The sequence below is a fragment of the Rhizobium sp. PL01 genome (assembly GCF_033447125.1).
GTDB lineage: Bacteria > Pseudomonadota > Alphaproteobacteria > Rhizobiales > Rhizobiaceae > Pararhizobium.
In genome coordinates this window covers 112,277-168,849 of sequence record NZ_JAWQUM010000009.1, presented here as the reverse complement: position 1 = coordinate 168,849, position 56,573 = coordinate 112,277, and the positions used below count along the sequence as shown (strand labels likewise).

Sequence of the window (56,573 nt, the reverse complement as noted above, 5' to 3'; positions counted from 1 at the left end):
AAACGACGATGCCAGCACCCTCGATCAGCGCGCGATAAGTCTGGACAGAACGGCCTTCGTTCCAGGACAGAAGCCAGATCATCCCGATCACCAGAATGGGACCGATCAACAGTCCGGCAAGACCGCTTTTCAGCCGTGAAAACCACGACGTTTTTGTCGTTTCGGTAAAGCTCATGCCCCTCGTCCCTCTGCTGGTGCCCATCCGTCTAACGCTTGGTTCGACACGCTTATTCGCTGAAACAGGTGCTATCAGAAAATCAGTAAAATTAGATATAGCGATCCCTGCTCTCGGAGCACACTCTTTGGGGCCTTCGTGCAGGTTCCCCTGCATTCGTTCTCTCAAGGCAGAGTTGTTTTCTATTTCAGACCTTGCGGCGATCCGGCGGTTCTCGACCGGATGTCCGCCCCGGACGTTCGGTCTTTCCGCCCTGATGGGGCCGCGGGTTGCTCTGACGTTTCAACTTGGATGAAGGCGTTCAGCGGCTCTGGATGATGTCCGGCGGCTCGCGGCGGGAAAGACGCACGGCCGACAGAATGCCGCTCATGTAGATTCCGGTATCGACATTGATACGTCCCGCCCCGATCTCGACACTTGCCACCGGTGTGTGGCCGTGCACGGTGACCAAGCCGTTGGCAGCGGCTGCGTTGTCTGAGGCCAGCGGGCGCAGCCACAGGAGGTCCGCGTCCGTCTGGTCGGCGGGCGCCACGCCCTTTTTCAAACCCGCATGCACAAAGCAATATCCGGGGACCTGAAGCATCGACGGCAGGGATTCGAGAAAGGCGACGTGTTTGACCGGAATGAGAGACCGCAGCAGCTTTTTTTGTTCCTCGCGGTCCGCAGGAAGCCTGTTCAGCCCATAGGAAGCCAGCGTCTCCTGGCCGCCCAATCTCAACCATTGATGATTCGTGGAGGGATTGCCGAGGAAATCAAGCATCACAGCTTCATGATTGCCGGACAGGCAGATGCGGCGGATACCGACAAGGGGCTGCGTCGTCAGCCGGGTAAGCACTGCGGACGATTTTGGGCCGCGATCTACATAATCACCAAGCATCACCAGCCACTTGGTGCCGGCACGCCCGCGAGCATCCGCGACGATCAGCTCTTCCAGTCTGCCCAGCGTATCATCGTAACCGTGCACATCGCCGACGGCATAGATATGGTCCGGAGCCCTTTCGAAAAAGAGCTTCCGCCTTTGTCTGGGCGATGGCGCCTGAGCGCCGCCACGCAGAAAATCAAGGATGCCGCGGGTCATCAGGCGCCCCTGTCGCCACCATCTCGGCGCGATACCATTCGACGAAGCGGCGCACGCCTTCTTCCACCGAGATGGACGGCGTGAAGCCAGTCAGACTGTTTAAGAGATCAGGTGCGGCGAAGGTTCTGGGAACATCGCCCTGCTGCATCGGCAGCATGGTGCGGATCGCTTGATGTCCGACAGCTGCCTCCACAGTCTCGACGAAACGCATCAGTTCGACCGGCTGCCCGCCGCCAACATTGACGACACGGAACGGCGCATGGTGCGACAGCGTGTCGATGTCCTCGATGCGGTTGTCCTCCGCCGGAATAACGCCCATCAATCGGACGATGCCTTCGACGAGATCGTCGATATAGGTGAAGTCGCGGCTCATCCGGCCTTCGCCATAGATCTCGATTGGCCGGCCGTTGAGGATAGAGTCCACGAATTTGAACAGCGCCATGTCCGGGCGCCCCCAGGGGCCGTAGACTGTGAAAAACCGGAAGGCCGTCGTCGGCACCTTGTAGAGATGCGCATAGCTGTGCGCCATCAGTTCGCCGGACTTCTTCGTCGCGGCGTAAAGCGTCATCGGCTCGTCGGCCCGGTCGGTCTCGGCAAACGGGATTTTCTCGTTAGAGCCGTAGATCGACGAGGTGGAGGCCAGCAGCAGATGCTTCGGTTGCACGGCCTTGGCCAGTTCCAGCATGTTCCAGGAGCCGATCAGGTTGGAATCCACATAGGCCTTGGGATTCTCAAGGCTGTAGCGGACACCGGCCTGGGCTGCGAGATGAACGATGACATCCGGTTCGCCGATCTCGGCGGCCCGTTCCAGCGCAGTCTTATCCTCCAGCATACCGATCACGGGACGAAAACCGTTGGACCGTGCCAGGATAGCATGGCGCCGTTCCTTCAGGCGGACATCATAATAGGGCGTCATTCCATCGAAGCCGGTCACGAAGTGACCATCGTCCAACAGCCGCTTGGCCAGATGAAACCCGATGAACCCTGCCGTTCCCGTGATCAGATAGCGCATGCCGGCTCCTTGCCTGTCTTGTCCGCCGTGAATCGAAACCTCTTGCCGGCTATTCCGGCCGGCCGATGCTTGTATAGGCGAAGCCGTGCTTCGTGACCTCATCGGACTGATAGATGTTTCTGAGATCGACGAGGATCGGCGTATTCATCAATGTCTTCAGACGGTCGAGATTGAGCGCCCGGAATTCGTTCCATTCGGTGACGATCACCAGCGCATCTGCGCCCTCCGCCGCCTGGTAGGGGTTTTCGGCATAGGTGATGCCGTCGATCACCTTCCTGGCGTTCTCCATGCCCTCGGGATCATAGCCGGTAACGATAGCGCCTGCATCGGTCAGTGCCTGGATCACGGCGATAGCCGGGCTATCGCGCATGTCGTCGGTGTTCGGCTTGAAGGTGAGACCGAGCACGGCGACCTTCTTGCCACGCACGTCGCCGCCGGCAGCCGCGATTACCTTGCGGCCCATGGCACGCTTGCGGTTATCGTTGACCGAGACGACCGTCTCGATCAGGCGCACCGGGCTATCATGGTCCTGGGCGGTTTTCACCAGAGCCAGCGTGTCCTTCGGGAAGCAGGAGCCACCATAGCCGGGACCGGCATGGAGGAATTTGCCGCCGATGCGGCCGTCGAGGCCGATGCCGCGCGCAACTTCCTGCACATTGGCGCCGACCTTTTCGCACAGGTCCGCCATCTCGTTGATGAAGGTGATCTTCATCGCAAGGAAGGCATTGCCGGCATACTTGATCAGCTCGGATGTACGGCGCGTGGTGAAGAGCAGTGGCGACTGGTTGAGATAGAGCGGCCGGTAGACCTCCGTCATCACGCCACGTGCACGCTCGTCATCGAGCCCGATGACGATGCGGTCGGGCCGCTTGAAATCGTCGATGGCGGCGCCTTCGCGCAGGAATTCCGGATTGGAGACCACGGCGATATCGGCATCGGGGTTGGTTTCCCGCATGATCCGCTCGACCTCGTCGCCGGTGCCGACCGGAACGGTCGACTTGGTAACGATGACGGTGAAGCCGGTCACATGCGCGGCAATCTCGCGCGCGGCATCATAGACATAGGACAGGTCGGCATGGCCGTCGCCACGCCGTGAAGGCGTGCCGACAGCAATGAAGATCACGTCGCTCTGTGCAACGCTGGTGGCGAGATCGGTGGTGAACCTCAGCCGCCCGTCCTTGACGTTGTCGGCCACCAATTGCTCGAGCCCGGGTTCGAAGATCGGGATGCGGCCTGCCAGCAGCGCTTCGATCTTGCTTGCGTCCTTGTCGATACAGACAACGTCATGGCCGAAATCGGCAAAACAAACGCCGGAGACAAGTCCGACATAACCGGCACCGATCATCGTGATTTTCATGGCACACTCCAGAATGTCATCGTGCAAGCGCATCGCGGCCCAGCGTCACATGCGCGTCTGGCGGCATCCATAGTCAAACACACGCGCCTTGCCAATGCCGGATGTGAAATGCCAGCCCCCCACCGGGCTTGCCAGCCAGCGGCCGATGACTAGATTGCCGCCACGGCAAGAGTGACATACGACAAGGAAAGTAGATATGGCTGAGACATTTTGCTGGCACAACGAACCGGCTGTCTGGCATGGGGATGCGTCCGGGCTTGTTCTGAAAACGGATGCGAAAACCGATTTCTGGCAGGAAACCTTCTACGGCTTCCATCGCGATAGCGGTCACGCCTATCTGCGCCCAGTCTCCGGCGATTTCACCGGCTCTGCGACGATCACCGGTGTCTACGAAACGCTCTATGATCAGGCCGGGCTGATGCTGCGGCTGGATGAGCGCAACTGGATCAAATGCGGCATCGAATATACCGACGGGCTGATGCATTTCAGCGTGGTCGTCACGCGCGGTGTATCAGACTGGTCGGTGATCCCTTTGCCGGGCGTCTCGCCGTCCGCGCCGCTTTTCGTGCGGTTGACGCGCCATGACGCGGCCGTGCGCGTACAATTCCGGTTTGACGCGGACGCGCCATGGCAGATGGCGCGGCTTTGCCCATTCTCGGCGGAGGATGCGTGGTTCGGGATCACCGCTTGCTCGCCGGAACGCGAGGGGTTCGAGGCAACGTTCCGCGATATCGCTATCGGTGCCCCGATCAGCCGTGCGCTTCATGATGCGGACCACGATTAGGTTGCGATCTCGTCAGTCGCGAACGGTCATCGAAAAATCTGCGCCGCCACGAAGCGTATTGCTGACCGTGCAGATTTCCTCTTCGGCAGCCAGCGCAATTGCATGCCGCACCTCTGGATGGATGTCGCCCCGGATCGTTAGAAGGATATTGAATTTCACCACCCGCGACAGGCCTTCGGTAGATTTCTCGCCGGTCACCTCGGCGCGAATGTCTGTCAGCTTGTCCAGCACACCCATCTGGCTGGCAGCAATCCGGGCACTCATAGCCATGCAGGCCGAAAGCGACCCATAAAGCAGGTCGATCGGGTTGAATCCGGCTTGCGACGGCCCGGTGACGATCTGGATTTCGCCGCCGGTCGCAGATGTCACCTGCGGAAACCCATGCCGGGCGAGAACAGCGGTTGCGCCTGTCGGCCTCGTTTTCGTCGTCAATTCCGCCATTTTGCTCTCCTAAAGTCACATGCAGCTCATTTGATACGCAATTTTCCTGTGTTGGAAGCAATTTTGACCTCCGCGATCGATCAAATCTGCCGCATTAAGTAGTCTACGGATTTTATGGAAATTTGTGTCCGCAAATGGCGCGACATCCGCAAGAGTTTTCCTGACCATCGCCGGATAAGAGGTGTTCGTGCTTCGCTCGGCGCATCCTATTTTGCGATAACCATCCCACACCGGGGCTTCGCCTCATTTGACAAGACGGGACTGACAATGACCAAAAAGACAATCCTCCACACACTTTCGCGCCGTGCGGTTCTGACCGCTCTTGCTGTTTCCGCAGCAACGATCGCCAGCTTTACTGCCCCGTCCATCAGCTTTGCCGAGGACAAGTCTATCAAGGTCGGTATCATGAGCGGCGAGGACGAGGATGTCTGGCGCGTTGTCACCGCAGAAGCTGCAAAGCAGGGCCTGACGATCGAAACCGTCGTTTTCAACGATTACACACAGCCGAACGAAGCGCTGGAGCGCGGCGAAATCGATGCCAACGCCTTCCAGCATCAGCCCTATCTCGACAACCAGATCCAGCAGCACGGCTATCATATCGTCATTGCCGGCTATACCGGCGTCTGGCCAATCGGCTTCTACACCAAGAAGTTCAAGTCCGTGGCCGAACTGCCTGAGGGCGCCGTGATCGGTGTGCCGAATGATCCGTCGAACGAAGGCCGCGCACTGCTCGTCCTGCAGAACGAGGGCATCATCAAGCTCAAGGACGGCGCCGGCATCCTGGCGACGATCGCCGACATTGCTGAAAACCCGAAGAATGTCGAAATCAAGGAGCTCGACGCCGGCGTCGTTGGCCGCGCGATCGAAGATCTCGATGGTGCCGTTGTCAACACCGACTGGGCATTGAAGAGCGGCCTCTCGGCTGACGACCGCATTGCCCAGGAAAAGATCGACAACAACCCTTACCGCAACTTCATCGCGGTCAAGGCTGGCACTGAGAACGAAGCCTGGGTGAAGACGCTGGTTTCGTCCTACCAGAACGATGCGGTCAAGGCCGAGTTTGACAAGGTCTACAAGGGCACCGGCATCAGCGCCTATTAATCCATTTTCGTACCTTTAAGCGAAGGGGTACGCGAAACCGGGCGGCTCTGGCATTTGTTTGCCAGGGCCGCCTTGGGCGTTATAGAGACGCCTGAAACCAAACGAAGGACAAGGCATGAATTCTGTTGTTTCCGCGCCTGCGGCCGCGTCGCCTGTGCAGGCGGACGAGATCGTCCGGCTGAGCGACGTCAAGCGGCGCTTCGGCACGACGCCCGCTTTGGATGGCGTGTCGCTGACGGTGCGCAAGGGCGAAATCCTCGGCATTATCGGCCGAAGCGGTGCCGGCAAGTCGACGCTGATCCGCTGCCTGAACGGGCTGGAGCAGGCCGATAGCGGCGAAATCCATATCGAAGGCCGCAACATTACCGGCTTGAGCGAGAAGGACCTGCAGCCGCTGCGCCGCCGCATCGGCATGATCTTCCAGCACTTCAATCTCCTGTCGGCAAAGACCGTCGAGGAAAACGTGGCGTTACCGCTGAAGATCGAGGGTCTCGGCAAGGCCGAGCGCCTGAAGCGCGCTGCCGAACTGCTCGATCTCGTTGGGCTATCCGACAAGGCCAAGGCCTATCCGTCCTCGCTCTCCGGCGGCCAGAAGCAGCGCGTCGGCATCGCCCGGGCTCTTGCTGCCCGTCCGGCGCTTCTGCTGTCGGACGAGGCAACCTCGGCGCTCGATCCGGAAACAACGCGCTCGATCCTGGCGCTGCTCAAGGACATCAACCAGAAGCTCGGCCTCACCATCCTGCTGATCACTCATGAGATGGAAGTGGTGCGCAGTGTTGCCGACCGGGCCGCTGTCATCGATGCCGGCCGCATCGTCGAGGAGGGCCAGGTCTGGTCGGTGTTTGCCGATCCACAGGCGCCAATCACCCAGCGCCTGCTCAGCGGCATCCGTCCGCAGCTGCCGGAACATATTGCCGCGCGGCTGTCTCCTGTGGCGGGGGACGAGCAGATCCTCAGCATCGACATGGCCGGTCCGGCTGCGCAAGGTGCGTTGTTTGCCGATCTCTCACAGGCGCTGCCGCAATCCTTCCGCCTCGTCCATGGCGGCATCGATCACATCCAGAACCAGCCGGTGGCGCGGTTCTTCATTGCCGTTCCCGCGCGCGATGCTGCGCTGCCGGAAAAGGTCCAGAATTTTCTAAAAGCTCGCGGTGCGCGGGTGGAGGTGCTTGGTTATGACGCCAATCATGCTTGAACTGCTTTTCCGCTCCTTGTGGGAAACCATCCTGATGACTGGTGCCTCCGGCATTATTTCGTTGGTCGCTGGGCTGCCGCTCGGCCTGGCGCTGGTCGCCACCAGCCGTGGGGGCATCGCCGAAAAGCCGTGGTTGAACAGCGTGCTCGGCGCCATCGTCAATGGCTTCCGCTCCGTGCCCTTCATCATCCTGCTCGTCGCGCTGATCCCGCTGACCCGCCTGATCGTCGGCACCGCGCTTGGCACCTGGGCGGCGATCGTGCCGCTGGCCATTGCCGCCACGCCCTATTACGCTCGCATCGCCGAAGTGTCGCTGCGTGAGGTCGATCGCGGCCTGATCGATGCCGTGCGCGCCATGGGCGGCAATCGCTGGACGATCATCCGTGAAGTGCTGGTGCCGGAAGCGCTGCCGGGCATCATCTCCGGGTTCACGGTGACACTGGTGACCCTGGTTGGCGCCTCCGCCATGGCTGGCGCCATTGGGGCCGGTGGCCTCGGCGATCTTGCCATCCGCTACGGCTACCAGCGGTTCGAGACAACGGTGATGATCGCCGTGGTGATCGTGCTGATCGTTCTGGTCTGCGGCATCCAGTGGCTTGGCGACCGCCTTGTCGCCAAGCTGGACCACAAGTAGCCGGCTAAGTTCTTTTGTGCCTGAAAGCGGCGGCGGGGTGCGAGGCGGTCAACCGTCCATCTTCGCCGCCGAACAGTTTCTGCCGCAGCGGTCCCTTAGCATAATCCGTCTTGAACACGCCGCGCTCCTGCAGCACCGGCACGACCATGTCGACGAAATCCGCCAGGCTCTCCGGCGCCACGGTTCGGGCGAGGTTGAAACCGTCGATACCAGCCTCCTCGATCCACATCTGCAGATGATCGGCAATCTGTTCCGGCGAACCGACCACCGGTTTCATCCGGCTTCCCAGCAGCATCTGCCCGGTAATCTGCCGCACCGTCACCGGTTTGGCCGCTTGCCTGGTGATTGCCGCCAGCGCCGACTGGTTGGCATTGGTGGTCAACTGTTCGATCGGCTCATCAAGCCCATACTTTGATAGATCAATGCCAATGGAGCTGGAATAATGTGCCAGCGAGGCTTCGGTGCTTGCGTGGTTGCGATAGTCTTCCAGCTTGTCCTGCGCTTCCTTCTCCGTTCGTCCCACAACGACCGTCAACAGAGTGAGGATGCGCAAGGCATCTCGGCCCCGGCCGAACTCTTCGGCTTTCCCGCGCAAGCCTTCGACAATGGGTCTGGCAGCCTGTGGTGTGGCACTGGCGATGAAGACGCATTCCGCATGTTTACCGGCAAAATCCTGCCCCCGCGCCGAAGCCCCGGCCTGAAACAAAAGCGGCGTGCGCTGCGGCGAGGGCTCGCTGAGATGGATGCCCTCCATCCGGTGGTGACGCCCGTCATGCTTCACGGCGCGCACCTTGGATGGATCGGCAAACATGCGCGCCGCCTTATCACGCAGCACCGCGTCGTCGTCCCAGCTGCCTTCCCAGAGCTTGTAGAGGATCTCGAGATATTCTTCCGCCGCATCGTAGCGAGCATCATGATCCGGTTGCAGTTCCAGCCCCATGCTGCGGGCGGCACTGTCGAGATAACCGGTAACGATATTCCAGCCGATCCGGCCTTTGGTCAGGTGATCCAATGTCGACATGCGCCGCGCCAGAAGAAACGGTGGCTCGTAGGTGGTGTTGACGGTGACGCCGAAACCCAGATGCTTGGTGACAAACGCCATGGCTGAAATCGGGATGAGCGGATCGTTGACCGGGATCTGCGCGCCGGTCTCGATCGTCGGGGCCGGGCTGCCTTTGTAGACGTCGTAAACCCCGACAATATCCGCCAGGAACAGCCCGTCGAGCTTGCCGCGTTCGGCTGTCATGGCCAGATCCGTCCAGTAATCGAGATCGGTATAGCGCATCGATTGATCGCGCGGATGGGCCCACAGACCATGATTGATGTGCCCGACACTGTTCATGTCGAAGGCGTAAATCTGCATTGTCTTCATCCTGCCGTTTCCCTGTCTTTCGGTCGCGCTTTTCTCTGTTTCGTATCATTCCGGCGAAAAGACCCAAGTCCTTCGTTAATTTAGATTCGCATTATGCAAGTATCGCAAATCCGGGAATTTTTTATCTCTATAAATTCTATGAATTTTACAATGATTAAACACCATTCCCCCGGAGCCTTCGGCGCGGAATGCCATTGAACCATTGCCGGGAGAAGGACATGACAATCAACCGACGCCGCCTTTTGGGAACTGCGACCTTAGCCGTTCTCGCTTTTGCAACGCAGAGCAATTTCTCCTACGCCGCAGACGTCAACGTCAATATCGGTTACCAGCCGATCGTCGAGCCGTCACGCGTGCCGCAGGCCGACGGTACCTATGAAAAGGTGACCGGTGCCAAGATCAACTGGCAGAAATTCGACAGCGGTGCCGACGTGATCACCGCGATTGCTTCCGGCTCGCTCGATATCGGTTATGTCGGCTCGTCGCCGCTGGCCGCTGCTGCCAGCCGGGAAATTCCGATCGAGACGATTTTCGTCGTTGGCCTGATCTCGGAAGCCGAGGCGTTGGCCGTCAAGGGGGTCACCAAACCGGAAGACCTTGCCGGCAAGAAGATCGCCACGCCGTTCGTCTCCACTGCCCATTACAGCCTGCTGACGGCGCTGAAGCACTGGAAGGTCGATCCGAAGTCGGTCGAGATCCTCAACCTGCGGCCGCCGGAAATCGCGGCGGCCTGGGCGCGTGGCGATATCGATGGCGCTTACGTGTGGGATCCGGTCCTGTCGGAACTCAAGAAGACCGGTAGCGTGCTTGCCACCTCGGCGGATGTCGCCGCATGGGGCGGCCCGACCTTCGATGCCTGGATCGTCAGCAAGAAATTTGCTGAAGAGCATCCGGAAATCGTCACCGGCTTCGTTCAGGTGACCGGCAAGGCCTATGCCTCCTATCGCGCCAATCCGGACAGCTGGAGTGCAGCGTCACCGGAAGCAGCAAAGATTGCCAAGCTCACCGGGGCAAAGGTAGAAGACGTTCCGCTCCTTCTGAAAGGCTATCACTTCCCGACGCTGGAAGAGCAGGCCGGAGCAGATCTGCTCGGCGGCGGTACGGCAAAGGCCGTGGCGGAAACGTCGGCCTTCCTCTTGGAACAGGGCAAGATCCCGGCCGTCCTCCCCGATTATGCGCCTTACGTCTCATCGCGCTGGGTCGTCGAAGCCGCCAAGGCCGGTCTCTAACAAGCAAGGCGCTGGAACCCCACGCGGATCCAGCGCCTCAACCATCGGTGTGATCATGAGCGTCCTGTCGCTGCAATCCGTCTCTCTGGCGTTTCCCGCCGATCGCGACAGCCGTCAGCCGCGGCTGGTGCTCGGCGGCGTGACGTTGCATCTCGCATCCGATGAATTCATTGCAGTCATAGGTCGCTCCGGCTCCGGCAAGACCAGCCTTCTCAATCTCGCTGCAGGTTTCCTGAAACCCACATCCGGCCGCGTCTCGGTGGATGGGGCAGACATTACCGGCCCGGCCGCTGATCGTGCCGTCGTCTTCCAGGACGATGCGCTCTACCCCTGGCTCAATGCTCGCGACAATGTGGCCTTTCCTCTGAAGCTCAAGGGGGTCGCCAAGGGTGAACGCCGGCTGCGGGCCGATGACCTGCTTGTCAAGGTCGGTCTGGAAAACGCCAGCGCCAAGAATATCTGGGAATTATCGGGCGGTATGCGCCAGCGCGTCGGCATCGCGCGCGCGCTGGCGTCCGAACCGCGTTTCCTGCTGCTCGACGAGCCGCTCGGCGCGCTCGATGCGCTGACGCGGACCCGTCTGCAGCAATTCCTGCTCACCGTCTGGTCGGACAGCAAGACCGGCGCGCTGCTCATCACCCACAGTATCGAGGAAGCCATGCTGCTGGCCACCCGCGTCGTCGTGCTGGCGCCCAATCCCGGCCGCATCGTCGCCGATATTCCGGCAAGCTTCGGCCGGCAGCTGCTCAGCGGGAAATCTCTGCAGGACATCAAGGAGACGCCGGAATACCGGCGCCTTCACGATGGCCTCACCGGCCTCATCCATGCGGACGCCGAGGAGGACGCGGCATGACTATCAATATCGGCGCTATCGTACCCACCACGCCCGCAGCGCCTGCAGATGTCGCCATCGAAGCGCAAAAGCCCAAGAAGCGCAGTCTTGGCACTCTGCCGATCTCGTTGGCGACCATCGCCGTTATCATCGCGGCCTGGGGCCTGGCCTCGGCCTATGGCGTCGTGTCGCCGCTGTTCTTGCCGTCGCCTCTGATTGTGCTGAAGGCGATCCATTCCGTCGCGGTCAATGGCTTCGTCGATTCGACGCTTGCCGAGCATACGCTCGCCAGCCTGCTGCGCATTTTCGCAGCGCTTGCTGTCGCCCTCATCATCGGCATTCCGGCAGGCCTTGCCATCGGCACAAGCCGTATCGGCAAAGGCATTCTCGATCCCGTCGTCGAGTTCCTCCGGCCGCTACCGCCGCTTGCCTACCTGCCGCTGATCATCATCTGGATCGGCATCGGCGAGGCCTCGAAGATCACCGTCATCGCGCTGGCCATGCTGCCGCCGATCATCCTGTCGACGGCGGCGGGCGTCAAATCCGCGCCTGCTGATTTCATCAATGCCGCAAGATCGTTCGGCGCGACCCGCGTGCAAATCCTCCTTCAGGTTATCCTGCCCAGCACCATTCCTTCGATTCTCACAGGAACCCGCATCGCGCTCGGCGCTGGCTGGTCGACACTGGTGGCGGCAGAACTGGTGGCCGCAAGCCGCGGCCTCGGTTTCATGATCCAGTCGGCCGCGCAATTCCTCGTCACCGACATCGTGATTGCCGGCATTATCGTGATTGCCGCCATTGCGTTTCTGTTCGAAATTCTAGCGCGGTTGCTTGAGCGCTGGTTCGTGCCATGGGCCGCGCATCGATAGCCGGAAGGCTCGCTACCGGGGCTCGACCGTCTGGCTGAGATAGGTCGGGTCGAACTGCGCCAGGTCCTGCAGGCGCGCCCAATCGAGAATGGTGATCATCTGGCCGATCCAGGTGAGCAGCTCGGCCTTGCGAAGGATCTGCAGGGTTTTGTTGAGGTGCACCAGCGATATGCCGAGCACATCGGCCAGCTCCACCTGGGTCAGTGGAAAATGGAAACTGTAGCCGGTGGTCCGGCCGACGACCTGCAATCGCATGAACAGTTCGCAGACCAGATGGGCAAGGTGCGCCTTCTTGGAACGCCGGCCCATCGCCACGATCCATTCCCGGTGGATGGCGCCATCGACCAGCGTGTCCAGCCAGAGCAGGCGGCTGAGATGCGGTTGCGATTCGGTAATCGCCTTGAGATCGCCGTGTTCAACGAACGCCACATGGCATTGCGACATGGCAACAATGCCATGGTCCATGGTTTTCAGCAAAAACGCATGCAGATCGACGAAATCGCCGGAGATGTGCAGGGCGGTGATCTGGCGCGTGCCATCGGCCAGGAACTTGTAGCGTGCCGCAAAACCATCGATCAGCAGCGTGCTGTAGCCCGGCCGCGATCCCTCGACGACGATCTCCTCGTCCACCTTGAAACGCCGGTCGCGCCAGATCAGGTTTCTGAGCAAGGCTATCTCGTGAGGTGACACCACATCATGGCTTTGAAGATTGAGAAGGAGGGAATCGATCAATTTGCGGCATGCCATGTGAGGGATGGGCTCTCCACCTATCCCACAAACGGCCGCGGCTCATTTAACATTGACACATGTGCACCAAATCTCCTTGTTTTCAGGAACTATTTTCACGTCAGCGAATTCCTGGATATTCAAAGGGATGCGAAGATGATGAGCCGATATTTTTTCGATCTGCACAATGGCGACGGCGCAACCCGCGACGAAAGCGGGTTGGAGCTTTCAACGCGTGAAAGCGTCACGCGGGAAGTCAGCCGGATTCTGCTGGATGTCGTTCAGGACGAAATCGCCGAGCAGCCAAACGGTGCCGTATCCGTCGTCGTTCGCGACGACAACGGTAGGGCTGTTTCGATCGCCAACCTGACATTCAGCAATGCCTGGTTCGACGAGGAACGCGCCGACTAGAGGCGCGCCGTTCCCGGTAACCGCCGCTGGATGGCGAAGACGCCATTTGCAGCGTTGGCTCTAGATCATCGCCCGGCTGAGCCCGCCGTCGATCGGCAGGGCGACGCCGGTAATATACCCGGCCTGCCGGCTGGCCAGAAACGCCGCCGCTGCGCCGAACTCGGCCGGAGTACCATAGCGGCCAACCGGAATGTCCGACTGGCTGCGTGCCGCAACGGTCTCGATATCAAGCCCCTCGCTTTCGGCATCCATCCGGTCGAAGCTCAGCGTCCTGTCCGTCGCCAGTCGGCCGGGCAGAAGCATGTTGACGGTCACGCCTTCGCCCGCCACTTCGCCCGCCAGCGTCTTCAGCCAGCCGGCAACGGCGCTACGCAGCGCATTGGAGGCGGTGAGGCCGGGGATGGGTTCGCGAATGCTGGTGGAGGCCACAGCCATGATGCGGCCCCAGCCGTTCTGCCGCATCGGCGGCAGCAACCGGTTGGTGATCCGCATCCCCGCCAGCACCATTGTATCGAACTGAGCGCGCCAGAACGCCGGATCGATTTCCGCCGCAAGGCTTGGCGGCGGCCCACCACCGTTCAGCACGAGAATATCGATCTGTCCGAAGTCCCTCGCAAGCAGGTCGAGAAAGGGATCGATGACGTCAGCGTCTGCAAGATCAAGCGCAAAGCCCTTGGCCGAATCACCGATTTGCGCCGCACTCTGCGCTGCTTTCGCCTGATCGCGGCCCGTCAGAGCGACAACGGCCCCTTCGGCCGCCAGCGCCTCGGCGATCCCATGCCCCAGCCCCTTGCTGCCGCCGAGAACGAGTGCCCGCTTGTCTTTGATGCCGAGATTCATGGTCTGCTCCACATTGCCTTACTTTGGTAAAGGCAATGTTGGACAGGCTCGGGCGTGCATAGTCAATGGGCGTGGACATCGATCAAACCCGGCCGAAACTGGAGCGTAGCCTTGATTGGAGGTACGGGCGGCGCTTGGGCAGCGGCGGCCGTTATTCAGCGCTGCGCGCGCAGAATACGCTTCCAGATCGTGCCGCCAAGGAACCTGTTGAAAACCACGAAATAGGCAATGACGAGCGCCATCATCAACAATGCTGGGCCGCCCTGGAGATTGAAGCCTTCTTCAGTTTTTCCGCCAAAAAGCGAAGCAACCAGATAGCCCAATACAAAAAATGCGGTGAGGAAATCCAATATGGCAGCAAGAACGATGCGCCACGTCGAAGGTCCTTTTTGAAATTGCGTATCGGTCATCGATGTGCCCCTTGCTGGTTCCAGGCGAACTTTATCGCGCCGCCAGTTGATTCTACAATTGACGTCACGCGGAGATTACAACGGCCAGACTAAAAACGAGATGGAAGGCAGGAAAGGCCGCCTGGTAAGTCGTAACAAACCTTTTCAGGGAGCGGCGTATTCCCTTGAGCAGTGCAATTTCATTGGAAAGGATTGGTGGAGCTAAGCGGGATCGAACCGCTGACCTCTTGCATGCCATGCAAGCGCTCTCCCAGCTGAGCTATAGCCCCATTTTGGGTCCGGCTAGGCCGGTTCCGGGAAGGCCGTCCGGAATGTTTATCCAGTCGGTTGGCGGCTTAATACTTCTGCTTTTTGCAGATGGCAAGCCGAAAAAGACAAAGGGCCGAGTTTTTATTCGGTGAGCCCGGAGCCTTGCGTCCGCATGGGGATAAAAACCCCGCGCGGACGCCAATCGTTTGAATTCTGTGAGGTTTAGAGGCAGGCCTTAATCGGGCCTGCCAGGCTGCAATATCCACTGGATAATAAGTTGCCAGGAACTGATCCGGTATTCTCGAGGGGCGTGGACTTTGCTGAGAGACCTGGGCGCACTTGCACTTGGTCTTGAAGCGCAAGGATGATCAACCTTCGGGAGTGTTCCCAAAGCGGCCAGTGTTAAAGGGTCTTGCATTGGTGACCGGGATGGTTTCGCCGGCTGTCACCTGTAGCGTCTGCCTTGAAACGCGTGGGGCTCTCATGCCGATAACGTCGCCGGGAGTATGCAGCGCCCATGTCATCAGCGACTTGCCGGAGATCGCTGCGAAGTTTGCGCCCCGTTTCCAGGATCCGGTCATTGGCAGGGACCCGATGACTTCCATCCGCGTCTTCAAGGTCGCCTGCGCCGTGGCGAACGGCTCAAATCCGGCAGATCCCTGCAATGCTGCGGGCGTTTCGATCGCTGGAAGTGCCGAAATAGGTCCGATCGAAGCCGTCTCGATATTGTCCGGAGAGAGAGTGCTGATGGTCAGAATAGCTGGCCGTATCGACGGTATCGGAACAGCATAGGAGGAAAGATCAGTGAACGGTTGTTTTTCAATGTCGCCGCCGGGAGTAGTCTGCACCGCCAAGGCATCCAGGGCTTTGCTTCGAGGCGCAGAATAGAGCGCTGTCAGCGGGCCGCGCCGTTCGCCATCCGCACGCGACGCTTCCGCAGGCGATTTGGCGTTATTGTCTTGCCGCGCCGTGCTGGCGATCTTGATCGAGGCGGGGCTGACGCGTTTTTTGTAGTCCGCCACCGCTTGCGTGTAGCCAGGCAGCGAGCTGCCGTCGGCTGCGAGATGCATCGTGCGCCCGTTCGGGAATATCCGCGCAAGCTCCTTGCGTGACATGCGGGGCCAGGCACGGACATTGCCGACGTCGAGATGGACGAACGGTGATCCGGAAGTGGGGTAATAACCAACGCCGCCAGCTTGCATCTGCATTGCAAGGGCGCGCACTGTCGAGAGCTTGACGCCGGGAATAAAGAAATCCATGGCCTTGCCGAGCGTATGCTGGCTGTTTTTGGCGACGCCTGTGCTGCGCGAGCGGGACCGCAACATGCTATTGGTTGCCGGGGATCGATAGGCGGAGACGATGTGGATGTAGCCGTTTGCGCCGCTGCGGTCGTAAACCTCCCACACCAGATCAAGCAGGCGGGGATCCATGCGGGCGGGCTCGTTCCGCCGCCAGTCACGCAGCAACCGGTTGATCTTGTCCATTCCCTTGGGGTCGAACCGCCCGTTGCGCTTATAGGTGATCGTGGCTTTTTCGCCCGTGTGCGTGAAGTACAGCTTCAGCGCGCGATCCTCCGCGGCCGCGGTGATCGCGGATCCGAGGATGGCGGCCAGCGCAAAGAGCGTCGTCATGGCCAGCCGCGTGACGTGGTTGACGATGCCGGACACCAGTGCTGCAGCCTGATTGATTACATATCCGGCTGAACTCTGGTTCCCTACATACACTGACACAACAAACCTCGCCTCAAGTTGATCTACTCAAACACTTCGGAATGGCCGCGCTCAATGCGGCCTCCGGCATGAATTATGGTCAACAAAATGCTAACAAGCGGTTGATGATCGCGTGCGATGCAATATTTGCAATTCGGCAAGCCGATGTTTCCACCCCGGCGCGGAGGCATCGGGCAAAATGGATTATTGAGTCCGCGGTAAGCGGTCAGTGAACAGCGCTGGCTGGCGGGTCGACGCTTCGGGCGGAGCCGCCAGCCGCGATGGACCGATCGGAGCTCGTCCGGATTGCGCCTGTCTTGTCAAAGTGACGGGACGTAACCCCGAGCTTATCATATCGCGGCACATCGCCAGTCCCTAGTGCGGCAGAACCGCGTCAAGGATGCTTTTGCGTTTTAGATCAGGAGAGAGGGCTGTCTGCGCGTTCCGTTGGGATGACGGTATGGGCAGCGTATGAGCGGTGGGCTGATTCAGCCCGGAAGCAAAGGCGCTTCGCTCATCGTGAAGTCTAACGATCCGGCTGTCTCAAACTCCCGCCGTCGAGAGTTTGAGACATATAGGTCTTTAATCAGCCGGTTGATCGGGTCTCGAAATTAGACCTCGTCGTCGTCGTCCGATACGCCGATCAGGTCGGACAGGCCGTCCTCGTCGTCTTCGTCGGCTTCGAGGAACGTATCGTCGTCATCGCCTTCGATTTCGACGTCATCATCGCCCAGATCCGGAATGTCGTCGCCGCCAGCTGCTTCGCTGTCAGCGTCCTCAAGCGAAACCAGTTCCACTTCAGGGTTCTCGGTATCGACTTCCTGAACCTCGTCTTCTTCGGCAGCCTTTTCCATTACCTTGGCAACGGATGTTTCCTCGAAGAAGGAGAGCGGATAGGATTTTCCGGTATAGGGAGAAACGATCGGGTCCTTGTTCAGGTCGTAGAATTTACGGCCCGTTTCCGGATCGACGCGTTTTGTTCCAAGTTCCGCTTTTGCCACGGTCAAAGCCTCTTGAATGGCCGGGAATACCGGCATTTGCCGGTATACCGGCGTTGAAGGTAAAATGAATTAGCCGGTCCCCATAATCGTCTTGGCCCCGTCTGTCAAAGATTAACTTGTCGAAGCGCCCGCTGCGCTTTTCTTTGGAGGAGAGGATGACCATTCTGCAACTTGCTGTTACGCAGCCTGCAAAGTCGCGGATAGCGAGTTCCAGGCGGCCAAGGCTTTTCAGCTGCCTAGACAGGGCATGCGGGTGCATTTCGTAAAAAAGCTTGCCGTAAAGAACGATACTGTGAGATTTCAGGGGTGCCGGGCGGCTCGCCACGACGATCATATCCATTTTCAGGTAGCCAAATGACTTTCATTATCGCCATCGACGGGCCTGCGGCAGCGGGCAAAGGAACATTGTCCCGCCGGATCGCCGAGGACTATGGTTTCCATCACCTCGATACAGGCCTGACTTACCGCGCCACCGCCAAGACGTTGCTGGATGCTGGTCTGCCGCTGGACGACGAGAGGATTGCCGAGCAGATGGCACGCGACGTGGACCTTGCCGGGCTCGACCGCAGCGTTCTTTCAGTGCATTCGATCGGTGAGGCAGCCTCGAAGATCGCCGTCATGCCATTGGTGCGCCAGGCCCTTGTCGAGACACAGCGCGCCTTTTCGTTACGCGAACCCGGAACGGTACTCGATGGCCGCGATATTGGAACGGTTGTCTGCCCAGATGCGCCGGTGAAGCTTTATGTGACGGCATCGGCCGAGGTCCGCGCCCGGCGCCGCTTCGACGAGATCATCGGCAATGGCATTCCCGCCGATTTCCTCGAGATTCTCGCTGATATCATCAAGCGCGACGAGCGCGACATGGGGCGGGCCGATAGCCCGCTGCGCCCGGCCTCCGATGCGCACTTGCTAGATACGTCCGAAATGAGTATAGAGACCGCATTCTTAACGGCGAAGATGTATATCGACGCCGCATTGAACCAATAGTCCGAACCACCATCCCCGCGCCGGATTTGCTCCTTCATGATTGGAGCGGATGGTTTTTGGACCTGTCAACGCTAACCCCCGGCGCCTGTGCCCCATGAAGGCACATCAGGAGTATTCATGTCTCAAGCTAACCCCACCCGCGACGATTTTGCCGCGTTGCTGCAGGAATCCTTTGCTACGCAGGATCTTGCCGAAGGCTACGTCACTAAGGGTATTGTTACGGCCATCGAGAAGGACGTCGCTATCGTTGACGTCGGCCTCAAGGTCGAAGGCCGCATCGCTCTGAAGGAATTCGGCACGAAGGGCAAAGACGGCACGCTGAAGGTCGGCGATGAAGTCGAAGTTTACGTCGAGCGCATCGAAAATGCGATGGGCGAAGCTGTTCTGTCGCGCGAAAAGGCTCGCCGCGAAGAGAGCTGGGTCCGTCTCGAAGTCAAGTTCGAAGCCGGCGAACGCGTCGAAGGCGTCATCTTCAACCAGGTCAAGGGTGGTTTCACCGTCGATCTGGATGGTGCCGTTGCCTTCCTTCCGCGCTCGCAGGTCGACATCCGTCCGATCCGCGACGTCACCCCGCTGATGCACAACCCGCAGCCCTTCGAAATCCTCAAGATGGACAAGCGTCGCGGCAACATCGTTGTTTCGCGCCGTACGGTTCTTGAAGAATCGCGTGCTGAACAGCGTTCGGAAATCGTCCAGAACCTCGAAGAAGGCCAGGTTGTTGACGGCGTCGTCAAGAACATCACCGATTACGGTGCGTTCGTTGACCTCGGCGGCATCGACGGCCTGCTGCACGTCACCGACATGGCATGGCGCCGCGTCAACCATCCTTCGGAAATCCTGAACATCGGCCAGCAGGTCAAGGTTCAGATCATCCGTATCAACCAGGAAACCCACCGCATCTCGCTCGGCATGAAGCAGCTCGAGTCGGATCCTTGGGATGGCATCGGTGCCAAGTACCCGGTCGGCAAGAAGATCTCCGGTACCGTCACCAACATCACCGACTACGGTGCATTCGTAGAGCTGGAGCCGGGCATCGAAGGCCTGATCCACATCTCCGAAATGTCCTGGACCAAGAAGAACGTACACCCCGGCAAGATCCTGTCCACGACGCAGGAAGTCGACGTTGTCGTTCTCGAAGTCGACCCGACCAAGCGCCGCATCTCGCTGGGCCTCAAGCAGACGCTCGAGAACCCGTGGCAGGCATTCGCGCACAGCCATCCGGCTGGCACGGAAGTTGAAGGCGAAGTCAAGAACAAGACTGAATTCGGTCTGTTCATCGGTCTCGACGGCGACGTTGACGGCATGGTGCACCTCTCCGACCTCGACTGGAACCGTCCAGGCGAACAGGTCATCGAAGAGTTCAACAAGGGCGACGTCGTCAAGGCTGTCGTTCTGGATGTGGACGTCGAAAAGGAACGCATCTCGCTCGGCATCAAGCAGCTTGGCAAGGATGCAGTCGGCGACGCCGCTACCTCCGGCGATCTGCGCAAGAACGCCGTTGTTTCGTGCGAAGTCCTGGCCGTCAACGACGGTGGCATCGAAGTGAAGCTCGTCAACCACGAAGACCTCACCTCGTTCATCCGCCGTGCCGATCTGTCGCGTGACCGCGACGAACAGCGTCCGGAGCGTTTCTCCGTTGGTCAGGTTGTCGACGCCCGCGTCACCAACTTCTCCAAGAAGGACCGCAAGGTCATGCTGTCGATCAAGGCTCTGGAAATCGCTGAAGAGAAGGAAGCCGTCGCACAGTTCGGTTCGTCCGACTCCGGCGCTTCGCTGGGCGACATCCTGGGCGCAGCCCTGAAGAACCGCGGCGGCGAATAAGCCTAGCGGACTGAATAAAGAAGCCCGCGGAAAGCGATTTCCGCGGGCTTTTTCGTGTCCTGCTCTAAAGCTGCGTTTGCCAGAGAAACGGATCAGCCGTAGCCGCCCATGCGGCGGTAGAGATCATAGGCGTCTCCGGTCTCGCTTTCATCGTCTTCTGCGGCCGGTTGCGGCATGGCGCCGGTGTCGTCGTCCTGCTCGCCGCGCTCTTCGCGACGCTGGCCTTCATCCTCGTCATCGTCTCCGGAGAAGGCTGGTTGTTCTTCCTCCTCAATCTTCACAGCGCGCGTCTCCTGCGTCTTGGCCGGCAGGTAGGGGATCATCGCGAAGGGTATCGCTTCTCGCGGGATACCAACGTCCGGCAGCCGGGGCGTCAAGGCTTCTCGCGCATTCTCTTCCATCGTCGCGGGATGCAGGAGCGCCTGGCGGCTCGCCGCTCTTTCCTCCGGTCCATCCATCATGGCGCTCCAGGTATCGGGTTCGAGCCCAAGCGGCTCCATCTGGTCGCCGATATCGCCGGTGAACAACGATGTGTCCGGCAGCAACTCGGCGTTATCGGCTGCCTCCAGCTCGGCAAACAGGATTTCGGCGCTCATGTCTGCGGTGTCGCCGGCAAGCATCGCAAACAGCGTGTCGGGTGTGTCCGGGGCTGCACCGGGCAGCGGCAGGCTGGCTTCGACCAGCGCTTTCAGTGCCTGGGCAAGGCTCTTCTCGGGGCGCTCCATCTCTGCTTCGGCTGACGCAGAAGGCATATCATCGGCATCCGCGAAGGACTGATCCTGTGGTTCGATCTCCAATTTCCACTCGCCGAGATCGTGACCCTTGAAGCCATCGACCTCTTTGAGATCGCGCGCCACGGCCGGTTTGGCGGGTAGTGTCCCCGCATGTGCCGGCGTGTCCGGTTCTGTTTCGAGCATCCGGAAATCGTCGCCATCGGTGTCGGCTTCCGGCCTGCTCGTACCGGTAGACTGCTCAGGCTGCTTGGGCGCTTCCTTTGGTTCGGAAAGGTCCAACCCCAGCTCCTTCGCCAGCCCGGCCTTTAGCCGGTCATCCATGCCGGATGCGATCGTGGCGACCAGCGACAAGGCCTCCGGGTCTGCGGCCAGAAAGGCTGCTGCGGCGCGCAGCAACGGGATCGTGTCGGAGTTGGACTTGGCTGGCTGTGGCAGTTGGCCGTTGGCAACGGCACCGTTATTGCCGCGTGCCGCTTGGGCCTTTGCCGGCTGCTCAGCGCGCAACGCAGTCGCCGGGCCGTCCTCGTTGAGGCTTTCTTCGAAAGCGATGATTGCAGGAGCCGTCTCGTCACCACCGAAGGCCTTTTTCAGCGCTGCCTGCAACATGCCGGGATCGGCAATGATGGCTGGGCTGGCCATGATCGTTTGCGACGCGGTAAAGGGAGCCTGCCGGCCCGGTGCGGGTGTCTGCGTTGGGAGCGATTTGCCCTCCGGCAGTGTGGTGCCGGTGCGGGGCACTGTCGGCGGCACGAAGGGCTTGTCCAGCAGGCGCGGCATATCGATGATCGAGGGCATCTTCAGCACCTCGGCGAGGATCTTGATGGAGGCAGCCAGATTGCTCTGCCCCAGCTGTTTTTCCAACGCCGCCCGCGCTGCAGGTGGCAATGTCTCCAGGAAGACGACGAGCCGCTTGCTGAAATCGCGCAGGGTTTCCTGTGGCAGCGGCGGAAGTTTCAGGATCTTGGCCAGCGTATCGAGCAGTCGGATCAGGGCGTCCTTTGGCAAAGGGGCGCTTCCGAGCAGATGCCGGTTCAATGTCTCCAGAATTTTAAGAACCACCTCCGACTGGTTTCCCGAAATCCGGCCCGGTATTGCCACCGGCGGCGTCCGCTCTCGCGGCGTGACGGCTTCAACGGCGGCCGCCACCTGCACCGCAGCAACGGGCGTCTTGACTGAGAGAATGGGCATGAGCATCGCAATCTCCGTCACGTTCTGGTTGAGGCCACGCGGCCAGATTTATTCGGTATGCCGGCTAGAGGATCGGCATCGCTAGGCGTATGTCAGGGAATTATGGCGCGTCATGCGCATGCCCGACGGCTCATTCACGGCCAGACCAGACTGCGGCGGCTGCTTCGGAACCAAGGTGGCCGAGCATTGTATGTTTCCATATTAGGCTGGAATGATTGACAGAATATTAACCATACCAAGGGCGCGCTATCGGGGATGGCCAGGCATCTCTTGGCCCTTGCCGCCCCTTCGTCGCTCGCGTACATCTTTGCGCTGCGTCGCCGCCCATAGCGCGGCGAGCATGGAATTGCTTTCGGGGGGAATGCGATGAACCTGACCAACCTGATCCTCAATACCGACAGCTATAAGTTCAGCCATTTCCTTCAATATCCGCCAGGCACCCGTGGCATCTCCGCCTATATCGAGACGAGGGGCCATCCGGATCAGGCTGATGTTCTGTTCTTCGGGCTGCAGATGTTTCTGAAGGAATATCTCGGCAAGCCGGTGACCCGTGCCGATGTCGATGAGGCCGAGGCGATCGTTCTTGCCCATGGCTTGCCGTTCAATCGTGCCGGATGGATGCGTGTCGTCGATCATTTCGGCGGTTATCTTCCGCTTGAGATCCAAGCCTTGCCAGAAGGCACCCTGTTGCGGCGCGGCGTACCGATGGTGCAGGTGGTCAATACCGATCCGGACAGCTTTTGGCTGACGTCCTATATCGAGACCGCGCTGCTGCGCGCCGTCTGGTATCCATCATCGGTCGCCAGCAATGCCCGCAAGATCAAGCAGATCATCCGGCCGATTCTCGAGAAAACCTGCGACGATCCGGACGCTGCCTTGCGGTTCCGCCTGCACGATTTTGGCGCTCGCGGTGTTGGTGCGCTGGAGCAGGCTGGCATCGGTGGAGCCGCCCATCTCGTCAATTTCATGGGCACTGACACCATGACCGGCGTGGTTTATGCCCGGCGCTATTATGGTGCCGAAATGGCCGGGTTCTCGATTCCTGCGTCCGAACATTCGACGATGACCGCTTGGGGTGTCGAGCGGGAAGCGGAGGCCTATTCCAACATGATCGACCGCTTTGCCGGCGGCGGCATGTTCGCCGTCGTGTCGGATAGCTATGATATCAACTACGCGGTCTCGGAAATCTGGGGCGAGCAGTTGCGTGAAAAGGTCAGGGCCAGCGGCGGGACGGTGGTCATCCGGCCCGACAGCGGCGATCCGATCGAGACGCCGGTGCATGTGGTGAAGCAGCTCGATTATCATTTCGGCTCTACGCTGAACGGCAAAGGCTACAAGGTGCTCGACAAGTCCGTCCGGGTCATCCAGGGCGATGGCATTTCCAATGCCGATATCAGCCAGATCCTCGGCCGGCTGGAAGCCTTCGGGTTTTCGGCCGAGAATATCGCTTTTGGCATGGGCGGCAGCCTGCTGCAGAAGGTCAACCGCGATAGCTATTCCTTCGCCATGAAGACCAATGCGCGGCTCGACGACACCGGAAAATGGCATGACGTTTTCAAACGCCCCGCCACCATGAACGTCAAGGCCTCGAAGGCGGGCCGCCAGGCTGTTGTCAACGGGCTCGGCGGTCTTGAAGCTGCGCGCCTTGATGAACTCAAGGACCGGCACAATTATCTCGAAACGGTCTGGAAAAATGGCGACCTGCTGCGGGACTGGAGTTTCGAGGAAATCCGCGCCCGCGCAAAATAGGATATTGCCTGACGGCTCGTGCCGCTCCATCTTGATTCTGGTTTATCGTGGAGCCTTCAGGATGACGGTTCGCCTGCCCCAATCCCTGATTTCGTCTTTTGGCAAGGATACCGGCCTCAATCTGCTCGAATACGAGCTGATGTCGGAGCGGGCTGACGCGCTTGGACGGCACGGTTTGAAAGTGGAAAAGGCGATTGTCGCCTTGAGCGTGCTCAGCGATCCCAAAACGACTACAGCGCAGCGCGAGCAGCTGCTGAACGATGCCGCCGATGTCGTCTGGGCCTTCTTCATCCAGCGCGAAATCTGCGGCCTGCGCTCAAACCGCGATGCGGTCCAGCGTTATTCCATCCCGAAGGAAGTGATGGCGCGCCTCGGTATTGTAAGGGCCAAATCGTAATCAGGCGGCCTTCGCCCCTTCGGCCTGGCGCTTGAGAATTTCGTAGATTCCGTTTTCGTCCAGGCTGACGGCCAGAATGCCGGTTGCTTCCGCATTCTCTCCTACCGGCGCTGCTGCGTCTCCAGGGCCTGCACGAGCAAGGAGCACGGTTGCATCGGCCTCTTCCTTGGCTTCGTCGGTCGTGTCCGTCGTTCCAGCTTCCGCACTGGTCGTATCGGCCAGGCCACCCGTGCTGCTGGCAGCACTGCTTTCCGCCTCTTCTTCAATCTCTGCCATTTCGGCGCCCGCAGCCAAAGTCAGAAGCAGATCGACCGATGTGACAACATCTGGGGCGGGCTTGCCTTCAGATGCAGGTGCGCCTGCTTCACTGGGTGGGTTGAGGATGGCGTCATTGACCTTTTCGATCGTGTCCTGAACGTCCTTCACGTCCTCAAGTTTCTCGCCCGCCTCCAGCTTGCGAATATCCTCTTCGCGCTCTTTGCGCGTTTCGGTATTCTCGACGCGGGTCGGGTCGGACTGTTGTGTCCGCTCGAGCTTCAGTTCTTCGATGGATTTCGGATCGGCGATATCCTCCATCCGCTGGATCGCGATCTGCGTATCCTCCACCGATGTCCCGTCGGTGCGTGCGGCATCATCGAGGACCTCCTGGACGATTTTCGCCTGGGTTCCGTAGGGGTACTTGATTGCCGCCACCATCTGGGCGGCGGTCAGGCCCAGATCCCGCAGGCCGGTCTTCGTTTCAAGCTCCTCGATGCTGGCCGGCATCGATTTGCGCACGCTGGCCATCGTTTCACCGATGCGTTTGCTGTATCCATTGTCGCTTTCGTCTTCCTTCTGCGTCAGCCCGTATTGGGTCACAAAGCGGGCCGCCATCTTGGTCATTTCGGTCGGCTCTTCGGCCGTACCATTCAGGGCGGCATCGATATCGCCGACAGAGACCCGGAAACGGGCAAGCGTGATTTCCTGTGCTTCTCCCGGGATGGACGAGACGACGGGAAGGTTGGCTTCCTTCTTGCCGATCATCGACACCAGCGTCAATGAATCCCCGACGCGGGTACCGAAATCCATATCGGATTCCCCCTCGCTGCGCGATACACCCAGGACGTTCAAAAAGCGGGAGATCAGTTCCGCCATTGCACTGTCGTCGCTCTTCAGGGCGCCGAAGAAGTGGGCGTTGACCTTGTCGTTCAGGGCTGCGTGGCTCTTGCTCGCCGAAATGCGGGCCTTGAGGATATCGTCTTCTTTGGTTTCCTTGCGCGCCTTCTTTTCGTCTTCGACACGCCTCTCATCTGCCTGGTCGATCATCGACTGCATGAGAGTGGTGGTGACGGCTCCGGCACTGGACTGAAGAGGGGTAATCATGGCTGCTCCGCGCGGTCTGCAACGTGGGATATCGTTAACAATAACCGGCAACCATTAATTCCTGATTAACCTATTTTCGCTTTGGTTGTATTAGGGGTGCATCATGCACCGAGGGCGGCCAAACCGTCCTCTTTGTCATCTCGGCGCAGGTGGCCGCGGTTTGCAGACGACCGTCACCAACACGAAACTAACGTAGAGAAGCAAATACCAGGAACCCAATTTCTGCAGCGACACCATGTGCCATTCCGTCTGGCCGGGATAAAGCCATATGCCTGTTGCCGTTCCGATGTTCTCGGCAATCCAGAGAAAGATGCTGGTGAAGAAAGCCGCCAGAACCAGCGGCATCCAGCGCGCTTTCCGCTCTACGGTGAAATAGACCCGCACCCGTCCGAAAAGGAGGAGCGTGGCTGCAAAAAGGCCGATGCGTATATCCGTCACATAGTGATGGCTGTAGAAATTGACGTAGATATCGGCCGCCAGAAGGGCTGTCAGAACGAAGGGAGGATAGTGGGTGAACCGCATGTCGAAGATGCGGATGGCGCGGGCCATGTAGCTGCCGACAGACGCGTACATAAAGCCGGAGAAAAGCGGCACACCGGCAATCTGGAGGATCGCATCCTCGGGATAGACCCAGGATCCCATCCGAACCTTGAAGATCTCCATGCACGTTCCCGTGACATGGTAGATCAGGATGACCTTGGCCTCCTCCCAGCTTTCCATCTTCAGGCGCAGGAAGGTAATCTGGATGAGCAACGCCGCCAGAAACAGCGCATCGTAGCGATTGACCACCCAATCATCGTTCCAGACGAGTTTGGTGGCGATGATCAAAAACAGCACAAGTGCGCCAAACAGGCATGACCACGCCTGTTTCAGGCCAAACAGAATGAATTCGGCAAGCGCCGGCGGCAACCTGTTCAGTTGCTGGCGGATCCACACGCGTAGGGGTTCAAGAAAAGGCCCGGTCTGGTGATCTTTAAGCGGCCGCATCAGCTGTGCGCGAAGATATCCGTGTCTTCCCAGCCGATCAGGTCAAGCTTGGAACGGGTCGGCAGGAACGCGAAGCAGGCGTCGGCATGGTCGGCGCGGCCATCGCGGATCAGGCGTGCAGTCAGCTTGTCGCGCAGCGCATGCAGATGCAGCACGTCGGATGCGGCATATTCTACCTGCGCCTGCGAGAGCTTTTCGGCAGCCCAGTCGGAGGACTGCTGATGTTTGGAAATATCGACGTCGAGCAGTTCCTTCAGATTATCCTTCAGGCCGTGCCGGTCGGTATAGGTCCGTGTCAGCCGCGAGGCGATCTTGGTGCAGAATACCGGCGTTGTGGTCACGCCGAACGTCTGGAACAGCACAGCGATATCGAAACGGCCGAAATGGAAAATCTTCTGGCGTGTCGGGTCTTCCAGCATGGCGATAAGGTTCGGTGCCTGTGTCTGACCCTTGGCGATCCGGATCACGTCGGCGGTACCGTCGCCGGGCGAAAGTTGTACGACGCAGAGCCGGTCGCGGCGTGGAATGAGGCCGAGTGTTTCCGTGTCGATGGCGATGGCACCCTTGTAGCGGGCCGCGTCTTCAACTGAAATGTCGCCTTCGTGAAGCCGTATTGTATTTGCCATGGAAAACCCCACATCAGCCGGACAAGGTGCAGCACTTTGGTTCAAGTCGTTGGGCTATAGCGCAACTTCACCGGAAACGATACCGTCTCCTCACGCCCGGGGGAGAGCAATGGCGTTCACGGGCACCAGTTGGAACGTAGATGTTGATCTTGCAGACTGTTTTTCTCTCGACCGCCCTGATCCTGTCCGGTGTCCCGGCCGTCGCAGCTCAGCTGTCCACAGCGCCCGTGCAGCTTGCCCAGGTCTACACCGATCTGCCCGGTGTGAAGACGCCGGAAGAGGCTTTCGATGCCAAGCGGATCTACTGCGAGCAGACCGTCGTCGAGCGCGAGGGCCATCCCACTTTTGCGCCACGCTACCGGACCATCAACAATTGCCGCCAGGGCAATGGGCCCGTGTTCCAGTCGCCTGGCACACCCCGGTCGAATGACCGGCAGCTGCGCGGCCTCGATTATTAGGCCTAACGCCCCCTCCGGCCGCCTTGCAAATTGCCGGATCATCATACACCTTCCTGCAACGAGGAGTGCCGGGCTTTTCCCAAGCCGGGCGAGGGAGATGAATGATGCAAGAAACGCAACGGCCTCTGGTCATCGCAGCGCCGGAGCCGCGCACACTCGATCTGATCTTTACGCCGCAGGCACTGGAACAGCTGAGGTCGAAATACCGGATCGTTGAAGCTGACCCGGAGAATATGGCAGGTCTTGGTGATGAGGTGTTGGGGCAAGCCCGCTATATCATTGGCCAGCCACCGCTCAGCGCGGAGACGCTGGCGCGTATGCCGGGGTTGCGCTGCATTCTCAATGTCGAAAGCAACCTGATCAACAACATGCCCTATGACGTGCTGTTTGCGCGGGGCATTCATGTGGTGACGACCGGGCAGGTGTTTGCCGAGCCGGTGGCCGAGATGGGACTGGCTATGGCGCTGAATATTGCCCGCGGCATCGTCGATGCGGATGTCGATTTCCGTGAGGGGCGCGAACTCTGGGGCGGTGAGGGCAATGCGCGGGCGCGGCTTTTGTCCGGCGCTGATGTCGGCATTATCGGGTTCGGCGATCTCGGCAAGGCGCTGAACCGCGTTCTCACGGGTTTCCGCACCAATACCCGCGTCTATGATCCGTGGATGCCGGCGTCGATCCTGATCGACAACGGCGTCAAGCCGTCGAGCCTTGATGATGTCTTGACCCAGAGCGACTTCATCTTCGTCGTTGCGGCCGTCACCAGCGAGAACCAGCATTTCCTGGGTGCAGATGCCTTTGCCAGCATGCGCCCGGGTGCCGCTTTCATTCTTCTCAGCCGTGCCAATGTCGTTGATTTCGATGCGCTGATGGCAGCGGTTGCCAGCGGCCATATCGTGGCGGCGAGCGACGTCTATCCGGATGAACCATTGCCGCTGGATCATCCCGTCCGCAGCCTCAAGGGTTTCCTGCGTTCCGCCCACCGGGCTGGCGCGCTCGACAGCGCCTTCAAGAAGATGGGCGACATGGTGCTGGAAGACATGGACTTGATGGATCGCAACCTGCCGCCGATGCGTTGCAAGCGGGCGGAGCGCGAGACGGTCTCCCGCATGCGCTCCAAACCCGTCAGCGTCAACTGACGGCAACTGGCTTCATCTTCGCAGCCCCTGCCGAAAGCACCAGCGGTGCTGCCATCAGGCAGAGGGCTCCGGCAATCATCAGCGCTGGCAGGTAGCTCGCATAATTGTCGCGAATGAAGCCGCCGCCGAAGGCTGCGAAGGCGGCGCCGATCTGGTGGCCGGTGAACACCCATCCGAACACCATGTTCGCCCGTTCGCGGCCGAAATGCTGGGCGGTGAGCTTCACTGTTGGCGGGACCGTTGCCACCCAATCGAGTCCGTAGAAGACGGCAAAAATGGAAAGGCCGAGGAACTCGAAGCCGGTGAAGGGCAGCCAGAGCAGAGACAGGCCGCGCAGTCCATAATACCAGAACAGAAGCCAGCGGTTGTCGTAACGGTCCGACAGCCAGCCGGAGGCGACGGTGCCGGCGAAGTCGAACAGGCCAATGACGGCGAGAATGCCGGTCGCCGCGATGGCCGTCATGCCGTAGTCGGCACAGAGCGAGACGAAATGCGTCTGGATCAATCCGTTGGTCGAGGCACCACAAACGAAGAACGACAGGAACAGCACCCAGAAAATCCGTGTTTTCGACGCTTCGATCAGAACGTCGATCGGCGAATTGGTCTTGGGGGCAGTGCTTGCTGGCGGATCTTCCACCACTTGGCCATAGGGGCGTAGCCCCAGGTCCGACGGGCGATCCCGCATGAACAGCAGCATGGCGGTGGCGCAGACGAACAGCATGCCGAGAATGAACAGGATGGCCGCACGCCAGCCGTACGCCTCCGTCAGCGCCGCGATCAGCGGCATGAAGACGAGCTGACCGGTTGCAGTGCTGGCCGTCAGAAGGCCGATGACGAGGCCGCGACGCGCGGTAAACCAGCGCGTGGCGACCGTCGCGCCCATCACCATCGCCGTCAGGCCAGTGCCGGTGCCAACGACGAAACCCCAGAGGACGACGAGTTGCCAGACCTCGCGCATGAACAGCGACAATCCCATGCCAATGAACACGACGGTGAGTGCCGTCAACGCCATCAGCCGCATGCCGAACCGGTTCATCAAGGCCGCAGCAAACGGTGCCATCAGGCCGAACAGGATGAAGCGCATGGCGAGCGCTGCCGAGATTTCCGTTGCCTCCCAGCCGAACTCCTTCTGCAGCGGCAGGATCAGCACGGAAGGAGCGCCGATCGTTCCAGCGGTGACCAGCATGGTGAGGAATGCGGTGGCGGCGACGATCCAGCCATAATGGATCTCGCGCTGTTCAAGCCGTCTGGAAAGCGTTGTGGAGAGCATGAGCGAAGGTCTCGATCTGCGCCGTCAACGGGAAAGATGCGGCTGAGTGACTATCAATATAAAAGTCACTAATATAAAAACTTTCATCATGCAAGTTACTGACGGAGCGAATTGAGATGACGATGACGGTTGCGACGCGGTGGCGGAATGGTAAGAAAACTGAAGATGGTAGAGAAAAGCACACAGAGACGTTCTCCGCCGACGATCTCAGAGGAGTTTACCGCAGCTTGAAGGGGCGGGGATAATTCAGGCTTGGCGGACTGATTTCAGAGAGAAATTTTCGGCGTCGATCGGCTTTCCGGTCAAGCTGTCGATATAGACGGGCTGCGCTGCCGCGCCGGTTTCCGTGTCTGTCAGCCGCATCGTGACGCCGCGGTCGGCGAAATGGCGATTGCCGAACACGGACAGCGCAATCAGCAGGGGTTGCAACTCGCGCCCCATGTCAGTCAGCAGATATTCGTAGCGGACCGGCCGGTCCTGATAGGGGTGCTTTTCCAGCAGCCCTGCCTCGACCAGCGATTTCAACCGTCGGGTCAGGATGTTCGGTGCGATACCGGTGCTCTTCTGGAATTCGTCGAATTTGGTGCGGCCGAAGAAGACATCCCGAAGGATGAGAATGCTCCACCATTCGCCGACCCGGTCGAGGGAGCGGGCGATAGGGCAATTCATCTCATCGAAGTTACGGCGCTGCATGCCTCTCAATGTAGAGCTTAGGCTTGCATCATGCAAGTTTCCCAGCGTTATACGCAGTTGACGCGCCGCATCGCTTCAAGGATCGAACCTTTGGTCCCGTGGCCGGTCTTGTAGAGCCCGAGCATCACGGTTGCGGCATCGCGGCCATCATCACTGTCGAGCTGTGTGCGGGTTTCCTCGCACCATTCTTCAAGCGCGCCGCAGACCACCTCGATTTCACTCTGTTCCAAGGCCATGTCCGACAAAAACGACATTGCTTCATCCTATCGTTCCAAACACACCCAATTTGAAACGACAGTTTAAAGCGTCGCGGACGGCTGGCAATTCCCAGATTTTGGGGGTGGAGACCCGGCCGTCAAGCCGGGTAACGATACGAGGTTGTGAACCTGCCTGATCAGTCCGCGTGGGCCGCGGAAGCTTCGACCAGCGACGCCGCAATCGCCATCGCGAGAAGCTTGCCCTTGGCCCTGATCATGCTGCTGTCCGTATCGCGTGCCGACAAAGCGAGGTCCATGCCCTCGCGCATCAGAATTTGTTGTGCTCTGTAAACTGCCCAGTTTTCGACGTCGTCGCGCTTCTGCATTGCGCTGCCCCCCGGCTAAATCATTTAGCGTTGTCGTTCGGCTCTCAATCCGGCCTGAACGCAGGCACATGAGGCGAATCAGTTGAGCACGTGAGCAGAATGCGACATTTCCTTGAAATCGAAAGCGGAATTTTTCACCGATGATGAATTGGGTGAAGTCTTGCCTCACGCATTGCGCAATCGGCCCTCCAGCAGGTCGAGAACGGCGCGTCCGGCTTCCATCACATTGGTGCCAGGGCCGAAAACGGCGGCGACGCCATGGTCGAGCAGGAACTGGTAATCCTGGCGCGGCACGACCCCGCCAACGACGACGATCACGTCACCTGCGCCCTTGGCCTTCAGCGCATCGATCAGCTGCGGTGCCAGCGTCTTGTGCCCGGCGGCCAGCGACGACATGCCGATGACGTGCACCTTGGCAGTCACTGCCAGATCGGCCGCCTCTTCCGGCGTTTGGAACAACGGACCAGCCAGCACGTCGAAACCGATATCGCCGAAGGCCGACGCGATGATCTTTGCGCCGCGGTCATGTCCGTCCTGACCGAGCTTGGCGACCATGATCTTCGGCTTGCGGCCGGTCGTGCGCGAAAAGTCGGAAAGCCGGGCCGAGAGGGTCGCCAGTTCCGGTTCGTCCTTGTAGGCATTTCCGTAGATGTCGCTGACCACCTCGGGAACGGCGGTATGATCGCCGAACACCACGCGCATCGCATCGGAGATTTCACCGACAGTGGCGCGCGCTCGCGCTGCCCTGACCGCCGCGTCGAGGATATTGCCATCCCCTGTGCGGGCGATCTGCGTCAACGCGTCGAGTGCTGCGGTGACTTCGACCGTATCGCGGCGCCGTCGTGTCTCCTCGATCCGCTTGATCTGGGCAGTGCGGACGGCGGCGTTGTCGATGTCGAGGATCTCGATATCGTCTTCGGTTTCGAGCCGGTATTTGTTGACGCCGACAATGACCTCCTCGCCCTTGTCGACGGCCGCCTGGCGGCGTGTCGCTGCCTCCTCGATCAGCCGCTTGGGCAGCCCGTCGGCCACGGCCTTGGTCATTCCGCCGAGCGCTTCTACCTCCTCCATCAATGCCCAGGCCTTGTCGGCAAGCTCTGCCGTCAGGCTTTCGACGTAATATGAGCCGGCTAATGGATCCACGACCTTGGTGACGCCGGTCTCATGCTGCAGGATCAGCTGGGTGTTGCGGGCAATGCGCGAGGAGAATTCCGTCGGGAGCGCGATCGCCTCGTCGAAGGAATTGGTGTGCAGCGACTGCGTGCCGCCGAGCACCGCCGACATGGCTTCGAAAGCAGTGCGGATAATGTTGTTGTAAGGGTCCTGCTCCTGCAGGGAGACACCGGATGTCTGGCAATGGGTTCTGAGCATCAGCGATGACTGCTTCTTCGGCTCAAATCCTTCCATGATCCGGGTCCAGAGCAGCCGGGCGGCACGCAGCTTGGCGGCCTCCATGAAGAAGTTCATGCCGATGGCGAAGAAGAACGACAGGCGTCCGGCGAATTCGTCGACGCTCAGGCCCTTGGCGATGGCGGCACGTACATATTCGCGGCCGTCGGCCAGCGTGAAGGCCAGTTCCTGCACCAGCGTCGCACCGGCCTCCTGCATGTGATAGCCGGAAATCGAGATCGAGTTGAACTTCGGCATCTCGCGGGCGGTATAGTCGATGATGTCGGCAACGATCCGCATCGAAGGTTCCGGCGGATAGATATAGGTGTTGCGGACCATGAACTCCTTGAGGATGTCGTTTTGGATCGTGCCCGAAAGCTGCGAACGCGGTACGCCCTGTTCTTCACCGGCAACGATGAAACTGGCAAGGATCGGGACGACGGCGCCGTTCATGGTCATCGAGACCGAGATCTTTTCGAGCGGAATGCCGTCGAACAGGATCTTCATGTCCTCGACCGAATCGATCGCCACGCCAGCTTTGCCAACATCGCCGACGACGCGGGGATGATCGCTGTCATAGCCGCGATGAGTGGCAAGATCGAAGGCAACGGACACGCCCTGCTGGCCGCTTGCGAGCGCCTTGCGGTAGAAGGCATTCGACGCTTCGGCGGTGGAGAAACCGGCATATTGCCGGATCGTCCAGGGGCGCCCGGCATACATGGTCGCCCGCGGGCCGCGCGTGAACGGCGCCAGCCCCGGCAGCGAGCCGAGATGACCGGCAGCCTCCAGATCGGCCTCGGTATAGAGCGGCTTGACGGCGATGCCTTCGGGCGTCTGCCAGGTCAGCGTCTCGGGCGAGGACTTCAGTTCGCGTTCGGCGAGGGTTGCCCAATCGGTGAGGGTCTTTTTATCGGACATGAGGTTCCTCCACTTCGAGTGGCAACGGCGGGAGTGATGGACGTGCGGCAGATTCGGGATCCGTCATTCCTGTGCTTGTCACAGGAATCCAGCAACACGAAGTCCTTCGTGTGAGAGCGGTCTTTCGCGCCGCAGACGCGGCGCGGCTGGATCCCCGCCACAAGGGCGAGGATGACGGGCTAGAGATAGGCACGATCTGTCTTCCCGTCACTGCTTCGCCTCAACCATCTTCGGCCACGCGCGAGGGTTTCGCCGTGGGTCTGCTTTGACGTGACTCGGACGGGGCGCTGAAAGCTGCCGCGATAGAGTAAAATAGATGGCACCTTTCAGCACCCCGTTCGGCGGTTTTTGCCTGCGACTTGGGTCTCTCTGAGGTGGCTCTGCCGAATGGTGTTCGTCTGACCTGATGGAGCCCGGCCGAACCGATTTATCGGCAACGCTCCACCCGGCCGCCGCCGGTGCCTCCGATGTCCCCATCCTCGGCTTTAACCCGAGGAATAGAGGAGGGATCGGACGGACTTTCGACAAGTCCGGTGAAACCATCCAGTCTGCCACCCTGTGTGCCGCACAGGCACGCCCGGCGCGCTCTTTCGGGCATCCGAAGCGGGAGGATTGATCCGTATCCTGTCCGCTTCTCCCGTGTCGCCGGAGGAAGACCATTTTCCGCAGCCCCCGTATGCCAGGGTTTACGTCATCCCCTTGCATCCGGCGCCGGTCCCGCCTGGCTGCCACGCCTGGCAGCGTATCCGAAGGCGGGACGGACTGAGGATGACACGGATGTTTCGGGCGGGGATAAAAAACCATTCGATTTCTCAGAAGCCGTTGTTTTATCACAAGGAGCATAGAAACATCGTCCCACGGCCCCGCAAGCAAAATTCACATCCCGGCGGAAACCGAGTGCTGAAAATTGCAGGCGAGGGAACTCCTTCCAATCTATTCGAACTCCATGATCAACTCGTCCACGGCGAGACTTGCACCTGCCGAAACCGCCACACGCTTGACGACGCCGCGGCGCTCGGCGCGCAGGATGTTTTCCATCTTCATCGCTTCCACTGTCGCCAACGCCTGACCGGCTTCTACCGTCTCGCCCTGAACAACAGTGACGGTGGTGATGACGCCAGGCATCGGGCAAAGCAGCATTTTGGACGTGTCCGGCGGCAGCTTCTTCGGCATCAGCCGGGCAAGCTCGGCAACGCGTGGGCTGCGAACATGGGCGGTCACGTCGGTGCCGCGCCAGCGCAGGCGGATACCGGTGCCAGCAAGGTCGATCTTCACGCCCATCACTGTCCCATCGACATTGAAAGTGGCGTGGCTGCGGCCGGGCGTCCAGTCGCCGGCAGCGGCAAAGGCGTTGCCATCCGACAGCTGGATATAGGCGCCATCGGCGGCGGCGTTGAGCGTCACGGCATGTTCCTGACCGGCAAAGGTGACGATCCAGTCCTTGCCGATGATACGGCGATGATTGCCGATGGTGCCGGAGATCTGCACGGCGCGGTTCTGCAGCGCCTGGTGTACGAGTGTGGCGACTGCTGTCAGCTTTCGTGCGGATATCGGATCGGGCTCGACCCCGTGAAAACCGTCCGGGAATTCCTCCGCGATGAACGCCGTGGTGATTTTGCCGGAGCGGAAGCGCTCGTGCTGCATGACGGCCGAGAGGAACGGAAGGTTATGGCCGATGCCCTCGACTTCGAAATCATCCAATGCGGCGCTCATCGCGTCGATGGCGGTCAGGCGGGCTGGTGCCCCCTCTTTTTCAGGCGCCCAAGTGCAGAGTTTTGCGACCATCGGATCGTAATACATCGAAATCTCGCCGCCTTCGAAGACGCCGGTATCGTTGCGCACGATCGTGCCATCGGACATCGCGCCTTCGACCGGTGGCCGGTAGCGCGACAGGCGGCCGATCGAGGGCAGGAAGTTGCGATAGGGATCCTCGGCATAGAGGCGGCTTTCGATCGCCCAGCCATTGAGCTTGATGTCATCCTGACCGAAGGACAGCTTTTCGCCGGAGGCGACGCGGATCATCTGCTCGACCAGATCAATGCCGGTGATCAGCTCGGTGACGGGATGTTCAACCTGCAGGCGGGTGTTCATTTCGAGGAAGTAGAAATTCCGGTCGCCATCGACGATGAACTCGACGGTGCCAGCCGAGTGATAACCAACCGCCTTGGACAGCGCGACCGCCTGCTCGCCCATGGCGCGGCGGGTCGCTTCGTCGAGGAAGGGTGAGGGGGCTTCCTCGATGACCTTCTGGTTTCGCCGCTGGATCGAGCATTCGCGCTCGCCGAGATAAAGTACAGTGCCGTGTTTGTCGCCGAGCACCTGGATTTCGATATGGCGCGGCTGGGTGACGAATTTCTCGATGAAGATGCGGTCGTCGCCGAACGAGTTTTTCGCCTCGTTCTTGGAGGACTGGAAACCTTCGCGGGCTTCCGCGTCGTTCCAGGCGATGCGCATGCCCTTGCCGCCGCCGCCCGCCGACGCCTTGATCATCACGGGATAGCCGATTTCGGTGGAGATTTTGACAGCCTCGTCGGCATCGGCGATCAGGCCCATATGGCCGGGCACGGTGGAGACCCCGGCTTCAGCCGCCAGCTTCTTCGAGGTGATCTTGTCGCCCATTGCCTGAATGGCACCCATCGGCGGACCGATGAAGGCGACGCCTTCCTTTTCCAGCGCCTGCGCAAACGCGGCATTCTCGGACAGGAAGCCGTAGCCTGGATGCACCGCATCGGCGCCGGTCTTGCGGATCGCGTCGAGAATTTTGTCGATGACGATATAGGACTGGTTCGACGGTGCCGGGCCGATATGCACGGCCTCATCGGCCATTTTCACATGCAGCGCGTCAGCGTCCGCATCCGAATAGACGGCGACCGTCTTGATGCCCATCTTGCGCGCCGTCTTGATCACCCGGCAGGCAATTTCGCCGCGATTGGCGATGAGGATTTTCTTGATCATGGGTGGCGGCTCTCGCGGGTGGCGCCGATAGGTTCGTCAACTGCCAAAATGGTCATGCCATGCCTCCTCGAAATTTTATCTGTGCGCCGCGCTTACCCTGAGGATACGATTGACCTCCGGGGCAGCGAAGCCAGGATTGCAGGACCCTCCAAGACCCCGCAGCCGCATCTTTACCGTTTACCGTTTACCGTTTACCGGCCCCGCACAGCAGGGCCGGTAGATCTGCTAGTCCCCACGCGATTTCCCGCTGCTGCGCGTCGCATTCGGATCCGTCTGCACCTCCTCGAACGCCTGCGGGAAATTCTTCCGGGCAAGGGCCTCGTTGAATTTCAGCAGCGCTTCGTACGATGCCGGATCAAAGCCGCGTTCGGCCGGCAGGAGTTCGCGTCCGAACAGACGGCACAACCGCTCGCCGTCCAGATTGCCGCGCTGGAACGGCGTGGTGCCGAAATACTGCCAGAGGGCCTGCACGAAGCCGATATCGGCATGCGCCACCGTCTGGTCCATGGTCCGCTGCCGTGGCCAGGCGGTCAAAGGCGTGACCTTGGAATTGGCGCGGCGCAGCGTGAACTGCCACTGGGTGCCAAGCAGTCCGGGCGGAAAGCCGCGATGCTTGGGCATTTCGGGGGTCTTGGCCATGATCTCAGATTTCCATCACGTCTTCGAATGCTTCCGGGAAACTCTTGCGGCCGACGCGCTCGTCGATCCGCAACAGGGCCTCGTACGATGCCGGGTCGAAGGGCTCCTTGGCTGGCACGACTTCGCGGCCGAACAGAAGGTTCAGCCGTCCGGCATCGAGATTGCCGCGTTCGAACGGTTCGGCGCCAAAATGGTGCCAGAGTGCATGCAGGAAGGCGGCGTCGACCTTCTGCTCGATCGAGTTCGGGCGGGCGAGGCGCTGCAACGCCTTGAGGGGCGTGATGGCCTTCTCGTTCGCCCGCCGGATAGTGAAATGATGGCCGTGGCCCGGCAAGCCGGAGGGAAAGCCCCTGTGTTTGGTCATCTCGGGCCGCTTGGCCATCGTCGTCTCCTTACGCCTTGACGCCGTCTTGGGCGATCTTGTCCTGCGTCTTCGTTTCGAAGTCGGAGGCGTCGTGGCGTTCATGCAATTGTTCGGATAGATCGCCGCTCATCCGGTTGACCATACGGCCACGCTTCACAGCAGGGCGGGCGGCAACTTCGGCGGTCCAGCGCTGGAGGTTCTTGTAGCTCTGTACATCCAGGAAGGTGCCTGCGTCGCCATAGGCCTGTCCGAGCGCCAGATTGCCATACCACGGCCAGATGGCCATGTCGGCAACCGTATACTCAGACCCGGCCAGAAACTGGTGGTCGGCCAGATGCCGGTCGAGCACGTCGAGCTGGCGCTTCACTTCCATCGCATAGCGGTCGATGGCGTACTGGATATGCATCGGCGCATAGGCATAGAAATGGCCAAAGCCGCCGCCGAGGAAGGGCGCCGAACCCATCTGCCAGAACAGCCAGTTGAACGTCTCGGTACGGGCGCGAAGATCGGTGGGCAGGAAGGCGCCGAATTTTTCCGCGAGATAAACCATGATCGAGGCGGATTCGAAGGTGCGGATCGGCGCGCCGCCGCCCTTTGGCGCATGGTCCATCAGCGCCGGGATCTTCGAGTTCGGATTGACCCCGACGAAGCCGGAACCGAACTGGTCGCCATCGCCGATCTTGATCAGCCACGCGTCATATTCGGCGCCCGTATGACCCGCTGCCAGCAGTTCCTCCAGCAAGATGGTGACCTTGACGCCATTCGGCGTGCCCAGCGAATAGAGCTGCAACGGATGTTTTCCGACCGGCAGGACCTTGTCATGTGTCGCCCCGGCGATCGGCCGGTTGATGCTGGCAAACGTGCCGCCGTTGGCCTTATCCCATGTCCAGACTTTCGGGACTTCGTAACCGGCGGGAAGATTGTTGGCGGGGGATTTTTCAGTCATGAAAATGGTCCTCAACTTCTTGAAAGCGCGCTCATGATATCGGATGCGGCTAAGTCACTATAGGCGGGTGCAGGCTCGATTGCTGCCCCTAGAGCGGAATGGTGTCGTGCTTTTTCCAGTGCGTCGTCACCTGCTTGTTCCTCAAGCTCGCAAACGCGCGGGCGATCCTCTTGCGTGACGAATGCGGCATGATGACTTCGTCGATAAAGCCGCGTTCGGCGGCGACGAAGGGGTTGGCGAAGCGCTCTTCATATTCCTTTGTCCGGGCGGCGATCTTTTCTGGGTCGCCAAGTTCGGAGCGGTAGAGGATTTCCGTGGCGCCCTTGGCACCCATCACGGCGATTTCGGCGGTCGGCCAGGCATAGTTGACGTCGGCGCCGATATGTTTGGAAGCCATGACGTCATAGGCGCCGCCATAGGCTTTTCGCGTGATCAACGTGACCATCGGCACCGTTGCCTGGCTATAGGCGAACAAGAGCTTGGCGCCGTGCTTTATGACGCCGCCATATTCCTGCGCCACGCCGGGCAGGAAGCCGGGCACATCGACCAGGGTCAGAAGCGGGATCGAGAAGGCATCGCAGAAGCGGACGAAACGGGCGGCCTTGCGTGAACTGTCGATGTCGAGGCAGCCTGCCAGCACCATCGGCTGGTTGGCGACGACGCCCACCGTCTGGCCTTCGAGCCGGATGAAGCCGGTGATGATGTTGCGGGCAAAGGCTTCCTGAAGCTCGAAGAAATCGCCTTCGTCGGCAATCGCGTGGATCAGCTCCTTCATGTCGTAGGGCTTGGCCGAACTATCCGGGATCAGGGTATCGAGACGGCTTTCGAGACGGGCCGGATCATCGTGGAAGGGACGAACCGGCGGCTTCTCGCGATTGTTGAGCGGCAGGAAATCAAACAGCAGGCGGACCTGCTCCAGCGTTTCGATGTCGTTTTCGTAAGCCGCGTCGGCGACCGAGGATTTCTTTGTGTGGGTGCTGGCGCCGCCGAGTTCTTCGGCCGTGACGATCTCGTTGGTGACGGTCTTCACCACGTCCGGGCCGGTGACGAACATGTAGGACGAGTCGCGGACCATGAAGATGAAGTCGGTCATGGCCGGCGAATAAACCGCGCCACCGGCGCAGGGCCCCATGATGACGGAAATCTGCGGGATGACACCGGACGCCTCGGCGTTGCGGCGGAAGACTTCGGCATAACCGGCAAGCGAGGCGACACCTTCCTGAATGCGGGCGCCACCCGAATCATTGAGGCCAATGACCGGCGCGCCGTTGCGCACGGCCATGTCCATTATCTTGCAGATCTTTTGCGCATGAGTTTCGGAGAGGGAGCCGCCGAGAACGGTGAAATCCTGGGAAAAGACATAGACCTGGCGGCCGTTGATCGTGCCCCAGCCGGTGACGACGCCGTCGCCTGCCACCTTCTGTTCCGCCATGCCGAAATCGACGGCGCGGTGGGTGACGTACATGTCGTATTCTTCGAATGAACCTTCGTCGAGCAGCACCTCGATGCGCTCCCGCGCTGTCAGCTTGCCCTTGGCGTGCTGGGCGTCGATGCGCTTTTGCCCGCCGCCGAGACGCGCCTCGGCGCGGCGCGCTTCCACGGTTTCGATGATATTGCGCATGCTTCCTCCCGTCGTCTTTGTCTCCTGCTTAGCCGGAAACACGATCGAAGGAAATCTCCGATCGCGCAAGCAGGCCTTGCTTAGACAAAAGGACGAGTCGTCAATAACGGGCCGCCGAGGTTCCCCGTCTTGATTCCGTCACACGGGATCGGCGCCCATGACAAGTCCCTCGATGTCATGCTTCTGGCTGATCGGCACCAGTTCATCGACGACGCGGCAGACGAGGTGTTTCTTGGCTTTTGCGGGCAGTGCATCGAAATAGTCCTGGGTGACCATCATATCGTGCAGTTCGGCATGTCCGGCGCCGGGCGCGTCGACACCCAGCACCATGACCGGGCGGGCGATCGGTGACAGATGCTCGGTGCCGCGATGGACTGTCAGCGCCGAACGGCAGGAGATATCGCCGCGCTGCGGGAATTTACGGGCGGCGCGCTCCTGGAACCGGCCCCAGAGGGCCTTGTCCGGAAACATTTCATGCTTCCATTCGCGCCCGTCATCATACTGCGTGCCCGGTGCGATCTCGAACGGCCCCATATCCGGCGTGACATCCACGCCCGTCAAATTGAAGGCCAGCGACGTGATACGGCGATCCACATAGGTATCATCCGGCGAAGGAAAGTCACGGTGCCACGGCTGGTACCTGGCGCCTTCGAAGGGCACGTCCAGGCCGATTTCGACGATCTGGTAGTCCGGCCCCAGCGCATTCTCGCACATCGCGATCACCCAGGGGTGCATGATCAGATCGACAAAGCCGCCAAAATCCTGCGGATGGATTTCCACATACCAGCGGCGTGGCCCGCGGCCGACCGCGCCGCCCGGACGTTGGATCGCCGACCAGAAGGCCGTCATCATATCCTGGCGCATCGCATCGGCCCATTCGGGCGCAAAGGCGCCTTTCAGGCCGGTAATGCCATCCTCCTTCAGGGTCTTCAGATTGTCCTGCAGGTCATAAGAAAATCGTGCCGGTGCGTTCATGGTGGTTCTCCTCCGGCCTGCAGGTTAGTGTAATTAATAATTATTAGTCAATATGCTTATGAGAATAAATGAGCTAGGCTTCGCTTCTCACTGCGGGGGAAGCACTTCTTTGAAGAAGACGAAACATCAAAAACTGCCGCGTCGTGTGACGATGACGGATGTTGCGCGGCTGGCTGAATGCTCGCAGGCGACTGTGTCCTTCGTCCTCAACAATGCGCCCGGCGTGACGATTTCAGCGGAGACGCGCGGCAAGGTTATCGAGGCGGCGCGCACGCTGGGCTATGGCGCATCGTCGCTTATCCATCGGCCGGTGCTCGGTAATCTGGGCCGAGGCACCATCGGGTTCATCTGTGATCAACTGGCGACGACGCCGGAATCGGTCAATGCGATCGAGGGCGCGCGGCAGGCCTGCTGGGATGAAGGCGCCACCATCCTCGTCGCCCAGACGATGGGCAATCCGGATCGGGAGGAAAAAGCCGTCGAGGCAATGCTGCGCAGCGGTATCGAAGGACTGATTTATATGACGATCTTTACCCGGCAGGTAACGCTGCCGGCTTTCCTCGATGATCTGCCGGTGCCGGTCGTGCTTTTGAACTGTTACGCGCCGGAAAGCATCCTTCCGTCCGTTGTTCCCGATGAAGTCGCCGGCGGTTTTGCGGCGACCGATGCGTTGATCCGGCTTGGTCATCGCCGCATCGCCACCATTGTCGGTGAGCCGTTCATGCAGGCGGCGCAGGACCGGCTAAAGGGCTACAAGAAGGCGCTGGCGAAGGCTGGTCTTGCCTTTGATGCCGATCTGGTCGGCGAAGGCAACTGGTCTCCAACCTCGGGTTTCGAGGCGACGCAGCGGTTTCTGGCGCTCAAGGATCGGCCGACCGCCTTCTTCTGCCAGAACGACAAGATGGCGTCCGGCTGCTACAACGCGCTGCGCGACGCAGGCCTGAAAATCCCGCAGGATGTATCCGTCATCGGCTATGACGACGATGAACTTTGCCGTCACCTGCGCCCGCAACTGAGCACGTTGATCCTGCCGCACCGGGCGATGGGTGCCTGGGCTATTTCCGAGCTTGGCAAGGGCCGGAAGTCCGGAAAAGAGGGCCACCCGCTGACCAAGATGGACTGCAATCTGATCGGACGCGGTTCTCTTGCCGCCGTGTAGGGGGCAAAAATTTCGAAGGTTTATCCGGCTACAGATGGTAGGGAAATCATTCCCCAGCCGTTCACGCCACCTGACGCAGCGCCGGATCCGGGATCGGCACCGCGGCCATCAGCGCTTGGGTATAGGCATCCTGCGGGTTTTCGAAGACCGACCGGCGCGATCCCATTTCGACGATGCGTCCGGAGCGCATGACCGCGACATTGTGCGACATGCGTTCGATCACCGCCATGTCGTGCGAGATCAGCAGGTAGGCAAGCCCCATCGTCTCCTGAAGTTCCAGCATCAGGTCCAGCACGCGGGCACGCACCGAGACGTCGAGGGCTGCGACGCTTTCGTCGGCGACGATCAGTTTTGGGCCGAGCGTCAGGGCGCGGGCGATGCAGATGCGCTGGCGCTGGCCGCCAGAGAATTCGTGTGGATAGCGGCTGGCCGCATCCGGCTGCAGGCCAACCCGGCGCAGCAGTTCGGCGACGCGGTCGTCCCGCTCGCCCTTGTTGGCAAGGCCATGGATGATCAGCGGTTCGGCAATCGCGGCACCAACCGCCATCCTGGGGTCAAGCGAGGCATAGGGATCCTGAAAGATCATCTGGGCGCTGCGCCGCACCGGCCGCATCTGCCGCTGGCTGAGGCCGCCGATAGTCTGTCCGTCGATGACAACATCGCCGGTGAACGGGATCAGTCCGAGAACAGCCTTTCCGGTGGTGGATTTGCCCGAGCCGCTTTCGCCGACGAGACCAAGCGTCTGGCCGGGCAGGATCTCGAAGGAAACGTCGCTGACGGCCAAGGGCGCCGGCTTCTTTCCCGACAGCCAGCCTGTCGCCTTGCCGTAGGTAACGTCCAGTCCACGCACGGTGAGGATCGGGGTGCGCTCCAGCGGCAGTGCGTCCGCCACTATCGGGCTGATACGTGGCGGGCCATCGGTACCGGCATGGGCGCCGAGCCGTGGCACGGCGGCCAGAAGGTCCTGGGTATAGCGTTGTGTCGGGGCGTTGAAGATCGGCAGGGCATTGCCTTGTTCAATGATGCGGCCGCTCTGCATGATCACGACGCGGTCGGCCATCTGGGCGACGACGCCCATATCGTGTGTGATCAGGATGATCGAGGCGCTGAATTCGCGCTTCAGCTCGTCCATCAGCTTGAGGATCTGCGCCTGCACCGTTACGTCGAGCGCCGTCGTCGGTTCGTCGGCAATCAGCACCTTCGGGCGGCAGGACAGCGCCATGGCGATCATCACCCGCTGACGCATTCCGCCGGAGAGTTCGTGCGGAAATTGCTTCAGCCGTTTTGCCGGCTCCGTCATGTGGACGGCGTCCAGCATCCGCAGGGCTACCGCGCCGGCGCTGTCGCCCTGCGACCCCTGGTGCTCGCGAATGGCCTCGGTCAGTTGCGCCCCGATCGACATCACCGGGTTGAGCGACGTCATCGGCTCCTGAAACACCATAGCGACATCGCCACCACGGACGCTGCGCATGGCGCTGTTGGAGAGGCGGGAGAGTTCCCGCCCTTCCAGAGCGATGCTGCCAGAGGCGATCTGCAATGATGCCTTCGGTAAAAGCCCCATGATGGCAAGCGACGTCACCGACTTGCCAGACCCGCTTTCGCCGGCAATGCAGAGCGTTTCCCCGAGCTTCAGGTCAAAACTGATATCGTCGAGAACGCGCCGCCGGCCTTCCGGCGTGCGGGCATCGACGCAGAGTTTATCGACGGCGAGAACCGATGGGGAAACGGGGGAAGCAGATGTCACGCGAACACGATCCTCGGGAAGTAGAAGGAGACGACCCAATTGGGCATGTCGACGATTTCGCTGATCCGTAGATCGCCGCAGACCGAGCAGAGCAGATAGGCATCGACGGGGTTCATGCCGTGCTCGGCACCGAGCAGGTCGATCATGCGCATCAGCGCTTCGCGGGCACCGGTCATCAGGTCCGGACCGATGCCGGTGGTGACCTCATAGCCCATGCCGTCGAGATGGCGGGTGACGGGTTCGGTGGTGGTGAAGCGCGGGCTCTGCAGGCGCGCGTCCTTGACCAGTTCGATCGTCGCCTCGACCTCCATCTGGCTTTCGATGGCGGTGCCGCAGACTTCGCCGTCGCCCTGGGCGGCATGGGTGTCGCCGATCGAGAACAGCGCACCTTCGACTTCGACCGGCAGATAGAGCGTGACGCCGGATGTCAGGTCGCGGATATCGAGATTGCCGCCGACCTGGCGCGGCGGCACGACGGAATGCAGGCCGGGCTCAGCCGGTGCAACGCCGATCGTGCCGGCAAAGGGTTTCAGCGGCACCTTGCCACCGGGACCGTAGAGCGACGGCGCCATGCTGTGCGGATCGTAGGACCACATGTGCAGGGCCGGCTCCTTGAACTGGTCTGCCAGCAGGCCGAAGCCCGGAATGTTCGCTGTCCAGCCGACGCCGGACGGGATGAAGCGGCGGATCGTCACCTTCAGGGCATCGCCGGGTTTGGCGCCTTCGACATAGACCGGGCCGGTGACGGGATTGATCTTGTTGAAATCGAGCGCGGCCAGTGTTTCCAGCGTCGATCCGGCACCCAGCTGGCCGCCGGACGAATCCAGGCATTCGAAATGGATTGTCTCACCGGGCTTGGCGACGACAGCCGGCTTGAAATCCTTGTTCCAGCCAAAATTGTGCTGGGCGCGGTGGATGGTATGGGTGCAGGCGACGCACATGATGTTTCCTCGGATTTGGACTTTTTGCTGTGAGGCTTTGCCCCTCACCCTAACCCTCTCCCCGCAGACGGGGAGAGGGGACTGGCTCGGAGTTTTCCGCTTGTCCTTCTCCCCGGTTGACGGGGAGAAGGGGGCCCGAAGGGTCGGATGAGGGGCCAGGGCCCCCGTGGCTTATTCTTCCTTCACGAAGATCGCGTCGTAGTTGATGACGCGGGTCGGATCGACATAGATGTCGCCGTCACCGCCCATGCGTGGCGACTTGGCGACAACACGGCGCTCGTTGGTGACCGGGATCCATGGCGCATCAGCCATGATATCGGTGAAGATCTTGCCCCATTCGGCCTGACGCTCGGCAGCCTTTGCCGGGTCCGACATCGAATCGGCGGCAATCGCGCGGGCGTCGAGATCCTTGTTGCAATACCAGGACCAGTTCCAGCCGCCCTGAACCGCACCGGAACAACCGAGGATCGGGCCGTAGAAGTTGGACGCATCCGGGAAGTCGGCAATCCAGGCCATGCCACCCGACCAGATCATCGGCGCTTCGCCTTCGGTGCCACCGGCTGCGATCACGTTGGCTTGTGCTAGCGCGCGAACCTCGGCCTTGACGCCGACAGCAGCCAGATCCTGCTGGATCGCCTGGGCAATACGTGGCTGCGGATCGGTGTTGGTCGAATAAAGGATCGTTTCGAAGCCATCCGGGAATCCGGCTTCGGCAAGCAGAGCCTTGGCCTTTTCGACGTCGAAGGCATAGCCGGTATAGGTTTTGTCATAACCCGGCATCAGCGGCGGCAGCGGCTGGTTGGCAGCGGTGGCACGGCCGTTGAGGATGCGGGTAATGCGCTCCTTGTTGATGGCCATGTTCAGGGCCTGGCGGACCTTCACATTATCGAACGGAGCCACCTTGGTGTTGAGGGTAATGTAGCCGGTGTGCAACTGCGCGCCATCGACGATGATCTCGGCGCCTTCAGGCGAGTTCTTGATCTCGAGGAATTTTGCCGGCGGCACGCCGTCACCGGCGATATCGACCTCACCCTTCTGCAGGCGCAGCAGTGCCACCAGCGGTTCCTGGCCGACTTCGACGGTGAACTTGTCGATATGCGGCATGTCTTTGACGAAATAGTCCGGGTTGCGCTCGAACACCAGGCGCTGGCCGACGGTCCATTCCTTCAAGACGAATGTGCCCGAACCGACCGGCTTCTTGCCGAAATCACCGGCTGCCGCCTCGACGGCTTCCTTCGGAACGACGGAGGCGAAGTTGATCGCGAGCACGTGCAGGAACGTGGCGTCGGGGCGCGACAGCGTGAAGACAACGGTCGAATCATCCGGTGTCGCAATGCCGTCCAGGGTCGCCGATGTTCCGCCGGAGACCGCATCAAAGCCCTTGATCGCGCCAAAGAAACCGGCACCCGGGCCTTGTGTCTTCGGATCGATCGCACGCTCGATCGAATATTTCACATCGGAGGCGACCAGTTCGCGGCCGTTGGTAAACTTGACGCCCTTGCGCAGCTTGAACGTATAGGTGAGGCCGTCAGGCGAAACGGTAAAACTTTCGGCCAGCGATGGGATCAGGTCCGGTGTGCCCGGCGTATAGTCCATCAGCCGTGAATAGAGGCTCTTGATCATCGACCAGTTGACCCAGTCGTAGCCGACTGCCGGATCGAGCGTGGCAATGTCATCCTTGTAGGTGATGACGATATCGCCGCCTTGCTTGATGGCGTCCTGCGCGAAGGCAGGCAGCGGGGTGAGGGCGAGCGCCATTGCGATTGTCGAGTGTCTAAGCCAGCGTTTGAACATTTTTAAGTTCCCCTTTTTGGTTGCTGATTTGGATTAGCGTGCGCGAATGCGCGGATCGATGAGTGGTGCGATCAGGTCGGCGACGAGATTGCCGAGCACGATGGCGAGTGCTGACACCAGCGTCACGCCCATGATGATCGGGATATCCACCTGCTGGATGGCCTGCCAGGCAAGCTGGCCGATGCCGGGCCAGCCATAGACGGCCTCGACCACGACCACGCCGCTCATGAACTGGCCGATATCGATACCGATCATCGCGATGATCGGCAGAAGGGCGTTCGGCAGGGCGTGGCGAAAGATGATGCGGGCCGAGGACAGTCCCTTGGCGCGGGCGGTGCGGACATAATCCTGATTGAGCACGTCAATCATCGCCGAGCGCACCATGCGCGCATACCAGCCGGCGCCGAGAATGCCGAGGGTGGTGGCCGGCAGCACGACATGGGCAAAGGTGCCGAAACCGCTCATCGGGAACCAGGCGAGCGTGACCGCAAAGACGTAGAGAAGCAAAAGCGCCGCCACGAACTGTGGTGCCGACACGCCGACGAAGGACGCCATCATCACGACACGGTCGACCGTGCCGCCACGGCGGACGGCGGCGATGACGCCGAGCAGCAGGCCAAGCATCACCTCGACGAAGATGCCGGCCGCCATCAGGATCAGCGTTGCCGGAAGCCGGGCCGCGATCAGCGCGCCGACGTCGGTCTTCTGGGCGTAGGAGCGTCCGAGATTGCCCTCTGCCAGACCCTTCAGGTAATTCCAGAATTGCGAGAGCAGTGGCTGATCGAGGCCGAGTTCGTGGCGGATATTGGCGACCGTCTGTGCCGTGGCGCTGCGGCCGGCGATCATCCGGGCGGGATCGGCGGGCAGGGCGTATAGCAAAAGGAAGGTGATTGCCGCGACGCCGAACAGGATGAGCGCCGTCTGGATCAGCCGCCTCAGAATGAGAAACGCCATCTCAACCCCTCCCGCGCTGGGTCGGGTCGAGAATATCGCGCAAGGCATCGCCGACCAGATTGAAGGAGAGCGCGGTCAACAGGATGACGGCGCCGGGGATGAACACCAGCCAAGGGGCTGCCTGGAAATAGCTCTGGCTTTCGAAAATGATATTGCCCCAGGACGGTGTTGGCGGCTGCACGCCGATACCGAGGAAGGACAGGGTTGCTTCCAGAAGCACCGTCGTAGCGATGCCGAGCGTGCCCCAGACGATCGCCGTTGGCATCAGATGCGGCAGGATGTGGTGGAACAGGATGCGGAAGTGACCCGCACCCAGCGACCGTTCAGCCAAGATGAAATCACGTTCCACCAGTCCGCGGGTCTCGGTGTAGACGATGCGCGCCACTTGAACCCAGTTGACCAGCGCGATCACCATGGCGACGATCCAGAGGCTTGGGCGCAGCAAGGCGGCAAGCACAATCGCCAGAAGCAAGGCCGGGAACGCCATCATCAGATCGGTGAAGCGCATGAGCGCATTGCCGACGAGGCCGCGCATATAGCCAGACAGGATGCCAATCATAAGGCCGATGGTGACCGCGATGCCGTTGGCGACGAGACCGATGATCAGCGACGTGCGGGCACCATAAAGAAGGCGCGAAAACAGGTCACGGCCGAGCGTATCGGTGCCGAGCAGAAACTGGGCGCTTGGCGGCATCGGCGCGCCTTCCAGCGTCAGGCCGTCAAACATCTGTTCGTCGGGATTGTAAGGGGCAATCAAGGGGGCGGCGACCGCCATGAAGATGACGAGGGCGACGATCACCAAACCGAACAGCGCCGACGGCTGACGGATCATGTTTTTCAGAATGCGCATCAACCGGCCTCCGGCATGGGCTCGGCGCCGCCGAGAATGGAGGCTGCGACCTGTTCCATCGGCATCCGGCGTTGCATCGCGCAATTGCGCAGGATGGTATAGGCGAGTTCCTCGTCGACCTTGCGCACCGCAATGATGCGCTCGACGGCGGCATGGACCAGTGGCCGCAGACGCACGCGCTCTTCCAGATGTTTCATCTTGTCGATCACTGCCTTGCGTTCGCGGTGAATGCCGAGCGCCATGACTAGAGCCGGATAAACGGCTGAGGAGGCCAACGGCTTGGCGATGATGGAGCCGGCACCCTGTTCCATCGCCCAGGCAATCCGGCCCGGTGCTTCCGAACTGAGCAGCGCCACGAGCGGCCGTGGGGCATTCTCTCCTGTCCACGGCAAAAGGCCATCCCAGCCCTGGTCGGCATCGACCAGAATGATATCGGGCAGATCGCCGGCATCCAGCGGCTGCCATTGCACCCTCACCTGAAAGCCGATGAGCTTCAGCTGTCGCGTCAGGCGTTCGGTGGTTTTGTCTTCCCGGTGCAGGATCGTGGCGCGCCAGCCGGTGAAATTCGGCGTTTCCCTCATGACACGATCCTCAGCTGTGCCGGTGGCCGGGTGCGGCGGCCGGTGAGATAGGGATCGGCGGCGATGGCTGGTTGAGAGGCGATGATATCGAAGCCGCCGTCGTCATTGATCCGGCCGAGATGGAAGGGAAGGGCGGCGTGACGGGTTTCGGGGTTGATCAGGATCGGTCCGAGAACTGTTGAAAGCGGCGCTGCCGATAGAAGGCGCGACACGGCCATTGGATCGTCCGTCCCGGCCGCGATGATGGCCTCGGTGCAAAGCTTGACTGAGGCATAAGCACTGGCGAACACACTGGAGATACGCCGCTGACTGCCGAAACGGGCCGCCACCTGCGTCTTGAAGGCTGCATTCTCCGGCGTGGCCACCGTATCGAAATAGGCGGCCGCGCAGAGCTGGCCCGTCGCTACACCGAGGCCGATATGAGGGATTTCGCTTTCCTGCAGGTCGCAGCTGACCACCGGACAATTTTCGGGAAGGAAGGCCGGGTTGCGGGCACCCAGCGCCCGGATGGCCGCGAGAAAGGCATAGCTGGACGGGCCGATGAAATTATTGAGGATGAAGCTCGGGCGGCGTTGCTCGATGTCCAGCACGATGCGCTCGACGGCGGTCTCCTCCAGCGGCAGGTATCGCTCTCCGAGCACTTCGCCACCGGCTTCCTCGATCAGTTCGCGGGCCAGCCGGTTCATTTCCCAGCCCCAGACGTAATTGGCACCGACCAGATAAGGACGGCGTCCGAAGCGCGGGATCAGATAGTCAAACAGCGGCAGCAGATGCTGGTTGGGGCAGCCGCCGGTATAGATGACATTGTCATTGGCCTCGAAACCCTCGTAGGGGCACATGTACCAGAGCAGACCGTCATGTTTTTCGACGAGCGGAATAACTTCCTTGCGGGCAAGCGAGGTGATGGTGCCGATGATATGACGGCAGCCGTGGTCGCGCAGCATCGAACGGGCGCCCTCGAGATAGGCGGCAATATCGGCATGCGGGTCGATGATGACTGGCTCGATCGTGTTCCCGTGGATGGCGCGGACCTCTTCGATCGCAAAATCGGCGCCGTCGCGTGCGTCGCGTCCGATCTCGGCATAGGGGCCGGTCGTTGAATAAAGAATGCCAATTTTTACCGCGTTTTTCATCAGCCCGCCAAAAACCAAAAACCCCACGACGCGGTGCCCATCAGAGATGGGAGCATCGTGGGGCCAAACTGCCCATCGACCATAAGGTCATGTCAAGGAAAGTGCTTAATCCGTTGGCAGGATTAAAATACGGGCATCGTTTCTGTGTCAAGCGTGATTCGTCTGATGACAGCACCTTCGGATTGGGCTGACGCAGTGATTCGGTGTTGGGCGCCCTCGCAACCCGACCCAAACCCCGGCCTTATAATACTGCGCGACAGCGGATCGTCCCGCAAGATTCGTGCGTATCGCCGTGTTTTGAGGGTGTTCACGAAAACGTCAGGGCATCTTCCTTGCGATTTGGCGTATGAGGCACTACCTGAAAGCCATAGATGTTACCGGTCACACCCTCTGTGGTTTGTGGAGCGGTTGTTGCGCCTATTTAAGGTGGTGAGGGTACTCACTATCGCGCCCCCGAGTCGTTGCGTTTCGGCAACACTCACCATTCCAACCTGCAATTATGACGGATTATGACTGTAATTTTGATTGTTACAGTTCTTCGCCCATGTAATCTCGGGCTGCGGTTTAGGCCGCTGCCATTGGGGCTTGAATCGATACTTGGGGTGGGGGACGCTGATTTTTCAGCCACGAAAACCTGTGCCCAATCGAAACTTGATTGGATCCGAAATGACTATGAAGGCTTTTCTTTTTGCCTCCGCTGCGGCGTTGACCACAGCAAACGGCGCATTTGCCGCTGACGCTATCGTTGCTGCTGAACCTGAGCCTATGGAATACGTTCGCGTCTGCGACGCATTCGGCACGGGCTACTTCTACATCCCGGGTACGGAAACCTGCCTGAAAATCGGCGGTTACATCCGTTTCCAGACCGACTTCGGCCGTGATCAGTCGGGTTCGTCTGACTGGAACACCTTCACGCGCGCACAGCTCGAGTTCGAAGCCAAGAACGACACCGAGTTCGGCACGCTGTCCAGCCTGATTGCGCTGCGTACAAACGCCCGCAATTCTTCCGGTTCTTCGGACAACAAAACCTTCCTCGATCAGGGTTACATCGAAATTGCCGGCCTGCGCGTTGGTATGCAGTACAGCTGGTGGGATGACGACTTGAGCGGCGAAACCGATCTGATCGCCAGCAACGAGACCCGTCATAACGCCATTCGCTACCAGTACGAAACCGACGCATTCAAGGCCGGTATCGCAGTGGAAGAGCTGGAAGACAGCTACGCCACCAAGCCAGGCGAAGGCCCGAACAACGTCGGCATCACCGGCCAGGTTTCGGGTACGGTTGGCGCTGTCACCGGTTACCTGCTGGGCGGTTATGACACCGATACCGAAGAAGGCGCTATCCGCGCGATCGTCTATGCCGATCTCGGCCCAGGCCAGCTTGGCATCTACGGTGTGTATGCAACCGGTGCCAACTACTACTACGAAGAATCCGAATGGACTGTCGGCGCTCAGTACGAACTGAAGGTCAACGAGAAGTTCGCGATCACCCCCGGCGTCCAGTACTTCAGCAATATCAACCTGAGCAGCACTGGCAACAGCTTCGGTGGTGGTGATGCGTGGGCCGGCGGCGTAACCGTCGACTACAAGATCACCGACGGTCTGCGGAGCAAGGTAAGCGTTCAGTACCGCGACGAAGACGATGGTGACGACGAAGTGTTCGGCTTCGTACGTCTGCAGCGCGACTTCTAAGTCACGCTTCGATATCCGGCTAGCCGCGCGAAGGCCCGGCTAGCCAACGGTTCGTCACGGATTTGACTGACCTCCGATCAGTGACGGGGACGGTCCGGTTCCCTCCGGCCGTCCCGCACGGCCGCCCGGGCTCGCGGCTTCAGGGTGCGATCGCCCTTCCCACCGGACACTTGCCACCGTCGATGGTTGCGAGTTCAGAGATGGCATCTGCCACGGACTTTTCCCCCAGAAGACCCAGCAGCGCCTGCTCGGCGTCCTTGCTGAGCTTTGCCGACCATTCATTCATATTGCTTGAAATGAAGCACTCTGCGGGAATGTCGTCACGCGTGCCCCAGATTTTCTTGTCTGGCATGACGGCAAGGTAAATCTCGCTGAGGTAAATCGCGTCAGCAGGTCGCCCCAGCCTATAGCCACCCAGATATCCTTCCGACGACACAAGGATGTTGCTGTGCATCAGCGGCGCAACCAGTTTGCGCACAAGACTGGGCCTGGCATCGAGTTTCGCTGCCAGTGCATCGCTCGTCGAGCGCGTGTTGTTCTTTTCATTGACGGCAACTGTAATAATGATCTGCAGAGCCGAAGAGAAGCGTGTGTCCATCATGAGGGCACATACTACTGCAGGCTTTTGAAAAAACCAGATGGTTAGTGCAGACATAGTAAAACTCTCCAGCGCTTTAGCGCCAGAGGCATCATCGTCAATACAACTGCACCCGCTGGATTGGATCGCCAATCGTTCCGGGAGAATGGGCCCCGATTCCACATCGGAAGCCGGACATGAAAACCAGATAGGATTTGGGAAATGCTATTTCAATAGGGCTATTCCTCATATTGAGGTCGCCTCAACGAAGTTTGTATTTGTTGCCAAAGGCGGCGCTACGGCCTGCGCCATCTCGTTGTCTCCCCCTGAGTGGCTGCACCTCGATGCCCTGGAGGAGATCGACGATACCAAGGGCGGCGAACGGTTGATGCGCGAGCATCTGGCGGAGCATCGCTGGACGTTGACGCCACGCATGGCCGAACTCGTCCGGCAGATTTTTGCACCCTTGCAGCTTCTGCCGGCGATGCGCGACCTCTATCTCGAAAGCCGGGCTGTGGAACTCGTCGCCGAAACGATGGCGGCTGTGCTTCATGCCAGCCGGCGCGCGTCGGGAGGCATGCTGCTTACCCGCCAGGATGCCGTCTGCCTGGAACGGGCCAAGGATTACATTGCTGTTCATTGGGCCGCTCCGCTCAATGTCGGCATGATCGCCCGCGCCGCTGGCGTCAGCGCCAGTGGCCTGCAACGGCTGTTCCGGGTTTCCGAAAACCAGAGCATTTTTGAATATGTCCGCATGCTGCGGCTGGAGCGCGCTTTTGCGGCCTTGAGCAGCGGCGAAGTGACGGTGCAGGAGGCGAGCGCCATCGCCGGCTATTCATCAGCAGCCAATTTTTCCACTGCCTTCCGCCGCCAGTTCGGCACCACGCCGCGCGATATCATGGCCACGCACAGGGGCTGATAAGCGCTACGGTGCTTTGCCGGAAATGCCGAATTCCAAAAACGAAAAAAGCCCGGCGAACCGGGCTTTTTTGATCTTCAAAACTGCCTGAGCAGTTGTGAATATGAAATTGGTGCCCAGAAGAGGACTCGAACCTCCACACCCTTTCGAGTACCAGCACCTGAAGCTGGCGCGTCTACCAATTCCGCCATCTGGGCGACGAGCGGGGGTGTACGGGGCTGGCGCTTTTGTGTCAACAGGGTTTTCGAAGTTTTCTTGAAAATGTGCAGAAAAGTTGAGCAAACCGTTGAAGGGCAATGATTTTCCGCGAAACGATTTCACTGGAAACTCCGGCAATCATCCTGTGCGGCGTTGCTTGTCAAACGCGCGGATGCACGCGAGCCCCTGTTCGAGAACGCGCTTCGCCTGATCGGCGGTTTTCGCTTCGGCATAGCAGCGCATTTCCGGCGCATTGCCCGAAGGACGGAAGTGAACGACGCTGCGGTCCGTGAGCATCACACGCAATCCATCGATATCGCTGACGGTGTCCGGCTTTCCGATGGGGGCAAGAAAAGCTGCCAGATTGTCGGCTCCTGACCGGAGATAGCGCATCAGCGCGGCGCTGGTCTCCAGTGGAAAATTCTCGATCCGGTCGCTCAGCGCCACCGGCAAGGCGAAGTCTGCTGCAAGCGATGAGAGAGGCCGCTGGTGGCGTGCAGCAAGCGAAAGCACCGCGAGTGCCGGCAGGAAGCTGTCGCGCGTCGGCAGGGCTCTGAATGTGGTGCCATTGAGAGTGAAGTCCGTTGCGGTCAGGGTGCCGCCATTGGCCTCGAAGCCGACGACGCCGGTTTCGCCTTTGCGGACAGCCTCCTGCATGCCTTCGATGACGAAGGGCGAGCCGACGCGGGTGCGCAGGATGGAAAGGTCCGGCTGACCCTCAAGGCCTGAATTGGAGGTGACAGGCGTCACGGCAACCGCAGCGCCGGTAAACTGTGCCGCGATCAGCCCCAAAAGATCACCGCGCAACGGCAGGCCGGTTTCGTCGCTGACAAGCGGACGGTCGCCGTCACCATCGGCGGAGACGATCGCGTCGAGTTCATGCTCTGCCGCCCATGCCTTCAGCAGGTCGATGGTAGCGGGCGAAACGGCTTCGGTATCCACAGGAATGAAATCGGCCGAGCGGCCGAGTGGCACGACGTCGGCACCATAGCCAGCCAGTACCTCGACGAACAGATCACGCGCCACCGTGCTGTGCTGGTACACGCCAACTTTCAGGCCAGCCAAAGCGTTGGCAGGAAGAACTGCGGCGTTCCGCGCCAGGAAAAGTGCTTCGGCCTGACGGGAATGATCATCGGCTGACCCCGGCGTCGCATCGATCGGAGCGGATCCGGCCATGAGCGCGGCGGCTTCCACGCCGATTGCGTCCTCGTCGATTTTGGAGATTTCCCCGTCCGGGCGGTAGAACTTGATGCCGTTGCGGTCGGCCGGAATGTGCGAACCGGTGATCATCAATGCGGCGGCGCCCAGTTCCAATCCATAGAGTGCCAAAGCTGGTGTGGGCACTGTTGCGCAATCGAGAACGCGCAGTCCGGCGCGTGTCAAAGCGCCGGCGCAAATCGCTGAAATGTCCGGGCTCGAGGCGCGAAAGTCCCGGCCAAGCAGGATTCGGTCTCCAGACTGGACCTGGCCGGACGAAAGCAGATAGCGGGCAAAGGCCGTTGCGTAGGTGGCAGCAGCAGGGCCGTTGAGGTCGACGGAAAGGCCGCGCAGGCCGCTGGTGCCGAATTTCAAGCTCAATGCGTTCTCCGTCCTGTTGACAGTATTTTGATGGCCAGGCGCGTGACTTCACGGAAATATTGCCGCATTCTGCCTGTTTGGAAGGGTTTTGACGTCGAAAGACGCCAAATCTGCAGTCGGACGACAACAAAACACCAATAAAACGAAAAAACTGACCGTTATATGAAACAGGGACGCCAACCGAGTAAACCCTTTTGGGAAAAGTGAGGAGACAAATGGCGAGATTTCGCAATTTCGTTATTGGGTGCGTGCTGAGCGCAGCCTCCATCATCACACCTGCCGCAGGTGCGCGGGCCATGCCTCTGTCCGTGCCGGATATTGGCGTTGTTCAGAAAACCGATGTTCAGACCGTTGCCGAGCGCCAACGGCATTACAGGCCAAACCATCGGCCGAACTACCGTCCAGACCACCGGCCCAACTACAGGCCGGGTTATAGACCAGGATATCGGCCCGGATATAGACCGGGGTATCGGCCCGGATACCGGCCAGGCTATTACGGTAATCGCCCCTATTACAGGCCGTACTATCGCCCATATTACCAGCCGCGCATCTATGTGGCGCCGCCGGTGATCTACGATGGTTATAACAGTCACGTCCGCTGGTGCCTGTCGCGCTATCGGTCGTACAATCCCTCAACAGACCGGTTTCTCTCCAACAGCGGCGCCTATCGCGTTTGCCGCTCTCCTTATCGGTGAGATCAAGCGTTTCTAACGGACGGCGGGGTTTTCCCCGCCGTTTTTCGTTCAGCTGATGTCAGCCGGCAATCGCGTCCCACGCCCAGAGAAGGACAGCATATCGGGCAGCCTTGCCGATCGTCACGTAGATGAGGAAGGTGAGGAAGGGCATGCGCAGCAGCCCTGCCACAAGTGTCAGAGGGTCGCCGACCACTGGTAGCCACGAAAACAACAGGATGGGCTGGCCGTAGCGGGCAAACAGCGTCTCCGCTCTCTGGCGATTTTTCGGGCTGACCGGAAACCAGCGGCGATCTTCGAAGCGCAGCAAAAAGCGGCCAAGCACGAAATTGACGATCGCACCGAGCACATTGCCCGCCGTGGCAGCCAGAAAAAGTGCGACAAGCGGCGCGTTCGGTTGTCCGGCAGCAAGGACCAATGCTGCTTCGGACAGGCCGACGAGCAAGGTGGCGGAGAGGAAGGCGGCGCTGAAAACGCCGAAAAGCAGGCCTGCGGTCAAGGGATCAGGTCCGATCAGTATGACCGAGATCGCGCCCGG

General features: G+C 60.3%; 56 protein-coding genes and 2 tRNA genes (2 of these 58 running past the window's edge). 18 read left to right on the top strand and 40 right to left on the bottom strand.

The features are described 5' to 3' along the window. The 4 genes from R6X40_RS21040 to R6X40_RS21025 form a co-directional block, all read right to left on the bottom strand. A protein-coding gene (locus tag R6X40_RS21040; protein ID WP_318415756.1) for a TMEM43 family protein crosses the window boundary here: on the bottom strand, positions 1-175 show its 5' end (the start). The gene continues 1,010 nt to the left of window position 1, outside the view; 175 of the gene's 1,185 nt are visible here — the first part of the coding sequence; it begins with the start codon at positions 173-175; the stop codon falls past the left edge of the window. Positions 176-476: 301 nt separating this feature from the next. After that, the gene (locus R6X40_RS21035; protein WP_318415755.1) at positions 477-1,253 is read right to left on the bottom strand and encodes a metallophosphoesterase; all 777 of its coding nucleotides are present in this window, start codon (positions 1,251-1,253) and stop codon (positions 477-479) included. Further along, positions 1,234-2,265, bottom strand: a complete 1,032-nt coding sequence (locus tag R6X40_RS21030; protein WP_318415754.1) for an NAD-dependent epimerase — start codon at positions 2,263-2,265, stop codon at positions 1,234-1,236. The genes R6X40_RS21035 and R6X40_RS21030 overlap by 20 nt, the downstream gene beginning before the upstream one ends. Before the next feature lie 49 nt (positions 2,266-2,314). Continuing rightward, complete coding sequence (locus R6X40_RS21025; RefSeq protein WP_318415753.1) at positions 2,315-3,622, bottom strand: UDP-glucose/GDP-mannose dehydrogenase family protein; 1,308 nt, start codon at positions 3,620-3,622, stop codon at positions 2,315-2,317. 196 nt (positions 3,623-3,818) lie between these two features. On the opposite strand from R6X40_RS21025, the gene R6X40_RS21020 reads away from it, so the two are divergent. After that, positions 3,819-4,406, top strand: a complete 588-nt coding sequence (locus R6X40_RS21020) for a DUF1349 domain-containing protein (RefSeq protein WP_318415752.1) — start codon at positions 3,819-3,821, stop codon at positions 4,404-4,406. A 12-nt stretch (positions 4,407-4,418) separates the two neighbouring features. Here the strand turns inward: R6X40_RS21020 and R6X40_RS21015 are convergent, their stop codons facing one another. Further along, positions 4,419-4,847 carry an OsmC family protein gene (locus R6X40_RS21015; protein WP_318415751.1) on the bottom strand — a complete coding sequence of 143 codons (429 nt, stop codon included), beginning with the start codon at positions 4,845-4,847 and terminating at the stop codon, positions 4,419-4,421. 267 nt (positions 4,848-5,114) lie between these two features. Between R6X40_RS21015 and R6X40_RS21010 the strand changes: the two genes are divergently transcribed. The 3 genes from R6X40_RS21010 to R6X40_RS21000 all read left to right on the top strand — a co-directional run bounded on the left by R6X40_RS21010 (position 5,115) and on the right by R6X40_RS21000 (position 7,777). After that, a complete protein-coding gene (locus tag R6X40_RS21010; RefSeq protein WP_318415750.1) occupies positions 5,115-5,948 on the top strand; it encodes a MetQ/NlpA family lipoprotein in 834 nt (277 codons plus the stop codon). A gap of 115 nt (positions 5,949-6,063) precedes the next feature. Further along, on the top strand, positions 6,064-7,143 hold the full coding sequence (locus R6X40_RS21005) for a methionine ABC transporter ATP-binding protein (RefSeq protein ID WP_318415749.1): 1,080 nt from the start codon (positions 6,064-6,066) through the stop codon (positions 7,141-7,143). Beyond that, positions 7,124-7,777 carry a methionine ABC transporter permease gene (locus R6X40_RS21000; RefSeq protein WP_318415748.1) on the top strand — a complete coding sequence of 218 codons (654 nt, stop codon included), beginning with the start codon at positions 7,124-7,126 and terminating at the stop codon, positions 7,775-7,777. Before R6X40_RS21005 ends, R6X40_RS21000 begins: the two co-directional genes overlap by 20 nt. 4 nt (positions 7,778-7,781) lie before the next feature. On the opposite strand, the gene R6X40_RS20995 is transcribed toward R6X40_RS21000, so the two are convergent. Continuing rightward, positions 7,782-9,149: an LLM class flavin-dependent oxidoreductase gene (locus tag R6X40_RS20995; RefSeq protein ID WP_318415747.1), complete on the bottom strand. Its 1,368-nt coding sequence runs from the start codon at positions 9,147-9,149 to the stop codon at positions 7,782-7,784. Between the two features lie 218 nt (positions 9,150-9,367). On the opposite strand from R6X40_RS20995, the gene tauA reads away from it, so the two are divergent. Genes tauA through R6X40_RS20980 form a run of 3 tightly spaced genes read left to right on the top strand, consistent with a single transcriptional unit; the run spans position 9,368 to position 12,079 of the window. Further along, a complete protein-coding gene (tauA, locus tag R6X40_RS20990) occupies positions 9,368-10,378 on the top strand; it encodes a taurine ABC transporter substrate-binding protein (protein ID WP_318415746.1) in 1,011 nt (336 codons plus the stop codon). Between the two features lie 55 nt (positions 10,379-10,433). Beyond that, entirely contained in the window at positions 10,434-11,231 is a 798-nt protein-coding gene (locus tag R6X40_RS20985) for a taurine ABC transporter ATP-binding protein (protein WP_318415745.1), read from the top strand. Continuing rightward, on the top strand, positions 11,228-12,079 hold the full coding sequence (locus tag R6X40_RS20980) for an ABC transporter permease subunit (protein WP_318415744.1): 852 nt from the start codon (positions 11,228-11,230) through the stop codon (positions 12,077-12,079). The genes R6X40_RS20985 and R6X40_RS20980 overlap by 4 nt, the downstream gene beginning before the upstream one ends. A gap of 12 nt (positions 12,080-12,091) precedes the next feature. Here R6X40_RS20980 and R6X40_RS20975 read toward each other — a convergent pair whose 3' ends face one another. Next, entirely contained in the window at positions 12,092-12,811 is a 720-nt protein-coding gene (locus R6X40_RS20975; protein ID WP_318416028.1) for a Crp/Fnr family transcriptional regulator, read from the bottom strand. A gap of 153 nt (positions 12,812-12,964) precedes the next feature. Between R6X40_RS20975 and R6X40_RS20970 the strand changes: the two genes are divergently transcribed. Continuing rightward, positions 12,965-13,216, top strand: a complete 252-nt coding sequence (locus R6X40_RS20970) for a DUF6894 family protein (protein ID WP_412178435.1) — start codon at positions 12,965-12,967, stop codon at positions 13,214-13,216. Positions 13,217-13,276: 60 nt separating this feature from the next. Here the strand turns inward: R6X40_RS20970 and R6X40_RS20965 are convergent, their stop codons facing one another. The 6 genes from R6X40_RS20965 to R6X40_RS20940 all read right to left on the bottom strand — a co-directional run bounded on the left by R6X40_RS20965 (position 13,277) and on the right by R6X40_RS20940 (position 17,765). Continuing rightward, positions 13,277-14,056: an SDR family oxidoreductase gene (locus R6X40_RS20965; RefSeq protein WP_318415742.1), complete on the bottom strand. Its 780-nt coding sequence runs from the start codon at positions 14,054-14,056 to the stop codon at positions 13,277-13,279. A gap of 155 nt (positions 14,057-14,211) precedes the next feature. Next, positions 14,212-14,466 carry a hypothetical protein gene (locus R6X40_RS20960; protein WP_318415741.1) on the bottom strand — a complete coding sequence of 85 codons (255 nt, stop codon included), beginning with the start codon at positions 14,464-14,466 and terminating at the stop codon, positions 14,212-14,214. Positions 14,467-14,659: 193 nt separating this feature from the next. Continuing rightward, positions 14,660-14,735: transfer RNA gene (locus R6X40_RS20955), tRNA-Ala, on the bottom strand. A 348-nt stretch (positions 14,736-15,083) separates the two neighbouring features. Beyond that, positions 15,084-16,445 carry a DUF882 domain-containing protein gene (locus R6X40_RS20950; protein ID WP_412178430.1) on the bottom strand — a complete coding sequence of 454 codons (1,362 nt, stop codon included), beginning with the start codon at positions 16,443-16,445 and terminating at the stop codon, positions 15,084-15,086. Between the two features lie 590 nt (positions 16,446-17,035). Next, positions 17,036-17,425: a TIGR02300 family protein gene (locus R6X40_RS20945; RefSeq protein ID WP_060638155.1), complete on the bottom strand. Its 390-nt coding sequence runs from the start codon at positions 17,423-17,425 to the stop codon at positions 17,036-17,038. Then, positions 17,373-17,765 (bottom strand): hypothetical protein, encoded by a 393-nt coding sequence (locus R6X40_RS20940; protein WP_318415740.1) that lies wholly within the window; start codon positions 17,763-17,765, stop codon positions 17,373-17,375. Before R6X40_RS20940 ends, R6X40_RS20945 begins: the two co-directional genes overlap by 53 nt. Before the next feature lie 14 nt (positions 17,766-17,779). On the opposite strand from R6X40_RS20940, the gene cmk reads away from it, so the two are divergent. After that, positions 17,780-18,412 (top strand): (d)CMP kinase, encoded by a 633-nt coding sequence (gene cmk, locus R6X40_RS20935; RefSeq protein ID WP_318415739.1) that lies wholly within the window; start codon positions 17,780-17,782, stop codon positions 18,410-18,412. Between the two features lie 117 nt (positions 18,413-18,529). Then, positions 18,530-20,233: a 30S ribosomal protein S1 gene (gene rpsA / locus R6X40_RS20930; RefSeq protein ID WP_318415738.1), complete on the top strand. Its 1,704-nt coding sequence runs from the start codon at positions 18,530-18,532 to the stop codon at positions 20,231-20,233. Positions 20,234-20,325: 92 nt separating this feature from the next. Here the strand turns inward: rpsA and R6X40_RS20925 are convergent, their stop codons facing one another. Next, positions 20,326-22,161: a hypothetical protein gene (locus R6X40_RS20925; protein WP_318415737.1), complete on the bottom strand. Its 1,836-nt coding sequence runs from the start codon at positions 22,159-22,161 to the stop codon at positions 20,326-20,328. 360 nt (positions 22,162-22,521) lie between these two features. Between R6X40_RS20925 and R6X40_RS20920 the strand changes: the two genes are divergently transcribed. Continuing rightward, on the top strand, positions 22,522-23,904 hold the full coding sequence (locus tag R6X40_RS20920) for a nicotinate phosphoribosyltransferase (RefSeq protein WP_318415736.1): 1,383 nt from the start codon (positions 22,522-22,524) through the stop codon (positions 23,902-23,904). A 61-nt stretch (positions 23,905-23,965) separates the two neighbouring features. Further along, positions 23,966-24,301, top strand: coding sequence for a DUF6665 family protein (locus tag R6X40_RS20915; RefSeq protein WP_318415735.1), 336 nt, complete (start codon positions 23,966-23,968; stop codon positions 24,299-24,301). Here R6X40_RS20915 and R6X40_RS20910 read toward each other — a convergent pair whose 3' ends face one another. The 3 genes from R6X40_RS20910 to R6X40_RS20900 all read right to left on the bottom strand — a co-directional run bounded on the left by R6X40_RS20910 (position 24,302) and on the right by R6X40_RS20900 (position 27,276). Further along, positions 24,302-25,663 (bottom strand): hypothetical protein, encoded by a 1,362-nt coding sequence (locus R6X40_RS20910; protein ID WP_318415734.1) that lies wholly within the window; start codon positions 25,661-25,663, stop codon positions 24,302-24,304. A gap of 135 nt (positions 25,664-25,798) precedes the next feature. Continuing rightward, entirely contained in the window at positions 25,799-26,650 is an 852-nt protein-coding gene (locus tag R6X40_RS20905; RefSeq protein ID WP_318415733.1) for a DUF817 domain-containing protein, read from the bottom strand. Continuing rightward, positions 26,650-27,276: a ribonuclease D gene (locus tag R6X40_RS20900; protein ID WP_318415732.1), complete on the bottom strand. Its 627-nt coding sequence runs from the start codon at positions 27,274-27,276 to the stop codon at positions 26,650-26,652. The genes R6X40_RS20905 and R6X40_RS20900 overlap by 1 nt, the downstream gene beginning before the upstream one ends. Before the next feature lie 140 nt (positions 27,277-27,416). Between R6X40_RS20900 and R6X40_RS20895 the strand changes: the two genes are divergently transcribed. After that, positions 27,417-27,734, top strand: a complete 318-nt coding sequence (locus R6X40_RS20895) for a hypothetical protein (RefSeq protein ID WP_318415731.1) — start codon at positions 27,417-27,419, stop codon at positions 27,732-27,734. A 104-nt stretch (positions 27,735-27,838) separates the two neighbouring features. Further along, on the top strand, positions 27,839-28,870 hold the full coding sequence (locus R6X40_RS20890; protein ID WP_318416022.1) for a hydroxyacid dehydrogenase: 1,032 nt from the start codon (positions 27,839-27,841) through the stop codon (positions 28,868-28,870). Here the strand turns inward: R6X40_RS20890 and R6X40_RS20885 are convergent. From R6X40_RS20885 to R6X40_RS20835, 11 genes are all read right to left on the bottom strand, one after another. Next, positions 28,863-30,140 (bottom strand): MFS transporter, encoded by a 1,278-nt coding sequence (locus R6X40_RS20885; RefSeq protein WP_318415730.1) that lies wholly within the window; start codon positions 30,138-30,140, stop codon positions 28,863-28,865. The genes R6X40_RS20890 and R6X40_RS20885 overlap by 8 nt on opposite strands. Positions 30,141-30,386: 246 nt before the next feature. Further along, positions 30,387-30,833: a helix-turn-helix domain-containing protein gene (locus tag R6X40_RS20880; protein WP_318415729.1), complete on the bottom strand. Its 447-nt coding sequence runs from the start codon at positions 30,831-30,833 to the stop codon at positions 30,387-30,389. A gap of 47 nt (positions 30,834-30,880) precedes the next feature. After that, positions 30,881-31,087 carry a hypothetical protein gene (locus R6X40_RS20875; protein ID WP_318415728.1) on the bottom strand — a complete coding sequence of 69 codons (207 nt, stop codon included), beginning with the start codon at positions 31,085-31,087 and terminating at the stop codon, positions 30,881-30,883. Positions 31,088-31,227: 140 nt separating this feature from the next. Continuing rightward, positions 31,228-31,416 (bottom strand): hypothetical protein, encoded by a 189-nt coding sequence (locus R6X40_RS20870; protein WP_318415727.1) that lies wholly within the window; start codon positions 31,414-31,416, stop codon positions 31,228-31,230. 165 nt (positions 31,417-31,581) lie between these two features. Next, positions 31,582-33,723, bottom strand: coding sequence for a methylmalonyl-CoA mutase (gene scpA / locus R6X40_RS20865; protein ID WP_318415726.1), 2,142 nt, complete (start codon positions 33,721-33,723; stop codon positions 31,582-31,584). A 933-nt stretch (positions 33,724-34,656) separates the two neighbouring features. Beyond that, positions 34,657-36,678 (bottom strand): acetyl/propionyl/methylcrotonyl-CoA carboxylase subunit alpha, encoded by a 2,022-nt coding sequence (locus R6X40_RS20860; protein ID WP_318415725.1) that lies wholly within the window; start codon positions 36,676-36,678, stop codon positions 34,657-34,659. Between the two features lie 225 nt (positions 36,679-36,903). Next, entirely contained in the window at positions 36,904-37,317 is a 414-nt protein-coding gene (locus tag R6X40_RS20855; protein WP_318415724.1) for a hypothetical protein, read from the bottom strand. A gap of 4 nt (positions 37,318-37,321) precedes the next feature. Continuing rightward, entirely contained in the window at positions 37,322-37,699 is a 378-nt protein-coding gene (locus R6X40_RS20850) for a hypothetical protein (protein WP_318415723.1), read from the bottom strand. 10 nt (positions 37,700-37,709) lie between these two features. Continuing rightward, on the bottom strand, positions 37,710-38,627 hold the full coding sequence (gene yghU, locus R6X40_RS20845; protein WP_318415722.1) for a glutathione-dependent disulfide-bond oxidoreductase: 918 nt from the start codon (positions 38,625-38,627) through the stop codon (positions 37,710-37,712). Between the two features lie 88 nt (positions 38,628-38,715). Beyond that, positions 38,716-40,248 (bottom strand): acyl-CoA carboxylase subunit beta, encoded by a 1,533-nt coding sequence (locus R6X40_RS20840; protein WP_318415721.1) that lies wholly within the window; start codon positions 40,246-40,248, stop codon positions 38,716-38,718. A gap of 138 nt (positions 40,249-40,386) precedes the next feature. Further along, positions 40,387-41,223 carry a phytanoyl-CoA dioxygenase family protein gene (locus tag R6X40_RS20835; protein ID WP_318415720.1) on the bottom strand — a complete coding sequence of 279 codons (837 nt, stop codon included), beginning with the start codon at positions 41,221-41,223 and terminating at the stop codon, positions 40,387-40,389. 109 nt (positions 41,224-41,332) lie between these two features. On the opposite strand from R6X40_RS20835, the gene R6X40_RS20830 reads away from it, so the two are divergent. Then, on the top strand, positions 41,333-42,382 hold the full coding sequence (locus R6X40_RS20830; protein ID WP_318415719.1) for a LacI family DNA-binding transcriptional regulator: 1,050 nt from the start codon (positions 41,333-41,335) through the stop codon (positions 42,380-42,382). 61 nt (positions 42,383-42,443) lie between these two features. Here R6X40_RS20830 and R6X40_RS20825 read toward each other — a convergent pair whose 3' ends face one another. From R6X40_RS20825 to R6X40_RS20795, 7 genes are all read right to left on the bottom strand, one after another. After that, complete coding sequence (locus tag R6X40_RS20825) at positions 42,444-44,126, bottom strand: ABC transporter ATP-binding protein (RefSeq protein ID WP_318415718.1); 1,683 nt, start codon at positions 44,124-44,126, stop codon at positions 42,444-42,446. Further along, complete coding sequence (locus R6X40_RS20820; protein WP_318415717.1) at positions 44,123-45,067, bottom strand: acetamidase/formamidase family protein; 945 nt, start codon at positions 45,065-45,067, stop codon at positions 44,123-44,125. Before R6X40_RS20820 ends, R6X40_RS20825 begins: the two co-directional genes overlap by 4 nt. A gap of 171 nt (positions 45,068-45,238) precedes the next feature. Continuing rightward, entirely contained in the window at positions 45,239-46,861 is a 1,623-nt protein-coding gene (locus R6X40_RS20815) for an ABC transporter substrate-binding protein (RefSeq protein WP_318415716.1), read from the bottom strand. A gap of 33 nt (positions 46,862-46,894) precedes the next feature. Then, complete coding sequence (locus R6X40_RS20810; RefSeq protein ID WP_318415715.1) at positions 46,895-47,815, bottom strand: ABC transporter permease; 921 nt, start codon at positions 47,813-47,815, stop codon at positions 46,895-46,897. A 1-nt stretch (position 47,816) separates the two neighbouring features. Beyond that, entirely contained in the window at positions 47,817-48,665 is an 849-nt protein-coding gene (locus tag R6X40_RS20805; RefSeq protein WP_318415714.1) for an ABC transporter permease, read from the bottom strand. After that, complete coding sequence (locus R6X40_RS20800) at positions 48,665-49,246, bottom strand: ANTAR domain-containing response regulator (protein ID WP_318415713.1); 582 nt, start codon at positions 49,244-49,246, stop codon at positions 48,665-48,667. The genes R6X40_RS20805 and R6X40_RS20800 overlap by 1 nt, the downstream gene beginning before the upstream one ends. Beyond that, a complete protein-coding gene (locus R6X40_RS20795) occupies positions 49,243-50,379 on the bottom strand; it encodes a transporter substrate-binding domain-containing protein (RefSeq protein ID WP_318415712.1) in 1,137 nt (378 codons plus the stop codon). Before R6X40_RS20795 ends, R6X40_RS20800 begins: the two co-directional genes overlap by 4 nt. Before the next feature lie 666 nt (positions 50,380-51,045). On the opposite strand from R6X40_RS20795, the gene R6X40_RS20790 reads away from it, so the two are divergent. Then, positions 51,046-52,071: a porin gene (locus tag R6X40_RS20790; RefSeq protein WP_318415711.1), complete on the top strand. Its 1,026-nt coding sequence runs from the start codon at positions 51,046-51,048 to the stop codon at positions 52,069-52,071. Positions 52,072-52,210: 139 nt separating this feature from the next. Here R6X40_RS20790 and R6X40_RS20785 read toward each other — a convergent pair whose 3' ends face one another. Beyond that, entirely contained in the window at positions 52,211-52,801 is a 591-nt protein-coding gene (locus R6X40_RS20785) for an RrF2 family transcriptional regulator (RefSeq protein WP_318415710.1), read from the bottom strand. A gap of 163 nt (positions 52,802-52,964) precedes the next feature. On the opposite strand from R6X40_RS20785, the gene R6X40_RS20780 reads away from it, so the two are divergent. Further along, positions 52,965-53,567 (top strand): AraC family transcriptional regulator, encoded by a 603-nt coding sequence (locus R6X40_RS20780; protein ID WP_318415709.1) that lies wholly within the window; start codon positions 52,965-52,967, stop codon positions 53,565-53,567. 110 nt (positions 53,568-53,677) lie between these two features. Here R6X40_RS20780 and R6X40_RS20775 read toward each other — a convergent pair. After that, positions 53,678-53,764, bottom strand: a tRNA-Leu gene (locus tag R6X40_RS20775). A gap of 139 nt (positions 53,765-53,903) precedes the next feature. Next, positions 53,904-55,337 carry a phosphomannomutase gene (locus tag R6X40_RS20770; RefSeq protein ID WP_412178434.1) on the bottom strand — a complete coding sequence of 478 codons (1,434 nt, stop codon included), beginning with the start codon at positions 55,335-55,337 and terminating at the stop codon, positions 53,904-53,906. A gap of 221 nt (positions 55,338-55,558) precedes the next feature. On the opposite strand from R6X40_RS20770, the gene R6X40_RS20765 reads away from it, so the two are divergent. After that, positions 55,559-56,038, top strand: coding sequence for a BA14K family protein (locus R6X40_RS20765; RefSeq protein WP_318415707.1), 480 nt, complete (start codon positions 55,559-55,561; stop codon positions 56,036-56,038). Between the two features lie 58 nt (positions 56,039-56,096). Here the strand turns inward: R6X40_RS20765 and R6X40_RS20760 are convergent, their stop codons facing one another. Then, the gene (locus tag R6X40_RS20760) at positions 56,097-56,453 is read right to left on the bottom strand and encodes a YqaA family protein (RefSeq protein ID WP_412178433.1); all 357 of its coding nucleotides are present in this window, start codon (positions 56,451-56,453) and stop codon (positions 56,097-56,099) included. Between the two features lie 85 nt (positions 56,454-56,538). Continuing rightward, a protein-coding gene (locus R6X40_RS20755) for a SelT/SelW/SelH family protein (protein ID WP_318416020.1) crosses the window boundary here: on the bottom strand, positions 56,539-56,573 show its 3' portion. 247 nt of this gene lie beyond the right edge of the window; only the last 35 of its 282 coding nucleotides appear in the window; the start codon falls outside the window, past its right edge; the stop codon is at positions 56,539-56,541.

Coding starts and splice junctions, on each gene's coding strand:
- R6X40_RS21035 (WP_318415755.1), bottom strand. CDS start 1,253: ATGACCCGCGGCATCCTTGATTTTCTGCGTGGCGGCGCTCAGGCGCCA.
- R6X40_RS21030 (WP_318415754.1), bottom strand. CDS start 2,265: ATGCGCTATCTGATCACGGGAACGGCAGGGTTCATCGGGTTTCATCTG.
- R6X40_RS21025 (WP_318415753.1), bottom strand. CDS start 3,622: ATGAAAATCACGATGATCGGTGCCGGTTATGTCGGACTTGTCTCCGGC.
- R6X40_RS21020 (WP_318415752.1), top strand. CDS start 3,819: ATGGCTGAGACATTTTGCTGGCACAACGAACCGGCTGTCTGGCATGGG.
- R6X40_RS21015 (WP_318415751.1), bottom strand. CDS start 4,847: ATGGCGGAATTGACGACGAAAACGAGGCCGACAGGCGCAACCGCTGTT.
- R6X40_RS21010 (WP_318415750.1), top strand. CDS start 5,115: ATGACCAAAAAGACAATCCTCCACACACTTTCGCGCCGTGCGGTTCTG.
- R6X40_RS21005 (WP_318415749.1), top strand. CDS start 6,064: ATGAATTCTGTTGTTTCCGCGCCTGCGGCCGCGTCGCCTGTGCAGGCG.
- R6X40_RS21000 (WP_318415748.1), top strand. CDS start 7,124: ATGACGCCAATCATGCTTGAACTGCTTTTCCGCTCCTTGTGGGAAACC.
- R6X40_RS20995 (WP_318415747.1), bottom strand. CDS start 9,149: ATGAAGACAATGCAGATTTACGCCTTCGACATGAACAGTGTCGGGCAC.
- tauA (WP_318415746.1), top strand. CDS start 9,368: ATGACAATCAACCGACGCCGCCTTTTGGGAACTGCGACCTTAGCCGTT.
- R6X40_RS20985 (WP_318415745.1), top strand. CDS start 10,434: ATGAGCGTCCTGTCGCTGCAATCCGTCTCTCTGGCGTTTCCCGCCGAT.
- R6X40_RS20980 (WP_318415744.1), top strand. CDS start 11,228: ATGACTATCAATATCGGCGCTATCGTACCCACCACGCCCGCAGCGCCT.
- R6X40_RS20970 (WP_412178435.1), top strand. CDS start 12,965: ATGAGCCGATATTTTTTCGATCTGCACAATGGCGACGGCGCAACCCGC.
- R6X40_RS20965 (WP_318415742.1), bottom strand. CDS start 14,056: ATGAATCTCGGCATCAAAGACAAGCGGGCACTCGTTCTCGGCGGCAGC.
- R6X40_RS20960 (WP_318415741.1), bottom strand. CDS start 14,466: ATGACCGATACGCAATTTCAAAAAGGACCTTCGACGTGGCGCATCGTT.
- R6X40_RS20940 (WP_318415740.1), bottom strand. CDS start 17,765: ATGGATATGATCGTCGTGGCGAGCCGCCCGGCACCCCTGAAATCTCAC.
- cmk (WP_318415739.1), top strand. CDS start 17,780: ATGACTTTCATTATCGCCATCGACGGGCCTGCGGCAGCGGGCAAAGGA.
- rpsA (WP_318415738.1), top strand. CDS start 18,530: ATGTCTCAAGCTAACCCCACCCGCGACGATTTTGCCGCGTTGCTGCAG.
- R6X40_RS20925 (WP_318415737.1), bottom strand. CDS start 22,161: ATGCTCATGCCCATTCTCTCAGTCAAGACGCCCGTTGCTGCGGTGCAG.
- R6X40_RS20920 (WP_318415736.1), top strand. CDS start 22,522: ATGAACCTGACCAACCTGATCCTCAATACCGACAGCTATAAGTTCAGC.
- R6X40_RS20915 (WP_318415735.1), top strand. CDS start 23,966: ATGACGGTTCGCCTGCCCCAATCCCTGATTTCGTCTTTTGGCAAGGAT.
- R6X40_RS20910 (WP_318415734.1), bottom strand. CDS start 25,663: ATGATTACCCCTCTTCAGTCCAGTGCCGGAGCCGTCACCACCACTCTC.
- R6X40_RS20905 (WP_318415733.1), bottom strand. CDS start 26,650: ATGCGGCCGCTTAAAGATCACCAGACCGGGCCTTTTCTTGAACCCCTA.
- R6X40_RS20900 (WP_318415732.1), bottom strand. CDS start 27,276: ATGGCAAATACAATACGGCTTCACGAAGGCGACATTTCAGTTGAAGAC.
- R6X40_RS20895 (WP_318415731.1), top strand. CDS start 27,417: ATGTTGATCTTGCAGACTGTTTTTCTCTCGACCGCCCTGATCCTGTCC.
- R6X40_RS20890 (WP_318416022.1), top strand. CDS start 27,839: ATGCAAGAAACGCAACGGCCTCTGGTCATCGCAGCGCCGGAGCCGCGC.
- R6X40_RS20885 (WP_318415730.1), bottom strand. CDS start 30,140: ATGCTCTCCACAACGCTTTCCAGACGGCTTGAACAGCGCGAGATCCAT.
- R6X40_RS20880 (WP_318415729.1), bottom strand. CDS start 30,833: ATGCAGCGCCGTAACTTCGATGAGATGAATTGCCCTATCGCCCGCTCC.
- R6X40_RS20875 (WP_318415728.1), bottom strand. CDS start 31,087: ATGTCGTTTTTGTCGGACATGGCCTTGGAACAGAGTGAAATCGAGGTG.
- R6X40_RS20870 (WP_318415727.1), bottom strand. CDS start 31,416: ATGCAGAAGCGCGACGACGTCGAAAACTGGGCAGTTTACAGAGCACAA.
- scpA (WP_318415726.1), bottom strand. CDS start 33,723: ATGTCCGATAAAAAGACCCTCACCGATTGGGCAACCCTCGCCGAACGC.
- R6X40_RS20860 (WP_318415725.1), bottom strand. CDS start 36,678: ATGATCAAGAAAATCCTCATCGCCAATCGCGGCGAAATTGCCTGCCGG.
- R6X40_RS20855 (WP_318415724.1), bottom strand. CDS start 37,317: ATGGCCAAGACCCCCGAAATGCCCAAGCATCGCGGCTTTCCGCCCGGA.
- R6X40_RS20850 (WP_318415723.1), bottom strand. CDS start 37,699: ATGGCCAAGCGGCCCGAGATGACCAAACACAGGGGCTTTCCCTCCGGC.
- yghU (WP_318415722.1), bottom strand. CDS start 38,627: ATGACTGAAAAATCCCCCGCCAACAATCTTCCCGCCGGTTACGAAGTC.
- R6X40_RS20840 (WP_318415721.1), bottom strand. CDS start 40,248: ATGCGCAATATCATCGAAACCGTGGAAGCGCGCCGCGCCGAGGCGCGT.
- R6X40_RS20835 (WP_318415720.1), bottom strand. CDS start 41,223: ATGAACGCACCGGCACGATTTTCTTATGACCTGCAGGACAATCTGAAG.
- R6X40_RS20820 (WP_318415717.1), bottom strand. CDS start 45,067: ATGTGCGTCGCCTGCACCCATACCATCCACCGCGCCCAGCACAATTTT.
- R6X40_RS20815 (WP_318415716.1), bottom strand. CDS start 46,861: ATGTTCAAACGCTGGCTTAGACACTCGACAATCGCAATGGCGCTCGCC.
- R6X40_RS20810 (WP_318415715.1), bottom strand. CDS start 47,815: ATGGCGTTTCTCATTCTGAGGCGGCTGATCCAGACGGCGCTCATCCTG.
- R6X40_RS20805 (WP_318415714.1), bottom strand. CDS start 48,665: ATGCGCATTCTGAAAAACATGATCCGTCAGCCGTCGGCGCTGTTCGGT.
- R6X40_RS20800 (WP_318415713.1), bottom strand. CDS start 49,246: ATGAGGGAAACGCCGAATTTCACCGGCTGGCGCGCCACGATCCTGCAC.
- R6X40_RS20795 (WP_318415712.1), bottom strand. CDS start 50,379: ATGAAAAACGCGGTAAAAATTGGCATTCTTTATTCAACGACCGGCCCC.
- R6X40_RS20790 (WP_318415711.1), top strand. CDS start 51,046: ATGACTATGAAGGCTTTTCTTTTTGCCTCCGCTGCGGCGTTGACCACA.
- R6X40_RS20765 (WP_318415707.1), top strand. CDS start 55,559: ATGGCGAGATTTCGCAATTTCGTTATTGGGTGCGTGCTGAGCGCAGCC.